General features: G+C 62.7%; 55 protein-coding genes, 1 tRNA gene and 1 pseudogene (1 of these 57 cut by a window edge). 23 read left to right on the top strand and 34 right to left on the bottom strand.

Annotated elements, in window-relative coordinates:
* A protein-coding gene (locus IAE38_RS05850; RefSeq protein WP_201216490.1) for an OprD family porin crosses the window boundary here: on the top strand, window positions 1-619 show its final stretch. It extends 659 nt beyond the left edge of the window; the window shows 619 of its 1,278 coding nt (coding positions 660-1,278); the start codon falls outside the window, past its left edge; its stop codon occupies window positions 617-619.
* Window positions 620-720: 101 nt separating this feature from the next.
* On the top strand, window positions 721-1,629 hold the full coding sequence (locus IAE38_RS05845) for a ketopantoate reductase family protein (RefSeq protein ID WP_201216488.1): 909 nt from the start codon (window positions 721-723) through the stop codon (window positions 1,627-1,629).
* On the opposite strand, the gene IAE38_RS05840 is transcribed toward IAE38_RS05845, so the two are convergent.
* Complete coding sequence (locus IAE38_RS05840) at window positions 1,626-2,495, bottom strand: helix-turn-helix domain-containing protein (RefSeq protein WP_201216486.1); 870 nt, start codon at window positions 2,493-2,495, stop codon at window positions 1,626-1,628. The two genes, IAE38_RS05845 and IAE38_RS05840, sit on opposite strands and share 4 nt — an antisense overlap.
* Window positions 2,496-2,628: 133 nt before the next feature.
* On the opposite strand from IAE38_RS05840, the gene pobA reads away from it, so the two are divergent.
* From pobA to IAE38_RS05820, 4 genes are all read left to right on the top strand, one after another.
* A complete protein-coding gene (pobA, locus tag IAE38_RS05835) occupies window positions 2,629-3,813 on the top strand; it encodes a 4-hydroxybenzoate 3-monooxygenase (protein ID WP_201216483.1) in 1,185 nt (394 codons plus the stop codon).
* Between the two features lie 64 nt (window positions 3,814-3,877).
* Window positions 3,878-5,353, top strand: coding sequence for an aldehyde dehydrogenase family protein (locus IAE38_RS05830; protein WP_201216481.1), 1,476 nt, complete (start codon window positions 3,878-3,880; stop codon window positions 5,351-5,353).
* 18 nt (window positions 5,354-5,371) lie between these two features.
* Complete coding sequence (locus IAE38_RS05825; protein WP_201163683.1) at window positions 5,372-6,145, top strand: coniferyl-alcohol dehydrogenase; 774 nt, start codon at window positions 5,372-5,374, stop codon at window positions 6,143-6,145.
* A 201-nt stretch (window positions 6,146-6,346) separates the two neighbouring features.
* Window positions 6,347-7,132, top strand: a complete 786-nt coding sequence (locus IAE38_RS05820; RefSeq protein WP_201216479.1) for an EAL domain-containing protein — start codon at window positions 6,347-6,349, stop codon at window positions 7,130-7,132.
* Window positions 7,133-7,140: 8 nt separating this feature from the next.
* Here the strand turns inward: IAE38_RS05820 and IAE38_RS05815 are convergent, their stop codons facing one another.
* From IAE38_RS05815 to IAE38_RS05805, 4 genes and pseudogenes are all read right to left on the bottom strand, one after another.
* Window positions 7,141-8,100 carry a cation diffusion facilitator family transporter gene (locus tag IAE38_RS05815; protein WP_201216477.1) on the bottom strand — a complete coding sequence of 320 codons (960 nt, stop codon included), beginning with the start codon at window positions 8,098-8,100 and terminating at the stop codon, window positions 7,141-7,143.
* 118 nt (window positions 8,101-8,218) lie between these two features.
* Window positions 8,219-8,974 (bottom strand): methyl-accepting chemotaxis protein, encoded by a 756-nt coding sequence (locus IAE38_RS24250; RefSeq protein ID WP_442968267.1) that lies wholly within the window; start codon window positions 8,972-8,974, stop codon window positions 8,219-8,221.
* A gap of 102 nt (window positions 8,975-9,076) precedes the next feature.
* Window positions 9,077-10,066, bottom strand: a pseudogene (locus IAE38_RS24245) (PDC sensor domain-containing protein); the annotation flags it as partial.
* A gap of 284 nt (window positions 10,067-10,350) precedes the next feature.
* Complete coding sequence (locus IAE38_RS05805; RefSeq protein ID WP_201216473.1) at window positions 10,351-11,703, bottom strand: APC family permease; 1,353 nt, start codon at window positions 11,701-11,703, stop codon at window positions 10,351-10,353.
* Window positions 11,704-12,141: 438 nt separating this feature from the next.
* Here IAE38_RS05805 and IAE38_RS05800 point away from each other — a divergent pair, with 438 nt between their 5' ends.
* A complete protein-coding gene (locus IAE38_RS05800; RefSeq protein WP_201216471.1) occupies window positions 12,142-13,650 on the top strand; it encodes a YdgA family protein in 1,509 nt (502 codons plus the stop codon).
* A 238-nt stretch (window positions 13,651-13,888) separates the two neighbouring features.
* Window positions 13,889-14,947: a quinolinate synthase NadA gene (gene nadA, locus IAE38_RS05795; RefSeq protein WP_028634635.1), complete on the top strand. Its 1,059-nt coding sequence runs from the start codon at window positions 13,889-13,891 to the stop codon at window positions 14,945-14,947.
* Window positions 14,948-15,099: 152 nt separating this feature from the next.
* Here nadA and IAE38_RS05790 read toward each other — a convergent pair whose 3' ends face one another.
* Window positions 15,100-16,536, bottom strand: coding sequence for a M48 family metalloprotease (locus tag IAE38_RS05790; RefSeq protein ID WP_028634636.1), 1,437 nt, complete (start codon window positions 16,534-16,536; stop codon window positions 15,100-15,102).
* A gap of 120 nt (window positions 16,537-16,656) precedes the next feature.
* On the opposite strand from IAE38_RS05790, the gene IAE38_RS05785 reads away from it, so the two are divergent.
* Together IAE38_RS05785 and IAE38_RS05780 are read left to right on the top strand one after the other, a co-directional pair.
* Window positions 16,657-16,896 (top strand): sulfurtransferase TusA family protein, encoded by a 240-nt coding sequence (locus IAE38_RS05785; RefSeq protein WP_028634637.1) that lies wholly within the window; start codon window positions 16,657-16,659, stop codon window positions 16,894-16,896.
* A 19-nt stretch (window positions 16,897-16,915) separates the two neighbouring features.
* Window positions 16,916-17,986, top strand: a complete 1,071-nt coding sequence (locus IAE38_RS05780) for an AI-2E family transporter (RefSeq protein WP_028634638.1) — start codon at window positions 16,916-16,918, stop codon at window positions 17,984-17,986.
* A gap of 35 nt (window positions 17,987-18,021) precedes the next feature.
* On the opposite strand, the gene IAE38_RS05775 is transcribed toward IAE38_RS05780, so the two are convergent.
* Window positions 18,022-18,495 carry a peroxiredoxin gene (locus IAE38_RS05775; protein ID WP_201211868.1) on the bottom strand — a complete coding sequence of 158 codons (474 nt, stop codon included), beginning with the start codon at window positions 18,493-18,495 and terminating at the stop codon, window positions 18,022-18,024.
* Between the two features lie 11 nt (window positions 18,496-18,506).
* Window positions 18,507-19,067, bottom strand: coding sequence for a glycine cleavage system protein R (locus IAE38_RS05770; RefSeq protein WP_009682012.1), 561 nt, complete (start codon window positions 19,065-19,067; stop codon window positions 18,507-18,509).
* Between the two features lie 259 nt (window positions 19,068-19,326).
* Here IAE38_RS05770 and dapA point away from each other — a divergent pair, with 259 nt between their 5' ends.
* The 5 genes from dapA to IAE38_RS05745 all read left to right on the top strand — a co-directional run bounded on the left by dapA (window position 19,327) and on the right by IAE38_RS05745 (window position 23,033).
* Window positions 19,327-20,214: a 4-hydroxy-tetrahydrodipicolinate synthase gene (dapA, locus tag IAE38_RS05765; RefSeq protein ID WP_028634640.1), complete on the top strand. Its 888-nt coding sequence runs from the start codon at window positions 19,327-19,329 to the stop codon at window positions 20,212-20,214.
* A gap of 15 nt (window positions 20,215-20,229) precedes the next feature.
* Window positions 20,230-21,351, top strand: a complete 1,122-nt coding sequence (gene bamC, locus IAE38_RS05760; RefSeq protein WP_028634641.1) for an outer membrane protein assembly factor BamC — start codon at window positions 20,230-20,232, stop codon at window positions 21,349-21,351.
* A complete protein-coding gene (locus tag IAE38_RS05755; protein ID WP_201216468.1) occupies window positions 21,352-22,110 on the top strand; it encodes an MBL fold metallo-hydrolase in 759 nt (252 codons plus the stop codon).
* Between the two features lie 30 nt (window positions 22,111-22,140).
* Entirely contained in the window at window positions 22,141-22,851 is a 711-nt protein-coding gene (gene purC / locus IAE38_RS05750; RefSeq protein WP_011535129.1) for a phosphoribosylaminoimidazolesuccinocarboxamide synthase, read from the top strand.
* A 92-nt stretch (window positions 22,852-22,943) separates the two neighbouring features.
* Window positions 22,944-23,033 (top strand) — tRNA-Ser (locus IAE38_RS05745).
* Between the two features lie 53 nt (window positions 23,034-23,086).
* Here IAE38_RS05745 and IAE38_RS05740 read toward each other — a convergent pair.
* The 7 genes from IAE38_RS05740 to IAE38_RS05710 all read right to left on the bottom strand — a co-directional run bounded on the left by IAE38_RS05740 (window position 23,087) and on the right by IAE38_RS05710 (window position 26,783).
* Window positions 23,087-23,359: a DUF3077 domain-containing protein gene (locus IAE38_RS05740; protein WP_060482557.1), complete on the bottom strand. Its 273-nt coding sequence runs from the start codon at window positions 23,357-23,359 to the stop codon at window positions 23,087-23,089.
* Between the two features lie 101 nt (window positions 23,360-23,460).
* Complete coding sequence (locus IAE38_RS05735) at window positions 23,461-23,721, bottom strand: hypothetical protein (RefSeq protein WP_201216466.1); 261 nt, start codon at window positions 23,719-23,721, stop codon at window positions 23,461-23,463.
* 368 nt (window positions 23,722-24,089) lie between these two features.
* Window positions 24,090-24,512, bottom strand: a complete 423-nt coding sequence (locus IAE38_RS05730) for a hypothetical protein (protein ID WP_028634646.1) — start codon at window positions 24,510-24,512, stop codon at window positions 24,090-24,092.
* Window positions 24,513-24,573: 61 nt separating this feature from the next.
* The gene (locus tag IAE38_RS05725) at window positions 24,574-24,894 is read right to left on the bottom strand and encodes an AzlD domain-containing protein (protein ID WP_201216464.1); all 321 of its coding nucleotides are present in this window, start codon (window positions 24,892-24,894) and stop codon (window positions 24,574-24,576) included.
* Window positions 24,873-25,574, bottom strand: coding sequence for an AzlC family ABC transporter permease (locus tag IAE38_RS05720; protein WP_060482553.1), 702 nt, complete (start codon window positions 25,572-25,574; stop codon window positions 24,873-24,875). Before IAE38_RS05720 ends, IAE38_RS05725 begins: the two co-directional genes overlap by 22 nt.
* Entirely contained in the window at window positions 25,571-26,053 is a 483-nt protein-coding gene (locus tag IAE38_RS05715; protein ID WP_060482552.1) for a GNAT family N-acetyltransferase, read from the bottom strand. Before IAE38_RS05715 ends, IAE38_RS05720 begins: the two co-directional genes overlap by 4 nt.
* Window positions 26,037-26,783 carry a 2OG-Fe dioxygenase family protein gene (locus IAE38_RS05710; protein ID WP_201216462.1) on the bottom strand — a complete coding sequence of 249 codons (747 nt, stop codon included), beginning with the start codon at window positions 26,781-26,783 and terminating at the stop codon, window positions 26,037-26,039. The genes IAE38_RS05715 and IAE38_RS05710 overlap by 17 nt, the downstream gene beginning before the upstream one ends.
* 194 nt (window positions 26,784-26,977) lie before the next feature.
* On the opposite strand from IAE38_RS05710, the gene IAE38_RS05705 reads away from it, so the two are divergent.
* Window positions 26,978-27,838, top strand: coding sequence for a LysR family transcriptional regulator (locus IAE38_RS05705; RefSeq protein WP_042141636.1), 861 nt, complete (start codon window positions 26,978-26,980; stop codon window positions 27,836-27,838).
* A gap of 236 nt (window positions 27,839-28,074) precedes the next feature.
* Window positions 28,075-29,715: a malate dehydrogenase (quinone) gene (mqo, locus tag IAE38_RS05700; RefSeq protein ID WP_201216459.1), complete on the top strand. Its 1,641-nt coding sequence runs from the start codon at window positions 28,075-28,077 to the stop codon at window positions 29,713-29,715.
* 63 nt (window positions 29,716-29,778) lie between these two features.
* Here mqo and IAE38_RS05695 read toward each other — a convergent pair whose 3' ends face one another.
* Complete coding sequence (locus IAE38_RS05695; RefSeq protein ID WP_201216457.1) at window positions 29,779-30,114, bottom strand: ArsR/SmtB family transcription factor; 336 nt, start codon at window positions 30,112-30,114, stop codon at window positions 29,779-29,781.
* Between the two features lie 48 nt (window positions 30,115-30,162).
* Between IAE38_RS05695 and xenA the strand changes: the two genes are divergently transcribed.
* Window positions 30,163-31,254, top strand: a complete 1,092-nt coding sequence (gene xenA, locus IAE38_RS05690; protein ID WP_201216608.1) for a xenobiotic reductase XenA — start codon at window positions 30,163-30,165, stop codon at window positions 31,252-31,254.
* Here the strand turns inward: xenA and IAE38_RS05685 are convergent.
* A complete protein-coding gene (locus IAE38_RS05685) occupies window positions 31,251-32,219 on the bottom strand; it encodes an EAL domain-containing protein (RefSeq protein WP_201216455.1) in 969 nt (322 codons plus the stop codon). The two genes, xenA and IAE38_RS05685, sit on opposite strands and share 4 nt — an antisense overlap.
* Window positions 32,220-32,334: 115 nt before the next feature.
* The gene (locus tag IAE38_RS05680) at window positions 32,335-34,416 is read right to left on the bottom strand and encodes a carboxy terminal-processing peptidase (RefSeq protein ID WP_201211845.1); all 2,082 of its coding nucleotides are present in this window, start codon (window positions 34,414-34,416) and stop codon (window positions 32,335-32,337) included.
* A 144-nt stretch (window positions 34,417-34,560) separates the two neighbouring features.
* Between IAE38_RS05680 and IAE38_RS05675 the strand changes: the two genes are divergently transcribed.
* Window positions 34,561-35,523, top strand: coding sequence for an NAD(P)H-quinone oxidoreductase (locus tag IAE38_RS05675; protein ID WP_201211843.1), 963 nt, complete (start codon window positions 34,561-34,563; stop codon window positions 35,521-35,523).
* A 101-nt stretch (window positions 35,524-35,624) separates the two neighbouring features.
* Here the strand turns inward: IAE38_RS05675 and IAE38_RS05670 are convergent, their stop codons facing one another.
* The 6 genes from IAE38_RS05670 to IAE38_RS05645 form a co-directional block, all read right to left on the bottom strand.
* Window positions 35,625-36,278 (bottom strand): HAD family hydrolase, encoded by a 654-nt coding sequence (locus IAE38_RS05670; RefSeq protein ID WP_201216452.1) that lies wholly within the window; start codon window positions 36,276-36,278, stop codon window positions 35,625-35,627.
* A gap of 12 nt (window positions 36,279-36,290) precedes the next feature.
* Window positions 36,291-37,280 (bottom strand): ABC transporter ATP-binding protein, encoded by a 990-nt coding sequence (locus IAE38_RS05665; protein WP_201216450.1) that lies wholly within the window; start codon window positions 37,278-37,280, stop codon window positions 36,291-36,293.
* Window position 37,281: 1 nt separating this feature from the next.
* Window positions 37,282-38,076, bottom strand: coding sequence for an ABC transporter permease (locus tag IAE38_RS05660; RefSeq protein ID WP_201216448.1), 795 nt, complete (start codon window positions 38,074-38,076; stop codon window positions 37,282-37,284).
* Entirely contained in the window at window positions 38,066-38,905 is an 840-nt protein-coding gene (locus tag IAE38_RS05655; RefSeq protein ID WP_201216446.1) for an ABC transporter permease, read from the bottom strand. Before IAE38_RS05655 ends, IAE38_RS05660 begins: the two co-directional genes overlap by 11 nt.
* Window positions 38,902-39,708 (bottom strand): alkaline phosphatase family protein, encoded by an 807-nt coding sequence (locus IAE38_RS05650; RefSeq protein WP_201216444.1) that lies wholly within the window; start codon window positions 39,706-39,708, stop codon window positions 38,902-38,904. The genes IAE38_RS05655 and IAE38_RS05650 overlap by 4 nt, the downstream gene beginning before the upstream one ends.
* A gap of 293 nt (window positions 39,709-40,001) precedes the next feature.
* Window positions 40,002-41,063, bottom strand: coding sequence for an ABC transporter substrate-binding protein (locus IAE38_RS05645; RefSeq protein WP_201216441.1), 1,062 nt, complete (start codon window positions 41,061-41,063; stop codon window positions 40,002-40,004).
* 327 nt (window positions 41,064-41,390) lie between these two features.
* Here IAE38_RS05645 and IAE38_RS05640 point away from each other — a divergent pair, with 327 nt between their 5' ends.
* A complete protein-coding gene (locus tag IAE38_RS05640) occupies window positions 41,391-42,104 on the top strand; it encodes a UTRA domain-containing protein (RefSeq protein ID WP_201216440.1) in 714 nt (237 codons plus the stop codon).
* Window positions 42,105-42,130: 26 nt separating this feature from the next.
* Here IAE38_RS05640 and IAE38_RS05635 read toward each other — a convergent pair whose 3' ends face one another.
* From IAE38_RS05635 to minC, 7 genes are all read right to left on the bottom strand, one after another.
* Window positions 42,131-44,284 carry a mechanosensitive ion channel family protein gene (locus tag IAE38_RS05635; protein ID WP_201216438.1) on the bottom strand — a complete coding sequence of 718 codons (2,154 nt, stop codon included), beginning with the start codon at window positions 44,282-44,284 and terminating at the stop codon, window positions 42,131-42,133.
* 44 nt (window positions 44,285-44,328) lie between these two features.
* On the bottom strand, window positions 44,329-44,496 hold the full coding sequence (locus IAE38_RS05630; protein ID WP_169338822.1) for a hypothetical protein: 168 nt from the start codon (window positions 44,494-44,496) through the stop codon (window positions 44,329-44,331).
* Between the two features lie 111 nt (window positions 44,497-44,607).
* Window positions 44,608-45,897: a M18 family aminopeptidase gene (locus IAE38_RS05625; RefSeq protein WP_028634664.1), complete on the bottom strand. Its 1,290-nt coding sequence runs from the start codon at window positions 45,895-45,897 to the stop codon at window positions 44,608-44,610.
* A 101-nt stretch (window positions 45,898-45,998) separates the two neighbouring features.
* Entirely contained in the window at window positions 45,999-46,634 is a 636-nt protein-coding gene (locus IAE38_RS05620; RefSeq protein ID WP_201216436.1) for an RluA family pseudouridine synthase, read from the bottom strand.
* 156 nt (window positions 46,635-46,790) lie between these two features.
* Entirely contained in the window at window positions 46,791-47,045 is a 255-nt protein-coding gene (gene minE / locus IAE38_RS05615) for a cell division topological specificity factor MinE (protein ID WP_028634666.1), read from the bottom strand.
* A 3-nt stretch (window positions 47,046-47,048) separates the two neighbouring features.
* Entirely contained in the window at window positions 47,049-47,861 is an 813-nt protein-coding gene (minD, locus tag IAE38_RS05610; protein WP_201163722.1) for a septum site-determining protein MinD, read from the bottom strand.
* A 100-nt stretch (window positions 47,862-47,961) separates the two neighbouring features.
* The gene (gene minC / locus IAE38_RS05605) at window positions 47,962-48,720 is read right to left on the bottom strand and encodes a septum site-determining protein MinC (protein WP_028634668.1); all 759 of its coding nucleotides are present in this window, start codon (window positions 48,718-48,720) and stop codon (window positions 47,962-47,964) included.
* Window positions 48,721-48,831: 111 nt separating this feature from the next.
* On the opposite strand from minC, the gene IAE38_RS05600 reads away from it, so the two are divergent.
* Complete coding sequence (locus IAE38_RS05600) at window positions 48,832-49,767, top strand: lipid A biosynthesis lauroyl acyltransferase (RefSeq protein WP_028634669.1); 936 nt, start codon at window positions 48,832-48,834, stop codon at window positions 49,765-49,767.
* A gap of 45 nt (window positions 49,768-49,812) precedes the next feature.
* Here the strand turns inward: IAE38_RS05600 and IAE38_RS05595 are convergent, their stop codons facing one another.
* The gene (locus IAE38_RS05595; RefSeq protein WP_028634670.1) at window positions 49,813-50,640 is read right to left on the bottom strand and encodes an MlaA family lipoprotein; all 828 of its coding nucleotides are present in this window, start codon (window positions 50,638-50,640) and stop codon (window positions 49,813-49,815) included.
* Window positions 50,633-51,931 carry a serine/threonine protein kinase gene (locus IAE38_RS05590; protein ID WP_028634671.1) on the bottom strand — a complete coding sequence of 433 codons (1,299 nt, stop codon included), beginning with the start codon at window positions 51,929-51,931 and terminating at the stop codon, window positions 50,633-50,635. The genes IAE38_RS05595 and IAE38_RS05590 overlap by 8 nt, the downstream gene beginning before the upstream one ends.
* A gap of 189 nt (window positions 51,932-52,120) precedes the next feature.
* Between IAE38_RS05590 and IAE38_RS05585 the strand changes: the two genes are divergently transcribed.
* Window positions 52,121-52,474, top strand: a complete 354-nt coding sequence (locus IAE38_RS05585; protein WP_201216433.1) for a hypothetical protein — start codon at window positions 52,121-52,123, stop codon at window positions 52,472-52,474.
* A 13-nt stretch (window positions 52,475-52,487) separates the two neighbouring features.
* Here IAE38_RS05585 and IAE38_RS05580 read toward each other — a convergent pair whose 3' ends face one another.
* On the bottom strand, window positions 52,488-54,050 hold the full coding sequence (locus tag IAE38_RS05580; protein WP_201216605.1) for a glycoside hydrolase family 17 protein: 1,563 nt from the start codon (window positions 54,048-54,050) through the stop codon (window positions 52,488-52,490).
* Between the two features lie 195 nt (window positions 54,051-54,245).
* Here IAE38_RS05580 and IAE38_RS05575 point away from each other — a divergent pair, with 195 nt between their 5' ends.
* Window positions 54,246-55,106: a glycine betaine ABC transporter substrate-binding protein gene (locus IAE38_RS05575; RefSeq protein WP_028634675.1), complete on the top strand. Its 861-nt coding sequence runs from the start codon at window positions 54,246-54,248 to the stop codon at window positions 55,104-55,106.
* Window positions 55,107-55,192: the final 86 nt, after the last annotated feature.

The raw sequence follows: 55,192 nt of genomic DNA, 5'->3' as shown, positions 1-55,192 counted from the left end.
GGCCACCTACTTCTACGGCCAACTCGAAGACATCTACCAGCAGCACTACCTGGGCCTTTCCAACCGTTGGGCGCTGTCGGCGGACTACGCGTTGCAGACTGAACTGCGCTACTACCAGAACCGTGAAGACGGCAAAGCGCTGTATGGCGCCATCGACAACAAGAGCTACGGTGCCATGACCACGCTGAAGACTGGCGCGCACGCGCTGGGCGTGGGTTACCAGCACATGCTCGGCGACAGTGCTTTTCCCCTGTTCAATGGTTACGCGCCGCAGCCGTACCTGGTCAACTGGTCCACCGTGGGCTTTTTCAAGGCCAACGAAGCGTCCTGGCAACTGCGTTACGACTACGACTTCGTGGCGCTGGGCGTGCCAGGCCTGAAGTTCATGACCCGGTATCTGCGCGGCAGTGGTATCGACCGGGGTAATAATGCCTTGGACCGTAACGTCGAGAGCGAGCGCAACTTCGTGTTCAGTTATGTGCTGCAAAGCGGGCCGCTCAAGGGGTTGGCCTTCGAGTGGCGCAACATCGACGTGAAAACCCGGTACGGCAACGGCCGGGCATCGGGTTCGGACTACGACGAGAACCGGTTCATCACGACCTACAGCTGGAAGTTCTGATGGTGAACACGTGCTGGCGCCATCTGGCCAAGTGACGCTCTGTTTGTGAGGTTTCCCGTGGTTTTTTTACTGTGTCGATTCATCTATCCGAAGGAGCAGCGATGAAAATTGCGATTGTGGGTGCAGGGGCAATGGGCGGGTTATTCGGTGCGCGCCTGGCGTTGGCAGGGCAGGCTGTGTCACTCGTCGAAACCTCCGACCACGCCATCGAGGTCATTACCCGCCAGGGGCTGCGGCTGGAAACGCCGGATGTGCAAACCACCGTGCAGATCCCGATCAGCCGCGCTGCGCAGTTGTCAGGGCACTTCGACTTGCTGGTGATCTTCACCAAAGGCTTTCACACCGCCGCGGCCATCGACTCGGTGCGCCACTTGGTAGGCCCCGACACCTGGTCCTTGTCGGTGCAGAACGGGCTAGGCAATGCCGAGATCATTGCCGGCGTGGTACCTGCCGAACGGGTGATCGTGGGCATGACCAATCTGCCGGCAGACCTGGTGGCGCCAGGTGTGGTGCACAGTCATGGGGAAGGGCACATCAACCTCTGGGCTGGCAGTGGCAAGGACGCGCAGCGCGTGCATGAGGTGGCGGCAGTGTTCAGCCAGGCCGGGTTGCCCTGTGAAGCCGACCCGCAGGTGCAGGTGGCCATATGGGAAAAGGTTGCGTTCAACGCGGCGCTCAACTCGGTGTGCGCCGTCACTCGCCAGACTGTCGGCGCGGTGGGCAGCACCGAGCAGGGCCGACAGGTGCTTGGCGATATCCTTGATGAAACGGTGGCGGTCGCCAAGGCTGCCGGTATCGCTGTCGATGGCCAGAGGGTGCGCGCGTCGGTGGACTACGCGGTGCGCAATCACCAACAGCACAAGCCGTCGATGCTGCAAGACCTGGAAGCCGGGCGCCAAACCGAGATCGATTTCATCAATGGCGCCGTGGTCGCTCACGGCAAGCGTGTGGGCGTAGCCACGCCGGTACTGCAGGCGCTGTACAACCTGGTCAAAGCCAGCGAAGGCTAGGCCTCGCGCCGTTGCAGGCGGAACTCCTTGGGCGTCAGCCCGGTGGCCCGCTTGAAGAAGCGCGAGAAGTACGCCTGCTCGGCAAAGCCCAGGCTGTCGGCGACCTGGCCGATGGTCATGGAGGTGTACACCAGGTTGCGCTTGGCCTCCAGTACCACCCGCTGGTTCACCTGCTGTAACGCCGATTGCCCGGTCAGTTGCCGGCACAGGGCGTTGAGGTGAGCGACGCTGACGCCAATCTGCCGGGCGTAGTGTTCGATCTGCTGGTGCTCGCGAAAGTGCCGCTCGATCAGCTGCGTCAGGTGGTCCAGGTGCTGCTGGCCGCGTTCCCTGGGTTTGGCGATGTGCTGCACGCGTTCGCGTGAGCGGCGCGACAGCCACACCAGCAGCGCGCAGATCACGGACTGCAGCATCAGGTCGCGCTCCGGGCGCTGCTGGAGGTATTCCTCGGTCAGTTGGCCAAACAGGTCATCGAGGTAGCGGCGGTCGTCACCTGCCCAGTAGCACTCGGCCTGGGCCATGGGTTTGCCTTCGAGCAACGGCGTGAAGCGCTCCAGCACCGGTTTGGCCAGGCTGATCACGTAGCCCTGTATATCTTCGGAAAAGCGAAAACCATGAATGCTCATCACCGGTACCACCTGCAAGGCGCCGCCGCTGATCTGCTGTTCAACGCCTTCGACCAGCACGTGGGCCTGCCCGGCCTGCACATACAGCAACTGGGCAAGGTCGCCATGGCGGTGGGTCTTGATTTCCCAGTCGTGCAGGCGGCTGCGCTCGGGGATGGATTCGCAGTGGATCAGGTCCGGGGTTGGCCAGGACGTCTCGCCATACAGCTTGAATACGGGAACACCCTTGGCAGCCAACATACGCAATCCTCGGTAATCCTCGAAAAGTCCAACAAATAAAGCAGAAATTGCCTTCTTCTGGGAGCTTTATCTGCGAAAAATACAGAACGACAAATCGTAACCCAGAGCCTGTCGGCTCATGAGGATAAAAACAATGAAGACTCAAATTGCCATTATTGGTGCCGGTCCGTCCGGGCTGCTGCTGGGCCAGCTGCTGCACAAGGCGGGTATCGACAACATCATCATCGAGCGCCAAAGCCCCGACTACGTGCTTGGCCGCATCCGTGCCGGCGTGCTGGAGCAGGGTATGGTCGACCTGCTGCGTGAAGCCGGTGTCGGCGAACGCATGGACCGCGAAGGGCTGGTGCACGACGGCTTCGAACTGGCGTTCGACAACCGCGTCGAACACATCAACCTGCGCGAGCTGACGGGCGGCAAGACCGTCATGATCTACGGCCAGACCGAGGTCACCCGCGACCTGATGGAAGCCCGCAGTGCCAGCGGTGCTCCCACCTACTACGATGCGGCCGACGTGCAGTTGCACGAACTCAAGGGCCAGAAACCTTATGTCACCTTTGTTCAGGATGGCCAGCCGGTCCGCATCGAGTGTGACCTGGTCGCTGGCTGTGACGGTTACCACGGCGTTTCGCGCAAATCGATCCCTGACGGTGTGCTCAAAGAGTTCGAGCGGGTGTACCCGTTCGGCTGGCTGGGCGTACTGGCCGATACGCCTCCGGTGAATGACGAACTGATCTACGCCAGCCACGAGCGCGGCTTTGCCTTGTGCAGCATGCGTTCGCCAACCCGCACCCGCTACTACGTGCAGGTCGCCAGCGAAGAAAAAGTCGAGGACTGGTCCGACCAGCGCTTCTGGGACGAGCTGAAAAGCCGCTTGCCCAAGCCGGTCGCCGACAAGCTGATCACGGGCCCGTCCATCGAAAAGAGCATCGCGCCGCTGCGCAGCTTCGTGGTCGAACCTATGCAATACGGGCACCTGTTCCTGGTGGGCGATGCCGCGCACATCGTGCCGCCCACCGGTGCCAAAGGGCTGAACCTGGCTGCCAGCGACGTCAGCACGCTGTACCACATCTTGCTCAAGTACTACCGCGAAGGGCGCCGGGACCTGCTTGAACGCTACTCGCAGATCTGCCTGCGCCGGGTCTGGAAGGCTGAGCGTTTCTCCTGGTGGATGACCTCGATGCTGCACCAGTTCCCCGGCACCGACGCCTTCAGCCAGCGCATGCAGCAAACTGAACTGGACTACTACGTAGGCTCTGAGGCTGGGCGCAAGTCCATCGCCGAGAACTACGTTGGCTTGCCTTACGAGCCGGTGGAGTGACACCCCTGGCGGTGCGATCGACGACTTATCAGACGATGAGCGCAATTCTTATAAGAGGTAACTCATGACTCACCTTGCCACGCAATTCCCTGTCTTCTCCCAGCAGTTCATTGCCGGCCAATGGCGCGACGGCCGCGATGGCAGTGTGCTGCACGTGACCAACCCGTTCGATGGCAGCCAACTGGCACAGATCGTCCAGGCGGATCGCGATGACCTTGACGAGGCCTACCGCAAGGCCGCTGAAGCGCAGGTGAAATGGGCCGCCACCGGCCCGGCCGAACGAGCGGCCGTGATGCACCGAGCGGTGCAACTGTTCGATGAGCACCGCGAAGCGATCATCGACTGGATCATCCGCGAGTCTGGCAGTACCCGCATCAAGGCGCAGATCGAGTGGGGCGCAGCCCGGGGTATCACTCTGGAGTCGGCGTCGTTCCCGGCGCGCGTGCACGGCCGCCTGCTGCCGTCCAACGTGCCGGGCAAGGAAAACCGCGTGTACCGCGAGGCGCTGGGCGTGGTGGGCGTGATCAGCCCGTGGAACTTCCCGCTGCACTTGTCGCAACGCTCCGTGGCACCCGCCCTGGCGCTGGGCAACGCGGTGGTGATCAAGCCGGCCAGCGATACGCCGGTGACCGGTGGGTTGCTGCTGGCCAGCCTCTACGAGGCTGCCGGCCTGCCCGCCGGGCTGCTCAGTGTGGTGGTAGGCGCCGGGTCCAAGATCGGCAACGCTTTCGTCGAACATGAGGTGCCCAAGTTCATCTCGTTCACGGGCTCCACCCCGGTGGGCCTGAACATCGGCCGCCTGGCCTCCGGTGGCCAGCACCTCAAGCACGTGGCCCTTGAGCTGGGTGGCAACAGCCCGTTCGTGGTGCTGGCCGATGCCGACCTGGAGCAGGCGGTGAATGCAGCAGTGATGGGCAAGTTTCTGCACCAGGGGCAGATTTGCATGGCGATCAACCGCATCATCGTCGAAGACGCCCTGCACGATGCCTTCGTCGAGCGTTATGCCGAGCGCGTCAAGGCGCTGAAAGTGGGCAACCCGCATGACGCCGATACGGTGGTCGGGCCCATCATCAACGCCAAGCAGTTGCAAGGCCTGCTGGAGAAGGTGGCGCGTGCCAAGGAGGAGGGTGCCCGCGTGGTGGTGGAAGGTGACGTACAGGGCCAGTTACTGCCGCCCCACGTATTTGCCGACGTTACCAAGGACATGGAAATCGCCCGCGAAGAGATCTTTGGCCCGCTGGTGGGCATTCAGCGTGCCCATGACGAAGCCCACGCCCTGGCGTTGGCCAACGACAGCGAGTTCGGCCTGTCCAGCGCTGTGTTCAGCGGTAACCTTGAGCGTGCCGTGCGTTTCGCCCGCCAGGTCAAGGCAGGCATGACCCACGTCAACGATATCCCGGTCAATGACGAGGCTCATGCGCCGTTCGGCGGTGAAAAAAACTCAGGCCTCGGGCGCTTCAACGGCGACTGGGCCATCGAGGAATTCACCACCGATCACTGGGTCAGCGTGCAAGGCAGCCCGCGCCGCTACCCCTTCTGATGCTGACGGAGAATGCTCATGCTCAACGGTAAAAAGCTGGTCATTACCGGGGTCGCCTCCGGCATCGGCGAACAAACAGCGCAACTGGCACGCGCCCAGGGCGCCTACGTCATTGGCGTGGACATCAACCGGCCCAAGGTCGAGGTCGACCAGTTCATCCAGGCCGACCTGTCGTCACAGGCCTCCATCGACAGCCTGCTCGGCCAACTGCCGGACGGCATCGATGGCCTGGCCAACATCGCGGGGTTGCCACCCACGCTCAATGCCGAGTTGGTGCTCAAGGTCAACCTGGTGGGCCTGAAGTACCTGACCCTCGGCCTGGTACCGCAACTGGCCGACAATGCCGCCATCGTCAACCTGGCATCGCTGGCCGGTGTTGGCTGGCCACAGTCGGTCGCAGCCATCCGCGACAGCGAGCACCTGAGCTTTTCCGGTACCGCGGCCTTCTGCACCCGCCATGACATCGTGGGAGCGCGTAGCTACTTCTTCTCCAAGGAAGCACTGATTGCCTGGACCCTGCAGCACCGCTGGACCTGGCGCGAACGTGGTATCCGCATGAATGCGGTAAGCCCGGGCCCGGTGGACACGCCGATTCTCAAGGACTTCATCGAAACCCTGGGCGCCCGCGCCGAAGAAGACATGAAGACCATGGACCGGCCTGGCCGTGCCAGCGACATTGCCCCGGTGGTGGCCTTTCTGCTCAGCGACGGTTCGCGCTGGATGCGCGGCACCAACGTGGCGGTAGACGGGGGGATGCATTCGCATATTCTGGCCAGCAGCAACGGCCTCTGAGTGCAATAAGCGGCGTCTCCCCAAATTGGTAGGCGCGAGCGAGGCTCGCGATGGGCTGCCATGCAGCCCCCTGCCAACGTCCAGATATGGCCATCTGCTACTTTCTGCCCCCACTCCTGCACGTCTGCCAATTGCCGCGGTCCAAACGCATACCAGACTCACATCTGCACACGTACCGCTCAAGATGCTGTAGGAGGCCACATGCCCGAGCTCATATTCCCCCAGCCCTTCGAAGCGATCGGTTGTAAACAATGCCGAGAACTGGCCGACCTGGGTTTTGGCATCACCATGGCGTTCCAGCCCATCGTCCACCAGCCCACTGGCAAGCCTTACGCCTACGAGGCACTGGTAAGGGGGTTGGCAGGGGAGGGCGCGGCAGAAATCCTGGCCAAGGTCACACCTGACAACCTCTACCGTTTCGACCAGGCCTGCCGTGTCAAAGCCATCGAAAAGGCCGCCGAGCTGGGGCTCAACCGTGTGGAGGCGTGCAAGCTCAGCATCAACTTTTTGCCCAATGCGGTTTACCGCCCCAGTACCTGTATCAGGGCAACGCTGGAGGCCTCACGGCAGTTCGACTTCCCGGCCGAGCGGCTGATCTTCGAGGTGACCGAGGGTGAGCGGGTAGAAGATACCGAGCACCTGAAGTCGATTTTTCGCGAATACGGGCGGCAAGGCTTTACCACCGCCATCGACGATTTTGGCTCGGGCTACTCGGGGCTGAACCTGCTGGCAGAGTTCCAGCCCGACCTGTTGAAACTGGACATGGCCCTCACCCGCAACCTGTGCCGCGACCCGGTTCGCCAGGCCATCGTCGCCGGCATCGTGTTAGTGGCACAGCGGCTGGGTATTACCTTGATAGCGGAGGGCGTCGAAACCCAGGCTGAATGTGAGGCGCTGGCCTCGCTTGGCATCGAACTGATGCAGGGTTACTACATTGCCCGGCCTGCCATCGACAGCTTGCCGCTGATCGAACGCCTGCGCAGCTGAACAGCGGCTTACTCAGCCCACTCCGGGTCGCCGGTAAACACCACCGTCAGCCAGCGGTTCGGGCCTTCGCCGCCTAGCGCCTCGCCCACTTCGTTGCGCCAGGCGTCCCATTCCTCGATGGTTTTCGCCGCCATGCCAGCGGGCACGATGAAGTACAGCTCGATTTCCCGCGAGCGGCCCACCTTGGCGACGTAGGCACGGTACGACTGCAGCCCGTGACGGGTAACGAAGGCCTGGGCAACTGCGTCCACATGCAGCTTGAGGTCCCCGGGCGTGACCAGGAAGATCTCTGAAAATGCCTGGCGGATGACCGACATGGGCAGGGGTACGATCACCAGGCACACCAGCGCCAGAACTGCCGGGTCGATGTAAGGCGATACCCACTCCAGCGACGTACCCTGCACCGCATAGCCAAAGCAGAATGCGATGAGCAACGCGGCCGTGATACTGGCCGACATCACCCAGCCTTTCACATCCATGGCCACGAAGTCCGAGCGCAACTGGCGGTTGGCGCGGGCTTCCACCACGGCAATGGTCACGCAGGCGATCACCGTGAGCACCGCGTACACCATGGCAATGCCAAACTCCAGGTGGCGGCCGCCTTGCAGCAGGCTGCTGATGGCATTGATCAGCGCGTAGATGGCCACGCCGCTGAGCAGGATGCCATTGAGCGCCAACACCATGGGTTCCAGGTGCCAGAAGCCCATGGTGAAACGCTCGCGCAGCTTGCGTGACATCTGCAGGCTGGTGGCATGCGAGGTGATCAGCCTGACGACCATCAGTGACAGCCCGCTCATGCTGGCGTCGACCAGCGAATACACGCCATCGAACACGATGGAGAACGACCCGGACGCCAGGCCGAAGGCGATGCCGATGGTGGCGATGAACAGCGTCACAGCGATGGAGGTCCGTAACAGGCCCTGTTCGTTGGTGATGTCGAAAAAGGTGGATCTGCTTGGGTTTTGCATAATCAGTGTGCTCAGTAAAAACGTCGGTGCTGCGTTGCTTGCAAGGCCCCCGTTGCGAGGGCGCCGCGATGCCTGTGGGAGCGGGTTCACCCGCGAAGCAGGTACATTGGCCCACAGGTTAGACGCGGAACTGTTCCATCAGCGCCTGTTGCTGGTTGGCAAGCTGGTTCAGCGACTGGCTGATGCGGGCTGACTCATCGGCTTGGCCGGCCAGCGACTCGGTCACATCGCGGATGCTGGCCACGTTGCGGTTCACCTCTTCGGCCACCGCGCTCTGCTCTTCTGCCGCCGAGGCGATCTGCAGGTTCATGTCGCTGATCACTGCCACCGCCTCACCAATACGCTGCAGGGCCGGTAACGCTTGCTCCATGCGCGCAGCGCTTTCCTGTGCCTGCTGCTGGCCGCCCTGCATGGCCCCCACCACGTCATGGGTACCTTGCTGCAAGCCTTCGATCACCTGGCGAATTTCATCGACCGACACCTGAGTGCGCTGGGCCAGCCCGCGCACTTCATCGGCTACCACCGCAAACCCACGGCCGGCCTCGCCCGCGCGGGCCGCTTCGATGGCAGCGTTGAGGGCCAGCAGGTTGGTCTGCTCGGCGATCGTGCGAATAACCTCCAGCACCGAGCCGATCTGCGCACTGCGGTTTTCCAGTTCATGCGCTTCGGCCATGGCGGCGTTCATGCCGTCGGCCAGGCGGTCGATGCCCTGGCGGGTGCTGTCGATCAACTGCAACCCATCACGGCTCGCCTGGTCTGCAGCCCGCGCCGCCTCGGCCGCCTGCGAGGCGTTGTGGGCTACGTCCATCGCGGTGGCGCTCATTTCATTGGCTGCCGTGGCGACCTGCTCGATTTCCCGGTGCTGTTGCTGCATGCCATTGCTGGTCTGGGTGGCAATGGCTGCCGACTGGTCAGCGGTGGCGCGGGCCTGCTGCAGGGAGCCTTTGACCTGGGCAATGACCGGTTGCAGCTTGTCTAGGAAGCGGTTGAACGCGCCGGTGAGCAGGCCCAGTTCGTCCTCACGGGCATAGTCCAGGCGCCGCGTCAGGTCGCCTTCGCCACTGGCGATGTCCTCCAGCCTGGCGGCTACGGCCAGGATGGGGCGGGTAACACCGCGCGCAGTCAACCACACCAGCAGCAGGCCGATCAGTGCAGCAACCAGCCCGATCGTCAGGCTGGTGAGGTTGGCCTGTTGGCTGTGGGCCCCCAGGCGCTGGTTCAGGGCTACGGCCGGCGCCTGCAACACCGCTTGCGGCACCTCCAGCGTGACTTGCCACGGCGCGCTGCCCGGGATGGGCGCAAAGGGCTGCGTCACACGCATCACGCCGTCGGCTGCCGCTTGGGCAATCGGCTGGCCAAGCGTGTGCTCGTCGCGGCTGTTGCCGGCCAGCAAGCCGGCGGCGCTGGCAATGCTCACCTGGCCCTGGCCGTCGAACAACTCGCTGCGCCCGCTCACGCTCAGTTGCTGCAAGGTTGCCAGGCCGATGTCCAGGCCTACGACGCCGACCACCTTGCCCCCTTCAAGCAATGGCAGGGCGATGCTGGTCATCAGTACCTGCCTGCCGTTGACCTCATCGAGGTACGGCTCAAGCATGCAGGCCTTGGCTGTCTGCTGCGGGCAGGTCAGCCAGCGGTTTTTTGCCACGCCATTGGTGCCGATGCTGGTGTCGCCCAGCATCGACTCGGGCATGGCTTCCCGCTCCAGCATGCCGGGCTGCGGTTGCGACCAGTACAGCGAGAAGCGCCCTGCCTCATTGCTGCCAGATGCAGCATCGCCGCGGTGTTGGGTGTCCTGTTGGTCCAGGGCCTCTGGCTGGAATACCAGGTACAGGCCTATCACCTGCGGGTTGCCGGCCAGCGCAGTGCGCGCCTGCTGGGTGAGTGCGTCACGCAAGTCGCTGCCCCCGCGGGTCTTCAGGGCGCTCACCAGGCGGGCAACGCCATTGGCGTACTGGTAGGTGTCCATGAAGTAGCGCTGAATGCGCAGTGCCTGGGTGTCGGCATGGGCCTGCAGGTTTTCCCGTGCGCTGTTGTCGAGCAGCTCGGTGCTGGTCTGGTTGACCAACGCCGCGCTGCGCCGCGCCTGGGTCAGGGATGTGGCCACCAGCACGGCAACGATGGCCAGCAGGCACAGCCCGGCAAGCAGGGTGATCTTCCACTGGATGGACAGGCGGCGCAGCAGCATGGGAAACCTCGTGAGTCATGGGGCAACGCCCGCGATCAGGCGCGGGCGTTAGGGTGCGGCAAGGGTCATTCGGCCACGTAGTTGGGGGGCGCTGCGCGAAACGCTTTGGTCAGCCAGGCCAGATACAGCAGCCCCAGTGTTGCCCACAGCCCGCCGAACAGCAGCGAATGCACGTTCAGGTCGAGCCATAGCGAGACGATGATGCAAAAGCCCGTGGTGGGCAGCACCAGGTACTTGAGCTGGTTGGCCAGCCCGCGACGGTTGCCCTCGCGCAGGTAGCAATGGTTGATCACCGACAGGTTGACGAAGCTGAACGCAACCAGCGCCCCGAAGTTGATGATGGACGTGGCGGTGACCAGGTCGAAGAAGATCGCCGACAGCGAAATCAGCCCCACCACCGCGATGTTCAGCACTGGTGTTTTGTAGCGCGAGTGCAGGCGTGCAAATACGCTGGGCGGGAGTACCTTGTCGCGGCCCATCACGTAAAGCAGGCGTGACACGCTGGTTTGCGAGGCCAGGCCCGAAGCGATGGTGTTGATGACCGTGCACGCGATAAAGACCGACTGGAACAGCTTGCCCCCCACATACAGGGCAATTTCCGGCAGGGCAGCTTCCTGGTCGTGGAAGCGCGCCATGGTCGGGAAGTAGGCCTGAATGAAGTACGACACGGTAATGAACACCAGGCCGCCGATCAGCGCAGTGAGGAAGATTGCCCGGGGGATGGTCTTGGCGGGGTCGCGGGTTTCTTCCGACAGGCAGGTGACGGCGTCGAAACCCAGAAACGAGAAGCACAGGATGGTCGCGCCAGCGGCCAGGGCGCTCAGTTGGGTTTGCTGGTCGGCGAACGGCAGCAGGCTCCAGGCCGTGCCCAGGCCTTCACCCTGGCCAAGGCCGCGCACGCACAGGTAGATGAACACCGCGATGATCGCCACCTGCACACCCACGAACAGCAGGTTGAAGTGTGCCACCAGGTTGACGCTGCGCATGTTGATCAGGCTGATGAGGGTGACAAAGCCGGCCACCCACAACCATTGCGGTACCTCGGGGAACATGGCCGACAGGTAGAGCTTGGCCAGCAGGGCATTGACCATCGGCAGCAGCAGGTAATCCAGCAATGACGACCAGCCCACCAGAAAGCCTACGTGGGGGTTGATGGCGCGCTGGGTGTAGGTATAGGCCGACCCGGACTGCGGAAAGCGCTTTACCAGGGTGCCGTAGCTCACGGCGGTGAACAGGATGCCGGCCAGGGCCAGGATGTACGCGCTGGGCACATGGCCGGCGGTGATGCCTGACACAATGCCAAAGGTGTCGAACACCGTCATGGGGGTGAGGTAGGCCAGGCCGATGATGATCACATGCCAGAGGCGCAGGGTCTTGCGGAGCTGGCCGTGGCCAGGGGCGCTGTGTTCAGGCTGCATGCTGGCGAGGCTCCTGCAGCAGGGCCTGTACGGCGGGCACGGTCGATTGCGCATGCGGCAAGGGCGAGCGGATGGGCTCCATGTTGTTCACCTTTTATGTTGGAGCGGCGAGGGGCGCGGTTGCGGCGCGCTGAGTGGTGAAAATAAAAAACGAAGGGTGACTGGGTGTCAAGTTAAACGTGACAGGATGTGTCGTAATTGGAATATATATCGGGATAGATTACAAAGAACCCTCAATTTAATGGGGTTTTTAGCAGCTCGTACCCAATATGGGTGTCCGTAAAAATTAACGGAAAACTAAGGGTACTGGTGCGGTTGGCTTCTCCGGCGTTTTCGTTGGTTCGGGCCAACAACGATGCCGCGCAATGCTACTCTTCGCATTCGACGCGGCCTTGATGCCGCCTGCACAACCCTTATGGATATCAATCGGTTCTATTCATGAAGAAATCAGTAGGCATTCTCTCCGGCCTGGCAGTCGCCATTGCCGTCGTAGCCATCGGTGGCGCCTGGTACACCGGCAAGCAGTTGCCGGCCGAGCTTGATGTCGCCCTGGCCCGCAGCAATGCGCAGCTGCAGAAGGCCCTGGTGACCACCGGTGGCACCATGACCATCGAGCGCGTTTCGCTCGAACAGCACTGGTTCAGCAGCACCGCCCAGTACCGTCTCAAGGCACGGGATATCAATGTGGGTGAGGGCGAGGTGGCGAACTTCGACCTGGGTGTCACAGACCAGATCGAGCACGGCCCGTTCCCGTGGTCCAGGGTCAAGGCATTGAAGCTGATGCCGGTGATGGCGTTGAGCAACAGTACCCTGGACAAGGACGACGCTACGGCTGCCTGGTACGCCGCCGCCGGCGAACAGGTGCCAGTAAGCGCCCAGACCAGCCTGGGCTACGGCGGTGGTGTTACCAGCCAGGTGCGCCTGGCTCCGGCCAAGGTCGACGAGGCCAATGGCAACAGCCTGGACTTCTCGGGCATGGACCTGGAGGTCAGCGGTGACCAGGAGGGTAAAGACTCTCGGTTCCACGGCCAGGCCGATCGGCTGGTCATGAAGCTGGTGCGTGACGACCAGCCGCCTGCCACCTTCGAGCTGCAGGGCCTGAAACTCGGCGGCAAGCTCGCGGCCACCGCGCATGACAATATCTACACGGGTAATGCCGACCTGTACCTGGCCGAAGCTAAGGTCACGTTGGGGCCACGGCAGCAAGTGCTGGTGATGAAGGGGCTGGAGCAGAACGCCCTGCAAACCCTTGAAAAGGGCGACAATGTCGGCGCTCGTGTCGAGTACAAGGTCGATGACATTACCTGGGATGGGCGTGCGGTCGGCAAGGGGCAGCTGGTCGTTAGCCTGAACTCGATCAACGCGCCCGCGCTGCAGGCTCTGTCCCTCTGGTACAAGGCGCACCTGCCGGAGTTCGAGGCAGCTTCCGCTGCAGGCCAGCCGGCGCCGCAAATCAACATGGATGCAGCCGAGAAAGCCAAGTTTCAGGCTGACTTGACCCAGCTGCTGGCGGCCAAGCCCAAAGTGGCCATCGAAGACCTGACCTTCAAGACGGCCAACGGCGAGAGCCATTTCAACCTGGCAATGGACTTTGCCGCCCCTGCCACATTCGACCAGCCATCGGACCAGCTGGCCAGGCAGATCATCACCCAGGTCAAGGGCAAGCTCTCCCTGTCCAAACCAATGCTGGGCGACCTTGCCACCCTGCAGGCACTGCTGGACGGGCAGACCGACGCGCAAGCCATTGCCATGCAGTCGAGCCAGGCGGGTGAAATGGCCGGCATGATGGCGCTGCAGAGCGGCCTGGCTACCGTGCAGGGCAATGACGTGGTCAGCGCCTTGCACTATGCCGATGGCCAGGTCGATTTCAACGGCAAGAAAATGACCGTCGAAGAGTTCGCCATGCTGGTCACCACCCAGCTGGGCATGCTCACGCCAGACCGCTGAGTATTGGCCTGCCCGCAGTGTTCGCAGCTGGCCATGCTGGCTGCCGACACTGCCCTACCCACCCCGCAAAAACCGCTTTGGAAATCTCGGGTTTGGCTGTAGCCTTCGGCGTCCATAATAATCCGCGCCCGCAGAGGGCCGTGGCGGCCTGCGCGCCGTCCGGCACCCTTAGCCGATCTGCCAGGGCCGGGTGATACACTCGATTTGACGCGCGCAGGCGCCTGCAGGTCCAGCGATCATGACCCAGATTTCCGAACGCCTGTTGGTTCAGGCCCACCTCGACGCCAAGCAGCCTCACCCGCTCACCGCCGAGCAGGAGGCCGATTACCGTGCGGCCATTGCTGCCGAGCTGAAGGCGCAGAACGCCGTGCTGGTGGCCCATTACTACTGTGACCCGGTTATCCAGGCGCTGGCCGAAGAAACCGGCGGCTGCGTGTCCGATTCGCTCGAAATGGCCCGTTTTGGCAAGAACCACCCGGCCCAGACCGTGATCGTGGCCGGTGTGCGCTTCATGGGCGAAACGGCCAAGATCCTCACCCCGGAAAAGCGCGTGCTGATGCCCACCCTCGAGGCGACCTGCTCGCTCGACCTGGGCTGCCCGGTGGAGGAATTCTCGGCCTTCTGCGACAAGCACCCCGAACGCACCGTGGTGGTGTACGCCAACACGTCGGCCGCCGTGAAGGCCCGCGCCGACTGGGTGGTGACGTCCAGCTGCGCCCTGGAAATCGTCGAAAGCCTGATGGACAACGGCGAAACCATCATCTGGGGCCCGGATCAGCACCTGGGCCGCTACATCCAGAAACAGACCGGCGCCGACATGTTGCTCTGGGATGGCGCCTGCATCGTGCACGAAGAGTTCAAGTCGCGTCAGCTGGCAGACATGAAAGCGCTGTACCCGGACGCGGCGATTCTGGTACACCCCGAGTCACCGGAGTCGGTGATCGAACTGGCCGATGCAGTGGGCTCCACCAGCCAGCTGATCAAGGCGGCTCAAACCCTGCCCAACAAGACCTTCATCGTGGCCACCGACCGTGGCATCTTCTACAAGATGCAGCAGTTGTGCCCGGACAAAGTCTTCGTGGAGGCGCCCACCGCCGGCAACGGCGCGGCGTGCCGCAGCTGTGCCCACTGCCCGTGGATGGCCATGAACACCTTGGAGCGCGTGCTTGATTGCCTGCGCAACAAGACCGGGGAAATCTTCGTTGACCCGGCCCTGGTGCCCAAGGCGATCAAACCTCTGAACCGCATGCTGGACTTCACCCAGGCAGCGCGCCTGAAACTCTCCGGCAATGCCTGACGCCAGAGCGCGTCGTCTTCTTCGCGGGTAAACCCGCTCCCACAGCCGGTATGGGTCCCCAAAGGGTGTGCAGTGCCATCAGGCGGTGCAATACCTGTAGGGGCCATGCAGGTGCAAGCCCTGTGGGAGCGGGTTCACCCGCGACGGGGCCCTTAGCGGCCCATCATCTCCCTTACCATGCGCTGCTGCTCCATGATCTCCCGCTGACGCTGGTCGATCTGCGATGCCAGCGGGAAATTCCCGCCCGCGCGGCGCTTGGCGTAATCAAGCTGCTGGATCGCCTGGTCGAAATCCCCCACCAGCGTGAAGTACTCGGCGCGCGCGCGGTGCAAGCCGATGGTGTTGCCCGACAAGCCGCGCACCTCGGCCATGTCGTACCAGATGTCCGGGTCGTCCGGGCGGCTTTTGATCAGGTCGTCGAGCACCTTCTCGGCTTCGACAGGTTTGTTCTGCTTCACCAGCAAATCGGCCCGTACCTGCTTGAGTGGGTAGTTGCCCGGGTACAAGCCCTGCATGCGCTCGGCCCGCTGTTGCGCATCGCTCAGGCGGTTGTTGGTGATGTCCAGGTCAATCTGCGCCAGGTTGTAGGTGATGTCGTTGGGGGCCTTGGCCAGCAAGGGCTTCAGCAGCTCCCGCGCTTCGTTCAGCTGGCCACCCTTGATCTGCGCCAGGGCAAGGCCATAGCGGGCGGCATCCAGTTTCGGGTCATCATCGAGCTGGGCGCGGAAACGCTTGGCTGCCAGGCCCGGCGTGCCCTCGTAGGTCAGCGCTACCCTGGCGCGGATCAACTGGTAACGTAGGCTGTCTTCCACGCCGCCTTTGGGCGCCTGTTCGGCACGGTTGCGGGTGTCGGCGATACGCGATTCGGTCACCGGGTGAGTGAGCAAGAACTCCGGCGGCTTGGCATCGTAGCGATACTGCCGCGCCAGTCGTTCGAACATGGTCGGCATGTTGCGCGGGTCGTAGCCGGCCTTTTCCAGGTTCTGGATACCGATGCGGTCGGCTTCCTGCTCGTTCTGCCGCGAAAACCGACGCTGCTCCTGAATGGCTGCCGCCTGGGTGCCGGCGATCATACCGATACCCGCATCCCCGGCACCGCCGGCCGCCAGCACGATACCGGCCAGCAGCGCGGCCATCATTGGCAGCTGCATGCGTTGCTGCGCTTCCACGCCCCGGGCAAAGTGGCGTTGCGACAAGTGCGCCAGCTCGTGCGCCAGCACCGAGGCATACTCGCCCTCGGTTTGCGCATTGAGGAACAGCCCACCGTTGACACCGACAATGCCACCTGGGGCTGCGAAGGCGTTCAGCTCGCGGCTGTCGATGAGGATGAACTCCAGGCGCCGGTCCTGCAGTTGGCTGGTTTCAGCCAGGCGGTACACGCTGGTCTCCACGTAGTCCTTGAGCTGCGGGTCGTTCAACTGGTTGACCTGCCCGCGTAGCAGGCTGAGCCAGGCGCGGCCCAGCTGGTGCTCCTGCTGCGGCGAGACGATCGCCGAACTGGCATCACCCAGCGAGGGCAGGTCGTCCGCGTGGCCAGGAAGGGCCAGCAGGCACGCCAGCGTCAGCAGGGTAGGGCGCAGTAAATTCATGCACGAGGCTCGCGTTGGTCAAAGATAGCTACTGTAGCGGGCTCACACGTTGGCGACCAGTGGCGCTATCCTTACCGGCCGATCAGCCAGCAGCCCGGCGTTGCCCTAGGAGAACCCTGCATGAGTACCCCCCTGACCTGTGATGCCGAGCTGGACGCCAGCGGGTTGAACTGCCCGTTGCCGCTGCTGAAGGCCAAGATGGAACTCAACCGCCTGCCTGGCGGCGCGGTACTCAAGGTGATCGCCACCGATGCAGGCTCCCAGCGCGACTTCCGCACTTTCGCCCGGTTGGCCGGTCATACCCTGCTGCACGAAACGGCCGAGGCCGGTACTTATACCTACTGGCTGCGCAAGGCCTGAGTCTTCCCAAGGATCGTCAATGTTCAAAGTGCTTCGCGACTGGGTACAGCGCTACTTCTCGGATGAAGAGGCGGTGGTGCTGGCGGTGTTGCTGTTTCTGGCCTTCACGGCGGTGCTCACACTGGGTGGCATGCTGGCGCCGGTGCTGGCGGGTATGGTGCTGGCGTTTCTGATGCAAGGCCTGGTCAATGCCCTGGAGCGCCTGCGTGTGCCCACCCGGCTGGCGGTGATGCTGGTGTTCGCCCTGTTCATGGGGGCGTTGGCGGTGGTCATGCTGGTGCTGGTACCCCTGCTGTGGCACCAGCTGATTACCCTGTTCAACGAGCTGCCCGGCATGCTGGGCAAATGGCAGTCGTTGTTGCTGCTTTTACCAGAGCGCTACCCGCACTTGGTATCGGACGAGCAGGTGCTGCACGCCATCGAGTCGGTGCGTGGCGAAATCGGCAAGTTTGGCCAATGGGCGCTCACCTTCTCCCTGTCCAGCCTGCCGCTGCTGGTCAACGCCATGATTTACCTGGTGCTGGTGCCCATTCTGGTGTTCTTCTTCCTCAAGGACCGCGAACTGATCGGCCGCTGGGTCAGTGGCTACCTGCCGCGCCAGCGCACCCTGTTGAACCGGGTGGGCAGCGAGATGAACCGGCAGATTGCCAACTACATCCGGGGCAAGGGCATCGAGATTCTGATCTGCGGCATTGCCACCTACATCGCCTTCATCAGCCTGGGCCTGAACTATGCGGCGCTGCTGGCGCTGTTGGTGGGGCTGTCGGTGGTGGTGCCCTACGTGGGGGCGGTGGTGGTGACCGTGCCGGTGACGCTGATCGCGCTGTTCCAGTGGGGCTGGGGCGACCAGTTCATTTACCTGATGACCGTGTACGCCATCATTCAGGCGCTGGACGGCAACGTGCTTGTGCCGCTGCTGTTCTCCGAGGCGGTAAGCCTGCACCCGGTGGCGATCATTTGCGCGGTGTTGCTGTTTGGCGGGTTGTGGGGGTTCTGGGGGATTTTCTTCGCCATCCCGCTGGCGACCCTGATCAAGGCCGTGCTGGACGCCTGGCCCCGGCAGGAGCCCAGTGTTTCGCCGTTGCTTTGAGCAAGATCAGGGCTGCCAGGCAGCCCTGATCACTTTCAACCCTCGTTCAGCGCCTGGGCTGCCGCCAAAACGGCATCCACGTGCCCCGGCACCTTCACCCCGCGCCATTCCTGGCGCAGCACACCGTTTTTGTCGATCAGGAAGGTACTGCGGTCCACGCCCAGGTATTCCTTGCCATACAGCTTCTTCAGCTTGATCACGTCGAACAGCTGGCACAGGGCCTCGTCCTTGTCGCTGATCAGCTCGAACGGAAAGCCCTGCTTGGCCTTGAAGTTCTCGTGCGACTTGATGCCATCGCGCGACACGCCGAACACCACGGTGTTGGCGGCGGCGAACGCCGGGTGCTGGTCGCGGAACCCCTGGCCTTCAGTGGTGCAGCCCGGGGTGCTGTCCTTCGGGTAGAAGTACACCACCACCTGCTGGCCCTTGAGCCCGGCCAGGCTCACGGTGTGGCCGCTGGTGGCCTGGGCCTGGAAGTCGGCAACGGGTTGGTCGAGTGCTACGGCCATCGGGGGCTTCCTTACATAGGGTTCTGGGGGCGCCACGGTTCGATCAGTGCATCCAGGTTCAGCGCGTCGGCAAAGTCCAGGAACTGGTCACGCAACCAGCTGATTTGGGTGCCGGCTGGCAGGATCACGGTGAACTGGGCATTGAGCATGCTGCTGCCAGTTTGCGGCGCCAGGTAGGTGTCGCACGTCATGGCTTCGAGTTCGACGCGGTGGTCGAGGAAAAACTGGCACAGCTCGTTGATGATGTCCGGGCGGTACGCGGCGCTCACGTAGGCCACGTACGGCAGCGCCTGCGGGCGCACTTCCTGGTCGGCGCTGCGCACCACGTCCAGGGTCAGGCCGTGCTTCTTGCCAAGGCTGGGCAGCATGGCTTCGAGGCGCGCCAGGGCGTCCCAGCTGCCGCCTACCTGCAAGACCAGGGCGCTGGTCTCGCCGTGGCGGCTCAGGCGCGAGGTGACCACCGCGCAGCGGTTTTCGAAGGCGGCGCGGCTGAGCACGTTGGCCAGCTCCATGGGGTTGGGCCCCAAGGCGCTGATGACGAGGAATTGTTCGCGGACAGTGGGGGTGGACATGCAGCATTCCTAAAGCGATGAGCGGTCGGCGCAGGACGGGCGAAAGCCTCCTGCCGGCAGGGCCCGGGGCTCGCATGCGAGGCCATGAACGCTGGCGGGGAGCAAGGTCGACGGCCCGACGGGCCGCGCTGCACCGATCAAAGCATCAAGGGTAGCGAAATAAGCCGCTGAGGGGAATGCTCCGCCCGCCTGCTTCGCTTGTACAAGGCCGATGCCCCCAGTACCATTACCGCTCTCTTTTTCCGGCAGGAGCAGTTACATGATTGCGGGCAGTATGGTGGCATTGGTCACTCCCATGGATGCACAAGGGCGTCTTGACTGGGAAAGCCTCGACAAGCTTGTAGACTTCCACCTGGAAAACGGCACCCACGCCATCGTCGCCGTCGGTACCACCGGCGAGTCCGCCACGCTCGATGTCGAAGAGCATATTCTGGTCATCAAGCACGTGGTCGAGCGCGTCAAGCGCAGCAACCACCACGTACCGGTCATCGCCGGCACCGGTGCCAACTCCACTGCCGAAGCGGTGCACCTGACCCAGAACGCCAAGAATGCCGGTGCCGATGCCTGCCTGCTGGTGGTGCCGTACTACAACAAGCCGACGCAAGAAGGCCTGTACCAGCACTTCAAGCACGTTGCAGAAGCCGTCGACATCCCGCAGATCCTGTATAACGTACCTGGCCGCACTTCCTGCGACATGCAGGCTGACACCGTCATCCGCCTGTCGAAGGTCAAGAACATCATCGGCATCAAGGAAGCGACCGGCGACATGGCCCGGGCCAAGGCCATCCTGGAAGGCGTCGACAGCGACTTCATCGTGCTGTCCGGTGACGACCCGACTGCCGTCGAGCTGATCCTGATGGGCGGCAAGGGTAATATTTCCGTCACGGCCAACGTCGCCCCGCGCGAAATGGCCGACCTGTGCGAGGCCGCCCTTGCGGGCAATGCCGAGAAGGCCCGCGCAATCAACGACACACTCATGCCCCTGCACAAAGACCTGTTCTGCGAGTCCAACCCGATCCCGGTCAAATGGGCGCTGGTTGAAATGGGCCTGATGAAAAAAGGCATTCGCCTGCCACTGACCTGGCTGAGCGAAGGCTGCCACGACAAAGTCCGTACTGCCCTGCGCCAGTCCGGCGTACTGGTTTAAGAGGAAGTACCCCGCATGAAGCGACTGGCTGGTCTTTCCGCCCTTGCCCTGATCATCTCCAGCACCAGTGGGTGTGGCTGGCTGTGGGGCGAAGATGGCTATTTCCGCGACCGCGGCAGCGATTACCTGCAGGCGCACCCCACTGCGCCCATGCAGCTGCCTTCGGACGTGAGCGGCGTCAAGCGCCTCGACCCCCTGCTGCCGATTCCACGCAACGTTGCCGACGACAGCGTCGCCGGCGAGTTCGTGGTGCCGCGCCCGCAACCCTTGACCGGTGGTGCCGGCCAGGCCACTGACTACAGCCTGCAGCGCAGCGGCACCAGCCGTTGGGTGCTGGCCCAGCATGCGCCAGCCGAAGTGTGGCCGGTGGCCCGCCAGTTCTTCGAGGACAACGGCTTCCGCATTGCTGAAGAGCGCCCGCAAACCGGCGAATTCAACACCACCTGGCAGCGCTTCGACGAGCTGTCGGCGTCCATGGGCCAACGCTTGGCCAGCACTGCCAGCAGCGCCAACAGCGACGTGCGCGTGCGGGTGCGTATCGAGCCAGGCGTGCAGCGCAACACCTCCGAAGTGTACGTGGTCAGCGTCGAGCGCCCGGCCGGCAGCAGCGCCGAGCCCGACTTCCCGTCCACCTCGACCAACACCGGTGCCGACGCGCTGCTGGTCGACGAACTGCTGGCCAGCATGAACCGCAGCGCCGAGAAAGGCGGTTCGGTGTCGCTGCTGGCAGAGCGCGACTTCGATGTGCCAAGCCGCGTCAGCCTCAGCGAAGACGGCAGCGGCAACCCGGTACTGTTCCTGGGTGCCGACCTGGACCGTGCCTGGTCCAGCGTGGGCCGTGCCCTGGAGCAAGGCGGCGAGTGGCGTGTCGAAGACATCAACCGCAGCCTGGGCCTGTACTACATCAACCTGTCCGAAAAGCCTGAAGACAAGCAGAACCAGCCTGGCTTCTTTGGCCGCATGTTCGGCAGCGAGCCCACCAAGGAAGAGCGCGAAGCCCGTGCCGAGCGCTACCAGGTCCGCCTGAGCAAGGTGGGTGAGAGCGTGCAGGTTACTGTCGAGAAAAACATCAACACCGTGGCCCCGGCCGATGTCGCCCGCCGCGTGCTGAGCGCCATTCAGGACCACCTGGGCTAAGTGCGCTTCGCGGTACTCGGAAGCGGCAGCCAAGGGAACGGCACGCTGATCGCCAGTGGTGACACCTTCATCCTGGTCGACTGCGGGTTTTCCCTGCGTGAAACCGAGCGGCGCCTGGCGCTGCTCGGGGTTTCGGCAGCACAGCTCAGTGCGGTGCTGGTTACCCACGAGCATGCCGACCACGTGCATGGGGTGGGCCTGCTGTCACGGCGCTACAATGTACCGGTCTACCTCAGCCAGGGCACCTTGCGCGGTTTGCGCAAGCCGGTGGAGGTGGCCGGTTTTCTCGCGTGTGGGCAACGCCTGCAAATCGGTAGCCTCGAGGTTACCGCCGCGCGGGTCGAGCATGATGCCCATGAGCCGTTGCAGTACGTGGCCAGTGATGGCAAGCGCCGGTTTGGCATGCTGACCGACCTTGGCTCGTACGATGCGCGGTTGCTGGAGCGTTACCATGGCCTGGATGCGTTGCTGATCGAGGCCAACCACTGCCGTGACATGTTGGCGCGCGGCCACTACCCGTACTTTCTGAAGCAGCGGGTAGGGGGCATGCAAGGGCATTTGAACAATCATCAGGCCGCGAGCCTGGTGCAGGAGTTGGGCTGGAGCAACCTGCAGCACCTGGTGCTGGCCCACCTCAGCAGCAAGAACAACCTGCCACACCTGGCCCGCCAGTGCTTTGTCGACACCCTTGGGTGCGACCCTGGCTGGCTCCAGGTGGCAAACCAGGAACACGGGCTCGACTGGCGCGAAATCGCCTAGCCCAACACCTCAAGCAAGCGGAGCCCAATCATGGAAAAACGCGACGAACTCTACCGCGGCAAGGCCAAATCGGTTTACAAGACCGACGACGCCGACCGCTTGATCCTGCTGTTCCGCAACGACACGTCGGCGTTCGACGGCAAGCGCATCGAGCAGCTTGACCGCAAAGGCATGGTGAACAACAAGTTCAACGCCTTCATCATGCAGAAACTGGAAGAAGCCGGCGTGCCGACCCAGTTCGACAAGCTGCTGGGCGACAACGAGTGCCTGGTGAAGAAGCTGGACATGATCCCTGTGGAATGCGTAGTGCGTAACTATGCTGCCGGCAGCCTGGTCAAGCGCCTGGGCGTGGAGGAGGGCATCAAGCTGGAGCCGTCCACCTTCGAGCTGTTCCTGAAAAACGACGAGAAGGGCGACCCCTTCATCAACGAATCCCACGTTGTCGCTTTCGGCTGGGGCACCGCCGAGCAGCTGGTCGAAATGAAAAAGCTGTCGCTCAAGGTCAACGAAGTGCTGAGCAAGCTGTTTGATGACGCCGGCCTGCTGCTGGTCGACTTCAAACTGGAATTCGGCGTATTCCACGGTCAGATCGTGCTGGGCGACGAGTTCAGCCCCGATGGCTGCCGCCTGTGGGACAAGGAAACCCGCAAGAAGATGGACAAGGACCGCTTCCGTCAGGGCCTGGGCGATGTGATCGAAGCGTATGAAGAAGTGGCCAAGCGCCTGGGCGTGCCGCTGTAACGCGCCAGTTCACGCAAGCGCCTGATACCACGTGGTTTTTTTGAAATAAAAGGTTTGCGTTTTCAAAATTCGCTGGTATGATGCGCGGCATTGGAGAGATGCCGGAGTGGTCGAACGGGACGGATTCGAAATCCGTTGTACTGGCAACAGTACCTAGGGTTCAAATCCCTATCTCTCCGCCATACGAGATGAAGCCCCTGTTAGCGAAAGCTTTCAGGGGCTTTTCCGGTTTTGGCTATTTTTTCATCATCCCCAACTCAGCATCATCCAAAAGCGCTTTTGCCATGGCGCTGAGATAGTGCGAGGCCCAGATCAGTTTCTGGTCGCCTTCCATCAGCCCGGTGATGATCAGGTCGCGGACGTAGCCCATCAGTTCGGAGGCTTGTTCGCGGGCGTCCTGGCAGGGGATGCCGGGCTCTATGCGGAACAGGGGGTGGGTGTTGTTTTCGCCTTGGTAGAAACAGGTCTTGCCGACGGTGGTGGGGTCTTTTGGGGCGTCGGTTGGCATTGTGATACTTCCCTGGAATTTGCGGTGGCTCTGCTGGCCCCTTCGCGGGTAAACCCGCTCCCACTGGGGGGCGGGGTGTGCCTGCGATGTGGCCAGGCCTGCTAGTGCAAGCTGTGCGGTTCGGCGGTTATCGGCGAGCGCATCTGCAGTTGCATCAGTGCCGACTCGACCAGGTCCTGCACTGCCTCCATTTCATGGATGACCGCCTGCATCACCACCGAGCTGTGTGCGGTGGGTTGAAGCTGCACGGATTGGCGGGCAACGCACAGAGCGCAGCGTATATATTCCGAGGAATGGGCGAGGGTGTCTTGGAGGGGCTGTGTGGCCGGTGTATAGGGAGGGTCGGGGACGATCTTGCGCATATATAGCTCCAGAGTCAGTCGAGCTACCACGGAATTGCTGTCAAACAAGAAGGTGGCAGCGGTACGCGGGTTGACAGACCGAGGACTCCGGAGACTCGGCGCACACGAGGTGCCCCACGTACTGCCGCCATAACGGTTGCACGTGCACGGAGAGTTGTCGGCCTGTCAAAGCCGGTCATTGAGTATCAACGACCAACCGAGACTAGAACGCGACCCAATCCGTCGCAATAGTTTGAGCAGTTCGGCAGTATGTTTGGGAAATGGCCTACAAGAAAGAGGATAATTCTGAGCGTTGAAGCTGTAGGACGAAAAACAGCTATATATCGCTCCTACTGCTATAACCGCCGATGGACGTGCCGCATAGCCGGCTAATCCACAATCTCCTGCAACACCTGGCCCAGATCAAGCTCCATCGACAAGGCAATAAAACTCACCTTGTCATCCCTGCCCACCGGGTAAACGGTGGCCTCGCTGTCCGCCGGCAACACCACCTGATCGCCGCTTTCAAGCAGCTGTTGCGTGCCATCAGCCCGTTTGATCTGCAACCCACCCGAGGTCGTAAACAGCAGCAGGTCATTGACCGGCGCCAGTTGCGCAGCCGTGCGCAGGTGGCGGTATTCCACGATCCAGCCGTCAACCAGAAACGTCTTGCTCAACTCGTAGTTCAGCGAACACTTCAGTGACAGGCTGCTCATGGCCGCTATCACCTCGTCGTGGGGCAGGCCCTTGGGCATGAGGCGCGCAAACTCGCTTAGATTTGCAAGTGTCACCTGTTTGCGTGCTTGGCTCATGCCGGTTTCCTTGTGAGTGGCGGGGTGCTGCGGGCGGGGTGCTGCGTTGGGCGGGTTCACGTCACGACCACAGCGTGATCGCGATGTGCGCGCCGATCCCGGCCGCCACGCTGAAAATCAGGCTGCGGGTGAAATAGGCAACCAGTGCCACCGGTATGGCGGCCAGCATGTCGGCGTTCACTGCCATCAGCGTGCCGTCCTTGGCTATCAGCAAGGCTGGCACGGTGATGCTGGCGATGATCGCCACGGGCAGGTATTCGATGACGTCGTTGAACACCTTGGGCGTGCGCTGCATCCTGAACAGCAGCGGCGTGGCGCGGGTCAGGTAGGTGATCGCCATCATCAGCGCCACCGCAGCGATCAGGTACTTTTCTTCAGGCATAAGCCAACTCCACAACCCACGGCAGTTGCCACGAATACATTGAGGGGGGAAGGGAAGAACGCGTTGAGCAGGCACGTGGTGGCAATCACTACCAGGGCAACCACCAGCTTGGGGCGGCTGTTGCACAGTGAAACCAGCACGTAGATCATCATGGCGGTCAGGGCGTAGTCCAGCTTGAACTGCGAGAACCGGTGCAGGGCGTCGGACGCCACTGCGCCCAGCAACGCGCCGGCAATCCAGCTGGCATGGCACCAGGTATTGAACTGCAGCAGGTAGCCGGGCGGGGTGTATTTGCGGCTTTGCAGGCGCTGGCTGTGCAGGGCGAACGACTCGTCGGTCAGGCCGAACGCATACAGCAGCTTCTGGGTTTTGCTGATGCCCAGCCCCTCGCTCTGCTTGGCCATGTACATGGCCATCAGCATGTGCCGCGAATTGATCAGCAGCGTTGATACCGCGATCGAAAGCAGCGGTGCGCCCGAGGTGATCAAGGCCAGTGCGGCAAACTGCGCCGCCCCGGCATACACGAACACGCACATGGCCACCGGCAGCCACAAGGGGAGCCCGGCGTTGATGCACATCACGCCGAATACGAAGCTCACCACGAAATAGCCGGTGATCACCGGCAATGCGTCGAAGAAGCTTTCCTTGCGCCATACCGGTTGCAATGCGAGGTCGGTCATAGGTCGACCTCGCAGGTGATTTCACCACGCGTCTGGCTGAAGCCCTGTTTGTTCCAGAAGTGCATCGCCGAGGGGTTGGCCTCGTCGATGAACAGGAACACCCGGCGGATGCCATGCTGGCGGAAGTCGTTGAGAATCGACGTGGTCAGCGATGTGCCGATGCGGCTGTGCCGGTAATCCGGTGACACGGCCAAGTGGTTGATGGTGCCGCGCGTACCCATCGCCCCACCGGCCACTGCGCCGATGATCGCCCCGCTGTGGTTCTCGGCCACGTAGCAGAAGGTGCTGTCCGAGCCCAGCAACCCCTTCAGCAAGTCTTCGTTCTGCCAGTCGCAGAACGACACTTCGTTGAACCGCTTGAGGAAGCTGACCAGCCGCGTGGCATAGAACGGCGTAGCCTTCTTGATGGTCAGGCCGTTGATGTGGTCGGGCGTGGCAACCTTGCGTGCTGCCAGCTCCAGGCTATTTGACAATGTCATGTTCGCTACCCGGGCGGGAGAAGGAGATGGCGATGATTTGCCGGTAGCCCATTTCCGATTCGCTGGGGTTGATGGCCGGGGTTACGTAGTGCTGCAGTTCGCGGTCGAGGAAGTACGTGGTGTCGAGAATTTCCTGGTAGGTGCCCGAGTCGATCACGTTGGACTGTTTGTCGTAGACCTTGCTGGTGGCGCCTTCAACGTTGTGGCGGCCCCAGAAATGCACGCCGCTGAAGGGGTAGCCGTCGCAGTGGATACCTTCGGGGGTGATTTCGATTTGCGCGCCAGGTTTGATCTCGATACGAATCTGGTGCACCTGGCACTGCCAGGTCACATCGTGCAGTTCTTCGGGCAGCACCGCCTTGTAGACGTCGAAGTCCAGTTTGATCAGGGCGCGCAGCACCGGCGAATTGAACACGTCGCTGGACACGTCCTCGAAGTGGCGCCGCATGCCGCCCACATACTGGTTGTGTTGCTCGGACTGCTCGTAGGCGCGGTGTTCCAGCTGTTGCAGCTCGCCGGTGACCGGGTTGAAGTCGAAGTCGCTGTAGCGGCGGTAGCGGGTGCCTTTTTCGGCCTGGCCGTAGTAGCGGTCGACACCCATGGTTTCCCAGCTCTTGGAAAACGACACGAAGTGGCTAAACCCGCCGTTCAGGGCAAAGTCGCTGCCCAGCACGTTCACCGTCTTGTTCTGGCGCAGGGCGTCATCAATGTTCCGTTTGAGTGTAAGCATTGGCATCTCTTCCAGTTGAAAAACTGGGCGCCAATCTAGCAGGCGAAATGATGGCAGAAACTTCACTTTTTTTTGAGGTGCCTCAACCGTCGCTTGCTGGCGGGCGACCGGCCGAGCAGACAGGGCAGGGGTTCTGCGGTATGCTCTCAGGCCTTGTTGCACGCGGGTTCGCGCGAGTGGTGGAGGGGAGTCGAATGGATATCAAGGTGCTTAAGAACATCGCCAATGTCGCCCGTACCGGGTCGATCACCGATGCGGCCGAGCAGGTACACGTCACCGTCCAGGCGCTGGCAGCGCAGTTGAAGAAGCTGGAGGACCATTGCGGCTTCAAGCTGTTCGACCGCACCAACAAAGGCGTGTCGTTGACCCAGGAAGGGGTGGGCATACTGCCCCACATGCTCGAAATCGTCCGGTCTTCCGAGCGTATGCAACTCAAGATCAAGCAGTTGCGTGAGCGCCAGAGCCAGCCGCTGCGCGTCGCCCTGAACAGCACCCTGTCGATGGAAATCAACCAGCAGGTAATGGCTGGCGTGGCCAGCAACCTGTCCGGCTGCAGCCCCATCTTCAGCTGCTCGGAGTCCCCCGACAACCTCACCAAGCTGGCCAAGGGCGAGGCTGACATGGTGGTCATCCTGGGGGACAGCGTGCCCGATGGTTTCTACTCGGTGTCGCTCAAGGGCCTGCGCATCGAAGTGGTGGCCTGTTCCGTCAGCGAGGGCACAGCGCCGTCCGTCGTGATCAAGCCGCTACCCGAATGCCCCTACTCGTCGATCTTTGCACGTTTCGCCGACCGCCAGAGCGGTGGCCTGGACGGGGCCACGGTGTTCCATTCCGGCAGTGAAATTGTCAGCGTGTCGATGATCAAGAGCTTTGGCGGCATGGGCGTGCTGTCGCGTGCAGTGGCCGAAACCAACGGGCTGTACGTATGGCCGGGCTATTCGGAGTTCCTCGACGTGTACCTGGTGATGAAGGAGCCGTGGATCGTCGAAGAAGAATTCCCGCAGTTCTGCCCGGTGCCTTCGCCCGTTTGCGGCTTCGATGCCATCAGCGCGTAACCCACGGGCCTGAGACAACCTGTCGCCTTGCACCCAGGCGGCCAATTTGTTTGTGCTGGCATTTCAGTTACAATCAGAAAAACGATTCAGTGACGTCGGTCAATACGACAAAAGCCAGAATCGTTTTCTGGTTCTCTGGCAGCCCGACAATGATCAATAACAAGCACGCGCTGAAGAACACGCTTTATCTGGGCCAGCCACAGGCCCTACTCCGTTCTCCTGACTGGAATTGATCAATGTTCAAGAAAGCTGGCAAGACCCTGCTGGGTCTGGCTGTCGCTGCAACTGTCATGCAAGCGCACGCCGCAGAAACCAAGAAAGTCGACGTGCTGCTGGTCGGCGGCGGCATCATGAGCTCCACCCTGGCGGTGTGGCTGCACGAGCTGGAGCCAAGCTGGTCGATGGAAATGGTCGAGCGCCTGGACGGTGTCGCCGAAGAAAGCTCCAACGGCTGGAACAACGCCGGCACCGGCCACTCCGCACTGGCCGAGTTGAACTACACCCCAGAAGACAAAGACGGCAACATCAACATCTCCAAGGCCATCGAAATCAACGAGGCTTTCCAGATTTCCCGTCAGTTCTGGTCCTGGCAGGTACGCCAGGGCGTGTTGAAGAACCCGCATTCGTTCATCAACACCACCCCGCACATGAGCTTCGTCTGGGGCGATGACAACATCAAGTTCCTGAAGAAGCGCTACGAAGCGCTGCAGGCAAGCCCGCTGTTCCGCCCAATGCAGTACTCCGAAGACCACGCGCAGATCGCCAAGTGGGTACCGCTGATGATGGAAGGGCGTGACCCGAACCAGAAGCTGGCCGTGACCTGGACCCCGATCGGTACCGACGTGAACTTCGGCGAGATCACCCGCCAGTTCGCCGCGCACCTGCAAACCCAGAAGGGCTTCGACCTGAAGCTGTCCAGCGAAGTGCAGGACATCAGCCGCAACAAGGACGGCTCCTGGCACGTCGAGTACAAGAACCTGAAGGACGGTACCAAGTCCGCCGCCGACGCCAAGTTCCTGTTCATCGGTGCCGGCGGCGGCGCGCTCAAGCTGCTGCAGAAGTCGGGCATTCCTGAAGCCAAGGAATACGCAGGCTTCCCGGTAGGCGGCTCGTTCCTGGTGACCGAGAACCCCACCGTTGCCATGCAGCACATGGCCAAGGCCTACGGCATTGCCTCCACCGGCGCGCCACCCATGTCGGTACCGCACCTGGACACCCGCGTGCTGGACGGCAAGCGCGTGATCCTGTTTGGCCCGTTTGCCACGTTCTCCACCAAATTCCTGAAGAACGGTTCGTACCTGGACCTGCTGAGCAGCACCACGACGCACAACCTGTGGCCAATGACCCGCGTGGGCATCGATCAGTACCCGCTGGTCGAGTACCTCGCTGGCCAGCTGATGCTGTCTGACGATGACCGCTTCGCTGCCCTGCAGACCTACTTCCCGCATGCCAAGAAGGAAGACTGGAAACTGTGGCAAGCCGGCCAGCGCGTGCAGATCATCAAGCGCGATGAAGAAAAAGGCGGCGTGCTGAAGCTGGGTACCGAAGTGGTGGCTTCTCAGGACCGCACCATCGCCGGCCTGCTGGGCGCCTCGCCAGGTGCTTCCACCGCAGCGCCGATCATGCTGAACGTGCTGGAAACCGTGTTCAAGGAAAAGGTCGCTACCCCAGAGTGGCAGGCCAAGATCAAGGAAATCGTGCCGAGCTACGGCACCAAGCTGAACGATTCGGCAGCGGCCACCCAGAAAGAGTGGAACTACACCGCCGAAGTGCTGCAGCTTGAAAAACCGCCGGTGATCGACGAAAGCGTCGGTACCAGCGTCGCGGCGCCAGCCAAGCCGGTTGAAAGCAAGCCAGAGAACGACATGGCGCTGTAAGCAGCCGCGGTGTTGTGATCAGAAGCCACGGGGTTAACCCTGTGGCTTTTTTTTGAGTGCGGCTCAATGCTGGCGCAGGATGCAGGCCAGCAAACCGGGGAAGCGCTCGGCCAGCATCTCGCTGCGCAGCGAGTTCATGTGGGTAGTGCCCACATTGCGGGTATGCACCAGCCCTGCGTCACGCAGCACGCGAAAATGATGGGACATGCTCGACTTCGGCCGCCCGCCGTCCAGCTCGCCACAGCTGGCTTCCGCCACGCCTGCCAGGTGGCGCACGATCCCCAGGCGCACGGGGTCGCTCAAGGCGTACAGCACGCGTTCAAGAATAAGGTCATCAGCGGTGGGATGTTTGTAGGCTCGCATGGTCTGCATGATACCGGGGCTTTTCATTATTGCCATAGTTCGATTATGATCGAACTACCGTATTCAATGAACCTGGAGTTTTCCATGGCCGCGCTGTTCGAACCCTTCACCCTCAAAGACGTCACCCTGCGCAACCGCATTGCCATTCCGCCGATGTGCCAATACATGGCTGAAGACGGCATCATCAATGACTGGCACCACGTGCACCTGGCGGGCATGGCCCGTGGCGGTGCTGGCCTGCTGGTCGTAGAAGCCACTGCCGTATCGCCGGAAGGCCGCATCACCCCCGGCTGCGCGGGTATCTGGAGCGACGCACATGCCCAGGCATTCGTGCCGGTGGTGCAGGCGATCAAGGCCGCAGGCGCGGTGCCCGGCATCCAGATTGCCCACGCCGGTCGCAAGGCCAGCGCCAATCGCCCTTGGGAGGGTGACGACCATATCGCCGAAGGCGACCCCCGGGGTTGGCAAACCATCGCGCCGTCGGCCATCGCCTTCGGTGCCAACTTGCCAAAAGTGCCCCAGGCCATGACCCTGGACGACATCGCCCGGGTCAAGCAGGACTTCGTCGACGCCGCGCGCCGTGCCCGCGAGGCCGGCTTTGAATGGATCGAACTGCACTTCGCCCATGGTTACCTGGGCCAGAGCTTCTTTTCCGAGCACTCCAACCAGCGCACCGACGCCTACGGTGGCAGCTTCGACAACCGCAGCCGCTTCCTGCTGGAAACCCTGGCAGCCGTGCGCGAGGTGTGGCCTGAGCACCTGCCGCTTACCGCGCGTTTCGGGGTGCTGGAATATGACGGCCGCGACGAGCAAACCCTGGCCGAGTCGATCGAACTGGCGCGCCGCTTCAAGGCCGGTGGGCTTGACCTGCTCAGCGTCAGTGTCGGGTTCACCATCCCGGACACCAACATCCCGTGGGGCCCGGCGTTCATGGGGCCGATCGCCGAGCGCGTGCGCCGTGAGGCCCAGTTGCCGGTGACGTCGGCCTGGGGCTTTGGTACGCCGCAACTGGCTGAAGGCGCCCTGCAGGCCAACCAGCTGGACCTGGTTTCGGTCGGCCGCGCGCACCTGGCAGACCCACACTGGGCGTACTTCGCAGCCAAGGAGCTGGGGGTGGACAAGGCCTCGTGGACGCTACCGGCGCCTTATGCGCACTGGCTTGAGCGTTACCGTTAAGTGAGGGGTTGGGGGCTGCTGTGCAGCCCCTGGCAAGCTACAGGGTGCGGTGGCAGGGCGTGCCGGGGGATCAGCCCGCAGGGGCGGCCCTCGGCATCCACCACTTGCATCGCATCCAGGTGCTGATGGCGGTCAAACATCTGCAGCAGGTGGGCTACCGTGGCATTCAACCGCACAGTAGGCTGGCCGGCCGACAGGGCGTCGGCCAGTACAGGCAGGGCGTAACCGCCAGGTATGCCCAAGGCCTGCGGCCGCCCAAGCAGGTAGCCTTGTACCAGGTCTACGCCCATCTCCATCAGCACCTGCAGTTCTTCCATCAGCTCGATCCCTTCGGCAATCACCTGTGCCTTGGACGCCCGCGCAATCTGCAGGATGGAGCCCACGAACTCGCGCTTGAGCGGGTCCAGGTGAATGCCGTCGATAAAGTGGCGATCGATCTTCACGTACTCCGGGCGTAGCTCAGACCACAGCCGCAAGCTGGAGTACCCCGCGCCCAGGTCATCCAGGGCAATGGAAAAACCCATGTCCCGGTAGTGGTGCAGCGCGTTGGACAGCAGCTGGAAGTCGTCCGTAGGGGTGTGTTCGGTCAACTCGATCACCACCCGGCTTGGCGGCAGGCCGGCCTGTTCGAGCAGCTTCAGGGTCAGCCCAGAAGGGTAGTGCGGCTCCAGCAACGACTCCGGTGACACGTTGAGGAACAACTTGCCCTGCAGTTGCTGCTGGCTGAAGCACCGGCAAGCGCTTTCGCGGCAGACGGCTTCCAGTTCTGTCAGCCGGCCGCCCTGGCGGGCAATGGCAAACAGGTTCAGGGGGGCATGCAGCGGGCTGTTGGAGGGGCCGCGGCTCAAGGCTTCGTGGCCGAACACCTGCGCTTCGCTCAAGCAGATGATGGGCTGGAACAGGCTGTGAATACTGCCGTGTGCCAGGATGGCACCCAAGGCACTGAGCTGTTCGGCAACGGTCATGAGGTGTCCTTGAAAATGAAAGGGCCGGGCATTCACATGCCCGGCCCATATTTCACGACAGCGCGATGACTGTTTGATGACAGCTGATTTTATTTAGCCACCATTCAGGCTTGCCCTATTTTTTGGCCATCTTGGTGCTTGCACTCAGGTAGTCGATCAGAATACGACCAGTCTCGGAGAGGTAGGCATCATCTTCTGGCTTGGTGTCTTCGTCCTCGGCGGGCAAGGCATCCTCGTCCACCTTTTTCAGTTCCTTCAGCGGCTCTTCACCCTTGGCTTTGCGGCGGATGTTTTCCAGCGCCAGTTGCTTGGCTTCCACTTCATCGTGGCGTGCGCGGCGCTCCTGCTCGTTCAGGCTGACGGTTTTTTCGTTCATCAGCTGTTGAGTCAAGGCCAGGCGGTCGCGGATGTAGGTGAACTCTGCGTCCTTGTCGCTGCGCGCCTCATGCTGCGCCTTGAGCTGGGCCAGGTAAGGTTTGAACGGGTCGACGGCTGGCTTGATCACCGGGCGAATGGTGTCCCACGGCATGGCCTCGGGCAGTGCACTTTCGCCGATTTCCTTGGTGTCGATGATCGACGGGTAGTCGATGTCCGGCAGCACGCCCTGGTGCTGGGTGCTCTGCCCGGAAACCCGGTAGAACTTCGCCAGGGTCAGTTTCAGCTCGCCATGGTTGAGCGGCTGGATGGTCTGTACGGTGCCTTTGCCGAAGGTCTGGCCGCCGATGATCAGGGCGCGGTGGTAGTCCTGCATGGCGCCGGCGAAAATCTCCGATGCCGAGGCGGACAAACGGTTGACCAGCAACGCCAGCGGGCCTTTGTAGAAGGCACCAGGGTTTTCGTCTTCAAGCACATCCACACGCCCGTCGCTGTTGCGTACCAGCACGGTCGGGCCTTTCTCGATGAACAGGCTGGTCAGTTCGGTGGCCTCCTGCAGCGAGCCGCCACCGTTGTTGCGCAAATCGATCACCACGCCGTCGACCTTTTCCTTCTGCAGCTCGGTCAGCAGCTTTTTCACGTCGCGGGTGGTGCTCTTGTACTCCGGGTCCCCGGCACGGTAGGCCTTGAAGTCCAGGTAGAACGCCGGGATCTCGATGATGCCAAGCTTGTAGTCGCGCCCGTCCTGCTTCAGCTTGAGCACCGATTTTTTCGCGGCCTGCTCTTCGAGCTTCACGGCTTCACGGGTGATCGACACGATCTTGCTGGTCTGGTCGCTGGGCGCATTGCTGGCGGGGATGATTTCCAGCCGCACCACCGACCCTTTGGGGCCACGGATCAGCTTGACCACTTCGTCCAGGCGCCAGCCGACCACGTCGACCATTTCCTTGTTGCCCTGGGCCACACCGATGATCTTGTCTGCCGGCACAACCTGCTTGGTCTTGGCGGCGGGGCCTGCGGGCACCAGGCGCACGATCTTCACTTGGTCGTTGTCACTTTGCAGCACCGCACCGATGCCTTCGAGCGACAGGCTCATGTTGATGTCGAAGTTTTCAGCGTTATCCGGCGACAGGTAGTTGGTGTGCGGGTCGTAGGACTGGGCGAAGGTGTTGATGTACGCCTGGAAGATATCCTCGGCACGGGTCTGGTCCAGGCGCGCCAGCTGGTTCTTGTAGCGCTTGATCAGGGTTTCCTGGATCTGCTTGGGGTCCTTGCCAGCGATCTTCTGGCGCAGCACTTCGTCTTTGACGCGCTTGCGCCACAGGTCGTCGAGCGCGGCCTGGTCTTTCAGCCACGGGGCATCCTTGCGGTCGATCAGCAAGGTTTCGTGGGTGGTGAAGTCGATCTTGTCCACGCCCTTGTTCAGCTCGGCCAGGGCGAAGTCCAGGCGCTGCTTCACGCGGTCCAGGTAACGTTTGTAGATGGTGAAGCCCGGTTCCAGGTTGCCGCTTTTCAGGAAGTCGTCGAACTGGGTCTTCCACTTGTCGAACTCGGCAATGTCTGCGGCCGTGAAGTAACTGCGTGCCGGGTCCAGCAGCTTGATGTAACTGTCATAGATGATGACCGAACGGGCGTCATCCAGCGGCGGCTTGCTGTAGTGATGGCGCTTGAGCAGCTCGACCACGTTGAGGCTGGCGACGATCTCGTCGCGGTCGGGCTGCAGGCTGTCCCATTTGTTGGCGGCCGCCGCATTGCCGCCGAGCGCGAGGCTGCCAAGGCCAATCATGAATGCCAGGGCGGTGCTAGGTAGGTAATGCTTCATGCTGATTCGACGTGGGGGCAATTGATCACGCATAGTAGGCCGTCTTTTCCGTTCGCCGGTTCCATAAAAACCGGGCGCATACTGCAAAAAGCCTGGGCACGGGGTGGCCCAGGCTCGGTCATATGATTCAACTATGGAGGCACTGTGAAGGCATTGCAAGGCGTTGACGGACATGTGGCCTGGGTCGAAGCCGAACGCCCGGCTTGTGACGCGGGGCAAGTACGCATTCGGGTGGCTGCGGCAGGCTTGAACCGCGCCGATCTGCTGCAAATGAAAGGTTTGTACCCGCCACCGCCGGGTGCCAGCCCCTACATGGGCCTGGAGTGCGCTGGCGTGGTCGCCGAAGTGGGCGCTGGCGCCGACTGGCGTGTGGGCGACCGGGTGTGTGCCTTGCTGGCCAGCGGCGCCATGGCCGAGGAAGTGGTGGTGGATGCCCGCCATGTGCTGCCGGTGCCCGAGGGCCTGAGCCTGCACGAGGCGGCGGCGCTGCCGGAGGTATATGCCACCGCCTGGTTGAACATCTTCCAGCTGGGGGCCGTGAAGGCCGGTGAGAAGGTGCTGGTGCACGCCGGTGCCAGTGGTGTGGGCTCGGCGGCCATCCAGCTGTGCAAGGCATTCGGCAACCCGGTGTGGGTCAGCGTTGGCTCGCAGGATCGCTTGAACCACTGCCAGGCACTGGGCGCGGCAGGCGGCGTGGTGCGTAACCAGAACCTGGATGAGCTGGAAGGCTTCGGCCCGTTCGACGTGATTCTCGACCCGGTGGGCGCCAGCTACGGCGAGCTCAATCTCAAGCTGCTGGCCCGGGATGGGCGCTGGGTGATCATCGGCGTCATGGGCGGGCGCAAGTTCGAGGTGGACCTGGCGCAGGTGCTGGGCAAGCGTGCGCAGATTACCGGGTCTACGTTGCGCAACCGGGATGACGGGTTCAAGGCCGAGCTGCTGCGCGACCTGCAACAGCAAGTGTGGCCTCTGTTCAGCGAAAGGCGCTTGTCGCCGCTGCTGGTGGATACCTACGCGGTCGAGTTCGCCCAGGCGGCGTATGCCGAGCTGGAAGGCAACCAGGTGTCGGGTAAGCTGGTGATTGTGATAGACCCGAGCCTGGTTTAAGCAGGCCAGGCCCTTCGCGGGTAAACCCGCTCTCACAGTGATTAGAGCTGCCCCCCAAATGAGTGGTCATTTGGGGGCGGGGCTGCCCGCGATGCGGCCGGTCAGCTCCAGGCCACGACCGGCCAGCCGTTGGCCTGGGCATGCTCGCGCAGCGCTGGGTCCGGGTTTACCGCGTAAGGGTGGTCCACCTTCATCAGCAAGGGCAGGTCATTGCGCGAATCGGAATAGAAACTCGCCCCTTCCAGGTTTTCCTGCTCCTGGTCCAGCCACGCCATCAGGCGGGTGATCTTGCCCTCGCGGTAGGTCAGCACACCGTGGGTGCTGCCGGTGTACACCCCGTTGTGCGCCTCCAGTTCGATCGCGAGGAACTCGTCCACCCCCAGGCGCGCCGCAATCGGCCCCACCAGGTGGTTGCCGCTGGCCGAAATGATCAATATGCGGTCACCGCGCTGGCGGTGCTCGGCAATACAGCGGCAGGCATCACCGAAGATGATCGGTTCGATCACGTCCTCCACCCACGGCTCCACCAGGTGCGAGACTTCTTCCAGGGTGCGCCCGGCGATGGGTTCCAGGCTGAATGCCATGTACTCCTCCATCCGCAGGTGGCCCTTGCCGTAGGCCTCCATCAGTTGCTGGTCGCGGCGCAGAAACGCCTCGCCATCCACCCAGCCCAGGCGGGCCATCTGCTCGCTCCACAGCGACGCGCAGTCGCCATGGATGAGGGTTTCGTCCAGATCGAAAATGGCCAATGCCATGTATGAATCTCCTTAAGCCACTTCCCTTAGCGCCGTCGGGTCGATCGACACGCTCACCCGTTGGCCGTCCGCGTGCAGGTCGGCCGGTGAGCGGTTCAGCACATCGACCACCAGTTCCACCTCGCGCACCTGCACACGATAGCGGATTACGTTGCCCAGCAGGCTATGGCTGCGCACTTCGGCATCCAGCTCGCCCTGCAGGCTCAGCGTGATGGACTCAGGGCGGATCGCCAGGCGGCTGGCTACCGGGCGCTGCAGCAGGCGGCTGGCAGTGTCGGCATCAAGCAGGTTGTAGTTGCCGATAAAGCCTGCGGCAAACAGGTCGACCGGTGCGGTGTAGAGGGTTTCGGCGTCGCCGCTCTGGACGATGCGGCCCTGGTTCATCAGGAAGATGCGGTCGGACATGGTCAGCGCCTCTTCCTGGTCGTGGGTGACGAAGATGGTGGTCAGGCCAAGCTCGCGCTGGATGGCGCGAATCTGTTCGCGCAGGTGCTTGCGGATGCGCGCATCCAGGGCCGAAAGCGGTTCATCCAGCAGCAACAGGCGCGGGCGGGTGACCAGCGAGCGGGCCAGGGCCACGCGCTGGCACTGGCCACCCGAGAGCTGATGCGGGTAGCGCCCGGCAAAACTGCCCAGCTCTACCAGCTCCAGCGCCTCACGCACCCGCGCCAGGCGCTGATCGGGCTTGACCTTCTGCATGCGCAAGCCAAATGCCACGTTCTGCTCCACGGTCATATTGGGGAACAGCGCGTAGCTCTGGAACACCATGCCGATGCCACGTTTTTGCGGGCTCAACGGCACGATATCGGTGCCATCGAGCAGGATCTGCCCGCTGTCCACCGGCGTCAGGCCGGCGATGCAGCGCAGCAAGGTCGACTTGCCGCACCCGGAGGGGCCCAGCAGGGTGATGAACTCACCCTGCTCGATGTGGCAGTCGATGTTGCTGAACACCGGGTTGCCGGCATAGCTTTTTTGCAGGTTCTGTACGCTGACGAAGCTCATGTCAGGTCTTGTCCTTGTTCAGGCGGTTGGCGACCCAGGTGAGTACCAGTACGAAGGCGAAGTACGAGATCACCAGTGCGCTGTTGAAATGGCCGCTGCTGTTGCGCATGTTGTTCAGGTACACCTGCAAGGTTTCGTAGCGGGTACCCACCAGCAGGTTGGCAAACACGAACTCACCAAACAGGAACGAGAACGACAGCAGCAGCGCCACCATCAGGCCCTTGCGCAAGTTGGGCAGTACCACCAGCACGGCTGCCTGCCAGGTACTGGCCCCCAGCAACTGGGCGGCGTCCATCAGGTCGCGCAGGTTGATGGCCTGCAGGTTGTTGGTAATGGCGCGGTACATGAAGGGCAGGGCGATGGTGAAGTAGCAGCCGATCAGGATCCACGGCGTGCCCACCATCGCCATCGGCCCGCTGCCGTACAGGTTCAGCAGCCCCACGGATGACACCACGGGCGGTACCGCGAAGGGCAGCAGGATAAGCACGTTCATCAGCGCATCAAGCCGGGGGAAGTGGTAGTGCACCACGAACAGCAGCGGCAGGATGACCACCACCGAGAGCACCAGCGCGCCCACGCACACCAGCAGCGACTGGCCGAATGCGGCCAGAAAACGCGGTTCGCTCCACAACGCCACGTACCATTTGAAGGTGAGGCCGCTGGGCAGCAACGTGGCTGACCAACTGGTGGCCAGCGAGTAGAGCAGGGTGCCGGCCAGGGGCAGCAGCAGGATGAGGAACAGCAGGTAGACCACCGCACGGTGGTACCACCCGGCGTTGTTGGCTTCAGCGCGCATGGTAGCTCCGTTTCAACAGCCATTGGTGCACCACCGTGACCACGGTCATCAGCCCCACCAGCACCATCGCCAGGGCGCTGGCCAGGTTGGGGTCCAGGCTGATGTCACCGGCCACCAAACCGGCAATGCGGATGGGCAGTACGTTGAAGTTGCCGGTGGTCAGGGCGTAGACGGTAGCGTAGGCGCCCAGGGCATTGGCCAGCAGGATCACGAAGGTGCCCAGCAGTGCCGGGGTAAGCACCGGCAGGCCGATATGCCGCCAGTACTGCCAGTGGCTGGCACCCAGCAGCGCCGCCGACTCGCGCCAGTCTTCACGCAGCGCGTCGAAGGCCGGGTACAGCAGCAGTACACCGAGGGGGATCTGGAAGTAGGTGTACACCAGAATCAACCCGCCCTTGGAATAGATGCTGAAGTCCTCCAGCAGCCCGGCCTGTTTCAGCAGCAAGGTGAGTGCGCCATTGAAGCCCAGCAGGATGATGAAGGCGAACGCCAGCGGCACGCCGGCGAAGTTGCTGGTCATGTTGGCGAAGGCGCTGACGAAATCCCGCAGCCTGGAGTCCACCTGGCGCAGTGAGTAAGCGCCCAAAGTGGCGATGACGATGCCGAACAGGCTCGACCAGAAGCTGATTTCCAGGCTGCGCTGCAGGGCCTGCAAGTAGAACTTGGAGGCAAACACCTTGCTGAAGTTGTCCAGGCCCCAGCCTGCATCCGACTGCAGGCTGCCGATCGCCACCCAGGCCAGCGGGGCAATCTGGAAAATAACGAAGACAATGGCGAAGGGCAGCAGGCAGAGCAGGGCGAGGTAGCGACTACGGGTGCCATTGTTCACTTGAGCAGCTCCCGGCACACAGGTTTGTCGTGAGCGGCGCCAAGCAGCTCGCAGATGGTCCCGCACAGTTCGGTCTGCAGCGGTTTGGCTGCCGGGTCAAGGCTGAAGGCGTCGCCGAACACGAACAGCGGGACCTCGCGCTCTTCGGTCAGTAGCCCATTGTGCGAGCGGTCGTTGTTCATGCCATGGTCGGCGGTAACCAGCACCTGGTAACCCTCTTCGAGCCAGCCAGGCAAGTAGTCAGCCAGCAGAATGTCGACGCTGCGGGCTGCGTTGCGATACTGGCTGCTGTCCAGGCCGTGATGGTGGCCGACATCGTCGATGCTCATCGGGTGTACCAGCAGAAAATTGGGGGCGTGGCGGCGGCGCAGGTATTCACCGTCGGCCAGCAGGTGCGAATCGGGGTAGCGGTCGTCCCAGTAGAACAGGCCATGCTGGATCGGCAGCTTGGGCGCGTGGGTATGGCGGTCGCGCTGGGGGTCGAAAGGTGAGCGGTTGTACAGCTCGCTTATCCAGTGATAGGCCGCAGCCGCGGTGCCCAGGTTGGCTTCGCGGGCGTAGTGGAACACGCTGCGCTGGTTGGACAGCCGGTTGACGTTGTTGTGCACGATGCCACTGTCGATGGGGGGCACCCCGGTAAGGATGCACTCGTACAGCGGCCGGGACAGCGACGGCAGCTCGCACTCCACCCGATAGAGCGCCGCACGGTCGGCCTCGACGTAGGCGTGCAGGTGCCCCATGGCATGGCGGGCGACCTGGAAGTTCAGGCCGTCGAGCAGGACCAGGATGACGTTGCGTTGCATGGTAACTCCAAAGGTGAACCGCGTTGGCCTCTTCGCGGGTGAACCCGCTCCCACAGGATCAACACAAGGCTACGGCCTGTGCTGCCCCAGCAGGATCAACTCAAGGCTACGGCCTGTGCTGCCCCAGCAGGATCAACTCAAGGCTAAGGCCTGTGGTGCCCCAGCAGGATCAACACAAGGCCAAGGCCTGTGGTGCCCCAGCAGGATCAACACAAGGCCAAAGCCAGTGTTGATCCTGTGGGAGCGGGTTTACCCGCGAAAGGGCCCGTTCAGGCGCCAGATAGCCCAGCCCCTCACTCCATCTCGATGATGACCTGCTCCTGCCACAGCTGCGGCAGCTTCTTGGAAGTGGCCTCCCAGGCATCAGCATTCTTGATCGGTTGCGCAGCCCCGTACTGCTCGTTAGGCAGCAGCTTGGCTTGCACCTCAGCCGGCAGCTTCAGGTGCTCGGCGCGGATCGGCCGGGCGTAGCCGCTGGCCAGGTTGATCTGCCCGGCGTCGCTGAAGATGTACTCACGGGTCAGCTTGGCCGCATTCGGGTGCTTGGCGTACTTGTTGATGATGGTGGTGTAGCCCGAGGTGATCGAGCCATCCGCAGGGATCAGCACTTCAAAGCGCTTGGGGTCGATCTGGTCACGGTAGCTCAGGCCGTTGAAGTCCCATACCACGCCCACTTCCACTTCACCCTTCTCAAGTGTCTGGATGGTTGGGTTGGCCAGCGACAGGCGCTTCTGCTGGGCCAGCTTGGTGAACAGTTGCAGGCCAGGTGCTACGTTGCTTTCGTCGCCCTTGTAGGCAATGGCGGCCGCCAGCACGCCGTTGGCAGCCTGGGCGGCCGTACCGACGTCCCCGATGGCGACCTTGTACTTGCCTTTTTCCAGGTCGTGCCAGGTAGTGGGGCGGTCACCTTCCTTCACCAGGTCCTTGTTGATGATGAAGGCGATGGTGCCGGTATAGGCCAGCGCCCAATGGCCGTCCTTGTCACGGGCCCACTCCGGGATCTGGTCCCAGGTGCTGGGCTTGTACGGCTGGCTCACGCCCTTGGCGATGGCGATGGGGCCGAAGGCGGCGCCAACGTCGCCGATATCGGCACTGGCGTTGTCCTTCTCGGCTTCAAACTTGGCAATTTCCTGCGCCGAACTCATGTCGGTGTCGCTGTGCTTGAGCCCGTACTTGCTGGCCAGGTCCTGCCAGGTGCCTTTCCAGTTGGCCCAGGCATCGGGCATGCCCACGCTGTTGACGGTGCCTTCCTTGCGGGCGGCTTCTTCCAGTGCCTTGAGGTCTTCTGCGGCCATGGCCGTGGTGCAGAATGCGATGGCCGAACCGAGCAGTGACGCCATGAACAACTTTTTCATCCGTAGCTCCTTGGGTGGGTGCCTGCAACCGAACGTTGTTATGAGTGAAGCCGTTGTCTGCAGCCTTTGGTCTAGGTCAGCAAACCTTGAGCCAAGGTAGGCCACTTGCGTGACAATTTGATGTAGGGCCCGGCCCTGGTATGTTGCGGCGAACCCCCGGCACTACAGCGTAGACCAGTTCCTGCCGGCGTCCGGGCGGCCCTGGCCCGATTCTGGCAACGTCGGCGCACGGGCCTGTCACAGGATGTTCATCCGCCCTGCATAGGCTTGCAGCACGTGCCAGATGCCCCGTTGTGGGGCTGGCCTAGTCCAGATAGGTAACCTTTGATGCAGCCGATGCCACCCCGGGCGGTAACAGCCATCTGCCACGCCCTGCAAGAGCAGATCGAGCATGGCCTGCTGATGCCTGGCGGCAAGCTGCCGGCAGAACGCCGCCTGAGTGAGGTGTTTGCCACCACCCGCATCACCCTGCGCGAGGCCCTGGTGCAGTTGGAGGCCCGAGGGCTGATCTACCGTGAAGAACGCCGCGGCTGGTTCGTCGCCCCCCAACGCCTGACCTACGACTTGATCGAGCGCAGCCATTTTCACGCCATGGTGCGTGAACAGGGGCGGGTGGCCAGCACCGAGTTGCTGTCTGCGCGGCTGCAACCGGCTTCGGCCACTATCTGTGCGCGCCTGCAGCTGCCGCCGTTGTCCAGTGTGGTACGCATTTGCCGGCTAAGGCGGATCGACGGCAGGGCGGTACTGTATGCCGAGCACTACCTCAACCCGCAGTATTTCCCTGACGTGCTGCAGCAGGACCTGGGGCGTTCGCTAACCGAGATCCACGAGCGGGTCTACGGGCTGCGCTACGGGCAGGTGTGCTTCGAGATTCTGCCAACCGCCTTGCCCACCGAGGCGGCCGGTGCGCTGAAAGTTTCCGTGGGCAGCCCGGGCTTGCACATCACCCGGGTCAACAGCGACCAGCACGGTCACCTGATCGACTGCGACCTCGAGTACTGGCGGCACGATGCAATCCGCATCCGTGCCCAAGCCGGCTAGCCCATGCGCTTGCCAGCGGCAGTACCCTAGCTGGACGCCGCCGTGTCAGCCATGGCACCGCCACCGGCCGTCACCACCTGCACCGACAACCGTGGCGTTGCCAGGTCCAGCCCAGCCTCATCCAGCTGGCGCTTGAGCGCCAGGTTGAAGGCCCGGGACACTTCCCATTGCTTGATAGGCGCAGTCTTGAAGCGCGCCCGCAAGATCGCCGACCCCGACTCGAAACTCTCCACGCCCTGCAATTCCAGCGGGGACCAGATGTTGCGGCGCATCAGCGGGTCGCTGCGCAGTTTTTGCCCCACTTCGCGGATCAGCGTGATGGCCTGATCGATGTTCATGCTGTGCGGGATGGCCACGCGGAAGATGGCGTAGCCGAACTCGCGGGAGTAGTTCTTGATGCTCTTGATTTCACTGAACGGGATGGTGTGCACAATGCCATCGATGTCCCGCAGGCGCACGGTACGGATGGTAAGCCCTTCCACCGTGCCCAGGTGGCCGCCTACATCCACGTAGTCGTCGATGGCCAGGGAGTCTTCGATGATGATGAACAGCCCCGTGATCAGGTCGGCGACCAGCGACTGGGCACCAAAACCGATCGCCAGGCCGATCACACCGGCACCGGCCAGCAGCGGCGTCACGTTCATGCCCATGTTGGCCAGGGCCACGATCACCGCGATGATGAAGATGAACACGAACATCACGTTGCGGATCAGCGGCATCATGGTTTGTGCACGGGCGTTGGCCAGGCCGCGGCGCGAGCGCACCAGTGCATGGTGCACGGCGGTGTCCGCCAGGATCCACACCAGCCAGGCCACGATCAGCGTGGTCGCCAGGCCCAGCAGGCGCAGGCTGATGTCATGGCCGTCACCTTCGGCAAAGCTGAGCATCGACAAGCCCCACACCCGCAAGCCCAGCTCGATGAACACCAGCCAGATGAACAGGTGCAACAGCAGGTAACCAAAGTTGCGCAGGCGCTCGGCATACACGGCCTGGCGCTTGCTGGCACGCTTGGGGTTGGCGGCATGCCGGCGTACCAGGCCGTTGAGCACCATGCACACCACCACCAGCACCGTGCACATCAGGGACTGGCGCAATGCGGTGCTGGTGTCGCCCGCCGACACGAAGGTGGCGAACAGCGAGATGGCCACCAGAATCAGCGCGGGCACGAACCAGAAGCTGCCCAGAATCTCGATGGTGTCGCTGAGGGTGCGCCGGGTAAGGCGGCGCGACAGCGGCTGGTTGCGGATCAGGTGAGCGATAGGCCGGCGGAAACGCAGGATGAACAAGCCGGTGCATACCGCTGCCACCACGTTGGCCAGCGTGGCCACGCCATGGGCCAGGTGCGTGCCCAGCGCTGCCGTGAGCCGTGGGTCGCCCATGGCTTCGCCGAAGGCGGCAAAGCTGCCGATCATCCACAACGGGCGGAAGGCGCGGTGCCGCAGGATGTGCAGGGCACGGTGGCGGTGCGGGCCATCCAGCAGCGAGAAGGCGATCACGCAGATCGCCGAGAAGCAGGTACCCACCACCAAGGCATAGGCCAGCACCATGGCCAGCGACTTGCCCAGTGACGGGGGCAGCACGAAGCTCAGGTACACGGTGAACACCAGTGCCACCAGCCACGGGCCAAGCTTGCGCAGGGCAAAGCGCACCAAGTCCCAGGTACGTGGGTGCTGTGGCAGTTCCTCGCTCAGCCCAAAGCGCAGGCGAACCCGGTGGCCCACCCAGTTGAAGGCGAAGGCAAGCACGCTCCACACCGCAATCACCGCAGCAAAGCCGAACAGAATGGCCGGCCATTGGTGCACCGGTACTACCAGTTCGGCCAACTCCGCCTTGGCCTGCTCGATCTCCAGGCCCCAGCGCTGGAACGGGCTGGCGTCGCCGCTGAACTGCGCCTCGAAATCATGCAGGGCCCCCCCGATCAGGCCGAGCACCCCTTGCTCGACACTGGGCTGGGATTGCCGTGTGGCGTCGCGCAGCTTTTTCAGGTCGGCCAGCAGCTTGGCCCGCTGCTGGTCGTTTTCAAGGTTCTTGATCACCTCGTCCAGCGACTTGCCCAGCGGCTCGGTGGCCTGGGGTTGCGCAGGGGCGCTGCCGCCGAGCAGGCCGGGCAGGCCCGCGGCGTGGGCCGAGGTGAAAGACAGCAGAAGCAACAGCAGCAGGTAACGCAGAAGGGCAGGCACTGGCAAATCTACCTCAGGTCAAACGATTGACCGAGTGTAGAGGTTTATGTCGGCAGTTTCTCCAGGATCTTCCAGCAGGTCAGGCCAAAGATGCCCAGTGTGCCCAGCCACATCATCAGCACGCCAACGTTACGCTCGCGCATGCCGAAGCCGAGGGTGAGCAACAGCAGAAAAACACAGACAGGCAGGAAGAGGGACAGAAACGGTGACATGGGCGACGATCCTTGTGCAGTGAAACCTTGAAGCAAGCATAGCGCGTTACCGCCCAGGCGGGTTGACCCCGGGCATGCCCAAGCCAGAAGCCCGGGCACGCCCAGTGCAGGTCAAGGCAGTTCGCGGCTGCGGTAGAACGCTGTGAGGACTTTCACCAGGTGCGCCAGGTCGTGGCTGCCGCACAGTTCCCTGATCGAGTGCATGGCGAAGGTGGGCAGGCCGATGTCCACCGTGCGCACGCCCAGGTGGCTGGCTGCAATCGGCCCGATGGTGGAGCCGCAGCCCATGTCGCTGCGCACCACGAAGCTTTGCACCGGCACTTCCTCGGCCATGCACAGGTGGCGGAAGAACCCGGCGGTTTCGCTGTTGGTAGCGTAGCGCTGGTTGTTGTTCACCTTGATCACCGGCCCGGCGTTCAGCTTGGGGCCGTGATTGCCGTCGTGCTTGTCGGCGTAGTTGGGGTGTACGCCATGGGCGTTGTCGGCCGACACCATCAGCGAGCGCTGGATGGTGCGCACATAGGCGTCGCCATCGGGCAGCAGGCGTTGTAGGGTCTGCTCCAGCATCGGGCCGTCGGCGCCACAGGCCGAGCTGCTGCCCACTTCTTCGTGGTCGTTGCACACCAGCACGCAGGTTTCATCGCTGTCGGCGGCCAGCAGCGCCTGTAGCCCGGCGTAGCACGACAACAGGTTGTCCAGCCGTGCGCCGGCAATGAAATCACCCTGCAACCCCACCTGGGCAGCGGCCTGGGTATCGTAGAAGCTCAGCTCGTAGTCCAGCACCACATCCGCGTTCAGTTGGTGTTCGCGGGCCAGTTGCTCGGTGAGCACGGCGCGGAAATCGAGGCGCTCATCGCCGGCCACCTGGGCCAGGATCGGTGGCAGCTCGTTCTGCGGGTTGATGGCCCAGCCTTCATTGGCCCCACGGTTCAGGTGAATGGCCAGGTTGGGGATCACCGCAATCGGCAGCGCGAAGTCGATCAGTTGGCTTTCGACCTTGCCGTCACGGCGATAGGTAACGCGCCCGGCCAGCGACAGGTCGCGGTCGAACCACGGCGCCAGCAGGGCACCGCCGTACACCTCCACGCCCAGTTGCAAAAAGCCCTGGCGTTGCAGCTCTGGCTGCGGCTTTACCCGCAGGCAGGGGCTGTCGGTGTGGGCGCCGACCATGCGGATACCGTTGAGCAGCGGCGACTGTTTGCCCAGCTGGATGGCGATGATCGACGAGTCGTTGCGGGTGACGTAGTAGCGCCCACCGGGTACCACCGCCCAGCTGTCGCGCTCATCCAGGCGCTGATAGCCGCCCGCCTCGAGGCGCTGGGCCAGGCTGGCAGTGGCATGGAATGGGGTAGGGGAGGCCTTCAGAAATTCGATAAGGCCTGAGTTCAGTACATCGCGCATGGCTTACTCCGGGTCAAGCGGCTGGCAGCAAGCTGCAAGCTTCAATAAAAACCCGCTCAGGGGCAAGCCCCAGGCGGCCTGCCTGTGTGCTCACCGGCCGTTCAGAACGGTGCGGGGCACTCGAACTTCAACCGCTGCCCGGATACCGGGTGGGTAAAGCTCAGCATCCAGGCGTGCAGGCATAGCCGCGGGTGGGCTGCCAGGGCTTCGGGGTTGGCGTACAGGCGGTCGCCCAGCAGCGGATGGCCGATGGACAACATATGCACCCGCAACTGATGGGAGCGGCCGGTGATGGGCGTCAGTTCAACACGGCAGTGGTCGCCGCAGCGTTCGAGGATGCGCCAGAACGTCAGGGCATGCTTGCCCTGCTCATGGTCGACCACATGGCGGGGCTTGGTAGGCGGGTCGTAGCGCAGCGGCAGGTCGATGCTGCCGCTGTCCAGTGTCGGCTGGCCCCAGCACAGTGCGGTGTAGGCTTTTTCGGTTTCCCGGTCATGGAACTGACGCGACAGCTCGCGGTGGCTGTCGGCATCGCGGGCCAGCAGGATGATGCCGGAGGTTTCCCAGTCCAGGCGGTGCACGATCAGCGCATCGGGGTAGCCGTTTTCCTGCAGGCGGGTGATCAGGCAATCCTTGTTGTCATCCGCCCGGCCGGGCACGGACAGCAGCAGGGTGGGTTTGTTGATCACCAGGATGGCGGCGTCTTCGTGCAGGATCTGGATAGTGGACAGCGGCATTGCGTGGTCTCGGTTGAATCGGTGAAAAGCAGTGGGGCCGCTGTGCGGCCCATCGCCGGCAAACCGAGCCCCACAGGCATGTGCATGGCCTGTAAGAGCCGGTGTGCCGGCGACGGGCTGCAAAGCAGCCCCAATAACCCACTCCTGCTCGCGGTATCAGCGATCAGGCAGGGTGATGTTCAGCTCCAGAATCGAGCAACTTCCCTGGTTTTCCAATTCGATATGCACGTCATCGTTGCCGATGTTCACGTACTTGCGAATGACTTCCAGCAGTTCTCTTTGCAACTCCGGCAGGTAGTCCGGTTCGCTGCGTTGGCCGCGCTCGTGCGCCACGATGATCTGTAGACGCTCTTTCGCCACCGACGCGCTGGTCTGTTTTTGTCTGCCACGAAAGAAGTCAAAAAGGTTCATGGTTTATTTGCTCCCGAAAATGCGCTCGAAGAATCCCTTCTTCTGTACATCGATGAAGCGCATCGGCTTCTCTTTGCCCAGCAGGCGGTCTACCGCGTCGCTGTAGGCCTGGCCGGCATCGCTCTGGTCGTCGAGAATGACCGGGATACCTTGGTTGGATGCCTTGAGCACCGCCTGCGATTCCGGGATCACGCCCTTGAGCTTGATCGACAGGATTTCTTCGACGTCGGCCACGCTCAGCATTTCGCCCTTTACCACGCGCTCTGGGTGGTAACGGGTGATCAGCAGGTGTTCCTTGATCGGCTCTTCGCCCTTTTCGGAGCGGCGCGACTTGCTCGACAGAATGCCCAGCATGCGGTCGGAGTCACGTACCGAGGACACTTCAGGGTTGGTGACCACAATGGCTTCATCGGCGAAGTACATGGCCAGGTGGGCACCTTTCTCGATGCCGGCCGGCGAATCGCAGATCACGTACTCGAACTGTTCTTTCAGTTCCATCAGTACCTTTTCAACGCCTTCCTGGGTGAGGGCGTCCTTGTCACGCGTCTGGCTGGCGGCCAGCACGTACAGGTTCTCCAGGCGCTTGTCCTTGATCAGGGCTTGCTGAAGGTTGGCTTCGCCGTTGACGACGTTGACGAAGTCGTACACCACGCGGCGTTCACAGCCCATGATCAGGTCGAGGTTACGCAGCCCCACGTCGAAGTCGACGATGACGGTCTTGTGGCCACGCAGTGCGAGGCCGGTACCAATGGCGGCGCTGGTGGTGGTCTTGCCCACACCCCCTTTGCCGGAAGTAACCACGAGAATTTTGGCCAAGGTGTTTCACCCCTAAAATGATCGGGACGCAAGTCCCTGCAAATAACTGAAATAACGGCAACGGTAAAAAAGTTGCGCTAAAAATGCTGGCAAGTATCCGTTAAAGACGGGTGATGTTCAACACGTCGCCAGACAGGCTGATTTGCACGCCGGTGCCCCACAGCGGGTCGCGACGCAAGTCTTCGCAGACTTTATACTGGCCGGCAATGGAAACCATCTCGGCGGTCATTTGCTGGCAGAAGATACGCGCCTTGGTATTGCCTTTGATACCGGCCAGGGCCCGGCCGCGCATGGCGCCGTACACATGGATGTTGCCATCGGCCAGAAGTTCCGCACCCGGGCTGACCGAGGTGGTCACCACCAGGTCGCCGCCCTGGGCGTAGATCTGCTGGCCGCCGCGCACTGGCGAGGTGATGATGCGGGTGGGCCGCACCTCAGGCTCCACCACCGGTGGCGGGGTGGGCGCAGGCTCAGGCTTGCGCACTTCCGGCTCAGGCTCCAGTGGCCGTTCGCGGGCACCAGACGGCGGCAGCACAGGCAGGTCGATGGCAATGGCGGCCGCAATGTCCTCGATGCGATTGGCGCGGATGGCCAAGGTACGCAGGCCGTGATGACGGCAGATCCGCATCAAGCCGGGCAGGTCGATTGCGCCTTCGCCAGCCGGCAGCTTGTCCAGCGCCAGCACCAGCGGCGTGTTGCTGAAGAAGTTGGGCGCCTGGGCGACCTTGGCTGCCAGTTGGCGGTCAAGGGCTTCAAGGTCATTGCGCGCCAGTTCCAGTACGGTGATGGCGAGCATGCTGCCCTTGAGCTGGAACACGGAGGCGGTGTCGGGTGTGTGGTTTTGGCTCATGGTCTGCATAGACGGCTTGTTGCGGAAAAAGTGCCCTGACTTATAACGATAAGACCGGTTGCCCGCAACTTGTGCTGATCCGTTGTAGAATGCGCGGCCTTTGTCTTACCGGAAGCTTCAATGGAACGCCCGCGTTTTCGCCCCTATTTCCTTCACCCCAAGTTCTGGGGCCTGTGGCTGGGCCTGGGCCTGTTGTGGCTGGTGGTTCAGTTGCCGTACAAGGTGCTGCTCAAGCTGGGTGCCGCGCTGGGTGCGGTCATGTATCGCTTTGCCGGCGAACGCCGCCGCATTGCCGCGCGCAACCTGGAGCTGTGTTTCCCCGAGCTGTCGGCTGACGAACGGCAGCGCCTGCTCAAGGCCAATTTCGCCTCCACCGGCATTGCCTTCTTCGAAATGGCCATGAGCTGGTGGTGGCCCAAGGCCCGGCTGGCGCGCCTGGCCCACGTCGAGGGCCTTGAACACTTGCAGGCGGCGCAACAGGCCGGCCAGGGCGCCATCTTGATGGCGGTGCATTTCACCACCCTGGAAATCGGCGCGGCGTTGCTCGGCCAGCAGCACACCATCGATGGCATGTACCGCGAGCACGGCAATGCGTTGTTCGACTTCATCCAGCGCAGCGGCCGTGAGCGCCATAACCTCGATTCGCTGGCCGTGGAGCGCGAGGACGTGCGCGGCATGCTCAAGCTGCTGCGGGCAGGCCGCGCCATCTGGTACGCACCTGACCAGGACTATGGCGCCAAGCAAAGTGTTTTCGTGCCGCTGTTCGGCATCCCGGCCGCCACGGTGACCGCCACCACCAAGTTCGCCCGCCTGGGCAGGGCGCAGGTGATTCCGTTCACGCAAAAACGCCTGGAGGACGGCAGTGGTTACCGCCTGGTGATCCACCCGCCGCTGGCGGGCTTCCCGGGTGAAAGCGAAGAGGCCGACTGCCTGCGCATCAACCAGTGGGTGGAGGGGGTGTTGCGCGAGTGCCCGGAGCAGTACCTGTGGGCCCACCGCCGGTTCAAGTCACGCCCGGAAGGGGCGCCCCGGCTGTACGACAAGAAAAGCCGTTGACCGGTGTTGCGCCACTGCCCAGCGGGTGGCAGTGGCGCAGCGGTTTCAGTCGGCGATCTGCAGCTTGCGCGACTGGGTATACACGTAGCGCACTTTCTCGTATTCGAACGGCGAGTTCAGCTGGCCATAGCGGAAGTTGGTGGTGTAGCGCTTGTCCACCACGCGCAAGGCGAAGATTTCCGGGTGCTTCTTGCTGGTATCGGCCACGTCCAGGTAGTTGACGGCCTGTTCGCCGGCATAGTCCACGACCAGCCCGGTGGTATCGCGCAGGTTGGACGGGCCCAGCAGTGGCAGCACCAGGTACGGGCCTTCCGGCACGCCGTAGAAGCCCAGCGTCTGGCCAAAGTCTTCGCTCTGGCGCGGCAGCCCCATGCGGGTGGCCGGGTCCCACAGCCCGCCCACGCCAATGATGGTGTTGAACATCAGGCGGGCGGTGATTTCTGCCGAGCGCTTGGCCTTCAACTGCAGCACGCTGTTGAACAGGTTGGGCACATCGCCCAGGTTGTTGAAGAAGTTGGTCACGCCACTGCGCACGAAGCGCGGGGTGATGTACTGGTAACCGTTGACCAGCGGCAGCAGCACCCATTGGTCCAGCCGGTAGTTGAAGTGGTATACCCGCCGGTTCACCGACTCCAGCGGGTCGTACACGTTCAATGCCTCCAGGGTGGAGCGCTCGAACTCGCGCTGGTCCAGCCCCGGGTTGAATTTCAGCTCGCGCAGCGGGTCGAGAAAGCCGTCTGCCTCTGGGGCCAGGGGCGCGGTGCCGATCACCTGCGGGTCGCCCTCGACCACGCTGGCCCGTGGGGCGGTTTCTGCGGCCAGGGTATGGCCTGCGGCCAGCAGCGCCGCGGCAAAGAGGAGTTTGTTAACCACGGAAGAACTCCAGCATGGCGTCACTGTTGACGCGATAGTTGAGGTTGCCGCAATGGCCGCCATGGGGGTAGAGGGTCAGGCGGTCGCCGAACACCTTGCGCAGGAAGCCGATGTCGCCTGGGCCCAGGATGACGTCATCGGCGTTGTGCATCACGGCGATCTTCTTGCTGTTTTGCAGGTAGTCCTTGAGCGCGTACAGGCTTACCTGGTTGGTCAGTTCCAGAATGGTGCCGCCACCGGTGCGCGCCCGCCACATGGGGATGACCTGCTCGGTCATGTAGCAGTCGAAGTCACACTGCAGGGCCCGCTTGAAATAGGGCGTGAGGCTGGTGCCTTCGGTGATCGGTTGCTTGGGCGGGATGATCAGGCCGCGGCGGTTGATCAGGTCGGAGGTAAAGGCGATGTCGGCCGCCGAGAAGCGGAACGAAGTACCGATCAACATGGCCATCTGTTCGTTGGACAGGTGCTGACGGGACTGCTGGAAGTCGTACAGCAAGGCCTCGTTGAGGTCGATGTAGCCTTTTTCCTGGAAGTAGCGGGTAAGTTTTTCCAGCATCAGCTCGTAGAAGGTGGTGCTGCGGTCAATGCCTTTCACCTGGGTCTGCACCAGTTTGTCCAGGTTGTTGATGGACGTGTACAGGTTCACCGGCGGGTTCAGCAGCAGCACGCGCTTGAAGTTGAAGCTGCGGCGGGTTTCGTCCAGGTGGCTGACGAACGCGGCATCCAGCGCACCGAGGCTGTACCCCGTGAGGTAGAAGTCGGTGACCGGCAGCCGTGCATGTTGGGCCCGGACTGCCTGCATCACGCGGTACATGTCCTGGGCATCATCCTGGCTGATGCCGGGGGTGGCGAAGCGCGAGGCAGCGCTGATGAAGTCGAAGCTGGTGGGCGACGACAGCTGCACCACGTGGAAACCGGCCTGGTAGAACAGCTTCTTGAGGTATTCGTTGATGCTGCTGCTGTAGGATGCCCCGGTACCGGCGATGATGAAAATCAACGGCGCGGCGTGGTCCTGGCGAGCCAGGCGGTATTTGAGCTTTTTCACCGCCCAGAAGTTGTCGGGCAGGGTGAATTCGCGCTCTGGGCGCAGGGTGAGGCTGTAGTCGGACTGGTCGATTTCATCGTCGCTGGGCAGCATCGGGCGCTGGTCTGGCGGCGTGGTGGCGATGGTCGCCTCGAACGGGTTGGTCAAGGGGTAGCCATAGCTCGCGGCGTCGATATCCCGCGCAGAAGCGGCCACAGCCATGAGCAAGCTGCCGAGAACGGCAGCGAGGCGCATAAATCGAAGCATGTAATCCCCCAAAAGAACGCAAGGTGGCGCGTGTGCAGGCTAGGACCACGGCGCCCCAGGCAAAGTTGCCGGGCGTGATGGCCTTTGGTGTACCTGTTATCTGCAACATAGCTGCAGGCCTAGCATTTTGCCTTGAAATGGGCCCTGCGCCATCATGCGCGTTTTCTATGACCACTGCTGGAGAGATGGATGACGCGTACATGGCCGGCTGTATTGACGGTGTTGTTTGTCGGGCTGTGGCTTGCGGCCAGCTATGGCGTGCGCTACGGGCTGATGGAGGACGGGCAGTGGGTGGGCCTGTGCACGCAGCCTGCGGCGTACTGGCAGTGTGAGGTGCGTGCGTTGCTGGGGTTGGGCATTCACTATCAGGTACTGGCCTGGGGTGGGTTGGCGTTGGCGCTGCTGGGGCTGGTGGTGCGCGGGCGTGCTGGCGCCTGGCTGGCCGGCTTGGCCCTGGTGTTTGCGGTGCCGGCGTTGGTGCTGTATACCGCCAGCATGGCGGTGTTCGCGTTGGTGCTGGCGGGGTTGCGGTTGGTGCGGTAGCGAGCCTGGGCTGTTACCGGGCGAGACGCAGGCTGCGCCACAGGGCCGCCGTCATCACCACGCTCACGGCCGCCCAAACCCAGGCTTGCTGGTTGTGAGCGCCCTCAATGAACAGTTGTGGCACTACCCCGGCACCGACGATGCACGCCAGCAGCGTCACTTCGCGGCGCCGCACCGGCACCGGCCGCAGCACATAAACCAGCGCCGGTAGCGCCAGTGCGGCGCTGGGGAAGCTGCGGTAGCGCGGGTCGAACACCATCGCCAGCATGCTCACCGCTGCCGCAACGCCGGCCACCAGCAGAACCCTGCCTGCCTGCGCCTGCAACCCGGCGAACAGCCGCTGGCGCCAGCCGGCCCGTTGCGCCAGTGCCAGGGCCCCGTGGGCCAGCACCACAAGGTTCAGCCCCGCCAGCAGCACGGCCCACACCCATTCCGAAGCGAACCGCGCATGGGTGCGCATCAGCTCACCCCACAGCCCCAGGCAACCCGCGCCAAATGCGGCCAGCAACGGCAGCGCGACGGCGGCCTGCGTGCCGCTGGGCCGCCCGGCCAGCAGCAACATCAGCCCCATCAGCACGGCGCTGGCCGCCCACCATTGGGGCCAATCGGGCAGGTTGCTGACTGGCCCCTCCAGCACGCCCTTGTCCAGGCGGTTGGCGTCATACAGCCCCCAGTAGCCGCCAACAGCGCCTTCGTTGGCGCGCTTCCAGGGCTGATCGAACGCTTCGATCAGGTTGTAGCGCCAGCCGTTCTGCTCGGCCATGGCAACGAACCCGCGGATGAAACGGGCCTCGTTGACCCGGCTGGGCACTGCTGTTTCGCGCTGGCGCCCCTCGCTGGGCCAGCCGGTTTCACCAATCAGGATGCCCTTCGGCGCGAACCGCAGGCCAAATTGCCGGCGTACGTCGGCCACATGGGCCAAGGCATCATCAATGCCACGGGGGTTATCTTCCCAATAGGGCAGCAGGTGAATGGTAAGAAAGTCCACCACCGGTGCCACTTCAGGGTGCTGTAACCAGAAATCCCAGACATCGGCATAGGTAACAGGCACCTGCACCCGGCCTTTTACCCGGGTGATCAACGCTGCCAGCCGTGTGCCGGTGATCTCCTTGCGCAGCAGGGTCTCGTTGCCCACGATCACCGCGCTCACCACATCCGGGTTGGCATTGGCGGCGGCGATCAGCAGTTCGATCTCCTTGTCGGTATCGGCGGGGTGGGCATTGACCCAGGCACCCAGCATCACCTTCAGCCCATGCTTGCGCGCCAGCGCCGGGATGGCTTCAAGACCGCTCATGGAATAGGTGCGGATGCACTGAAAACGCTCAGCCAGCAGCGCCAGGTCCGCATCCATGCGTGCCGGGCGCAGGCGAAACGGCTGGTCGTAGGGCGACTGGTCTTTGTCGAAAGGGGTATAGGAGGCGCACTGCAACTTGTGCGCAGGGCCGGCAGCGTCAGGTAACTGCACAGGCTTGCCCAGCCCGTACCAGAGCCCGCCCAGCCCGGCCAGGCCCAGCAGGCAGGCGAGTAGGTAAAGTGGCATCAGCAAGCGGGCGGTACTGGGCATCGGGCAGTCCATGTCGGGTGCAAAGGGGAGGATAGTAGCCCGGCGCCAACACTTTGGCATGCAAGTATCGCGCAGGCAGCAGCAGGCCCATGCCGCTAATGGCACAGTGCTGTCGCAGATGGGCGCCTGGGGGTCGCAGGTGGATCAGGTCCGGCTGCCATGCAGGCAGATGATGGAATCTCCAAGACCTGACGAGGGAATGCTTTGATGGCTACTCTAACAAAAATGCGACGTGTCCTGGGTGTGGGCGCCGCCCTGGCACTGGCCATGAGCGGTACACAGGCCATGGCCAAAGAAGTAAGCATTGGCTACGTGGACGGTTGGGCTGACAGCGTGGCCACCACCAACGTGGCAGCCGAAGTAATCAAGCAAAAGCTCGGCTATGACGTGAAGCTGCAGGCCGTGGCCACGGGCATCATGTGGCAGGGCGTGGCCACCGGCAAGCTCGACGCCATGTTGTCTGCCTGGCTGCCCGTCACCCACGGTGAGTACTGGGCCAAGAACAAGGACAACGTGGTCGACTACGGCGCCAACTTCAAGGATGCCAAGATTGGCCTGATCGTGCCTGAGTACGTCAAGGCCGTCAGCATCGGCGACCTCAAGACCGATGACACCTTCAAACAGAAAATCGTCGGCATCGATGCCGGCTCGGGTGTGATGATCAAGACTGAGCAGGCCATCAAGGATTACGACCTGACCGGTTACAAACTGCAGGCAAGTTCCGGTGCGGCGATGACGGCCGAACTGGGCCGCGCGTATGCCAAGCAGCAGTCCATCGCAGTGACCGGCTGGGTGCCGCACTGGATGTTCGCCAAATGGAAACTGAAGTTCCTCGAAGACCCGAAAGGCGTCTATGGCGCTGCTGAAACCGTGAACAGCATCGGCAGCAAGGAACTGGCCACCAAGGCCCCTGAAGTGGCCGACTTCCTGAAGAAGTTCAGCTGGCAGTCCAAGGATGAGATCGGCGAAGTCATGCTGGCTATCCAGGAAGGTGCCAAGCCCGAAGCCGCTGCCAAGGACTGGGTTGCCAAGCACCCTGACCGTGTGAAGGAGTGGACGGGCAAGTGATTTAGGCGCTTGCCGAAATTTCTTTAGCGCCTGTTAGACCGAGCGCCGCCCGCGCGGCGCATCGCGAGCTGCGCTCGCTCCTACGC

Source organism: Pseudomonas sp. S32, assembly GCF_016648095.1.
GTDB lineage: Bacteria > Pseudomonadota > Gammaproteobacteria > Pseudomonadales > Pseudomonadaceae > Aquipseudomonas > Aquipseudomonas parafulva.
The sequence above is the reverse complement of the archived record's forward strand: the minus strand, read 5'-3'. Positions and strand labels throughout refer to the sequence as shown.

Coding starts and splice junctions, on each gene's coding strand:
- IAE38_RS05580 (WP_201216605.1), bottom strand. CDS start 54,050: ATGGACTGCCCGATGCCCAGTACCGCCCGCTTGCTGATGCCACTTTAC.
- IAE38_RS05780 (WP_028634638.1), top strand. CDS start 16,916: ATGTTCAAAGTGCTTCGCGACTGGGTACAGCGCTACTTCTCGGATGAA.
- minE (WP_028634666.1), bottom strand. CDS start 47,045: ATGAACCTTTTTGACTTCTTTCGTGGCAGACAAAAACAGACCAGCGCG.
- IAE38_RS05710 (WP_201216462.1), bottom strand. CDS start 26,783: ATGCTTACACTCAAACGGAACATTGATGACGCCCTGCGCCAGAACAAG.
- IAE38_RS05725 (WP_201216464.1), bottom strand. CDS start 24,894: ATGCCTGAAGAAAAGTACCTGATCGCTGCGGTGGCGCTGATGATGGCG.
- bamC (WP_028634641.1), top strand. CDS start 20,230: ATGAAGCGACTGGCTGGTCTTTCCGCCCTTGCCCTGATCATCTCCAGC.
- IAE38_RS05600 (WP_028634669.1), top strand. CDS start 48,832: ATGGAACGCCCGCGTTTTCGCCCCTATTTCCTTCACCCCAAGTTCTGG.
- IAE38_RS05665 (WP_201216450.1), bottom strand. CDS start 37,280: ATGAGCTTCGTCAGCGTACAGAACCTGCAAAAAAGCTATGCCGGCAAC.
- IAE38_RS05680 (WP_201211845.1), bottom strand. CDS start 34,416: ATGAAGCATTACCTACCTAGCACCGCCCTGGCATTCATGATTGGCCTT.
- IAE38_RS05730 (WP_028634646.1), bottom strand. CDS start 24,512: ATGAGCCAAGCACGCAAACAGGTGACACTTGCAAATCTAAGCGAGTTT.
- IAE38_RS05815 (WP_201216477.1), bottom strand. CDS start 8,100: ATGCAAAACCCAAGCAGATCCACCTTTTTCGACATCACCAACGAACAG.
- IAE38_RS05585 (WP_201216433.1), top strand. CDS start 52,121: ATGACGCGTACATGGCCGGCTGTATTGACGGTGTTGTTTGTCGGGCTG.
- IAE38_RS05695 (WP_201216457.1), bottom strand. CDS start 30,114: ATGGCAATAATGAAAAGCCCCGGTATCATGCAGACCATGCGAGCCTAC.
- IAE38_RS05735 (WP_201216466.1), bottom strand. CDS start 23,721: ATGCGCAAGATCGTCCCCGACCCTCCCTATACACCGGCCACACAGCCC.
- IAE38_RS05685 (WP_201216455.1), bottom strand. CDS start 32,219: ATGACCGTTGCCGAACAGCTCAGTGCCTTGGGTGCCATCCTGGCACAC.
- IAE38_RS05845 (WP_201216488.1), top strand. CDS start 721: ATGAAAATTGCGATTGTGGGTGCAGGGGCAATGGGCGGGTTATTCGGT.
- IAE38_RS05800 (WP_201216471.1), top strand. CDS start 12,142: ATGAAGAAATCAGTAGGCATTCTCTCCGGCCTGGCAGTCGCCATTGCC.
- IAE38_RS05670 (WP_201216452.1), bottom strand. CDS start 36,278: ATGGCATTGGCCATTTTCGATCTGGACGAAACCCTCATCCATGGCGAC.
- mqo (WP_201216459.1), top strand. CDS start 28,075: ATGTTCAAGAAAGCTGGCAAGACCCTGCTGGGTCTGGCTGTCGCTGCA.
- IAE38_RS05630 (WP_169338822.1), bottom strand. CDS start 44,496: ATGTCACCGTTTCTGTCCCTCTTCCTGCCTGTCTGTGTTTTTCTGCTG.
- IAE38_RS24250 (WP_442968267.1), bottom strand. CDS start 8,974: ATGCAGCAACAGCACCGGGAAATCGAGCAGGTCGCCACGGCAGCCAAT.
- IAE38_RS05740 (WP_060482557.1), bottom strand. CDS start 23,359: ATGCCAACCGACGCCCCAAAAGACCCCACCACCGTCGGCAAGACCTGT.
- IAE38_RS05660 (WP_201216448.1), bottom strand. CDS start 38,076: ATGCGCGCTGAAGCCAACAACGCCGGGTGGTACCACCGTGCGGTGGTC.
- IAE38_RS05720 (WP_060482553.1), bottom strand. CDS start 25,574: ATGACCGACCTCGCATTGCAACCGGTATGGCGCAAGGAAAGCTTCTTC.
- IAE38_RS05650 (WP_201216444.1), bottom strand. CDS start 39,708: ATGCAACGCAACGTCATCCTGGTCCTGCTCGACGGCCTGAACTTCCAG.
- xenA (WP_201216608.1), top strand. CDS start 30,163: ATGGCCGCGCTGTTCGAACCCTTCACCCTCAAAGACGTCACCCTGCGC.
- IAE38_RS05775 (WP_201211868.1), bottom strand. CDS start 18,495: ATGGCCGTAGCACTCGACCAACCCGTTGCCGACTTCCAGGCCCAGGCC.
- IAE38_RS05840 (WP_201216486.1), bottom strand. CDS start 2,495: ATGTTGGCTGCCAAGGGTGTTCCCGTATTCAAGCTGTATGGCGAGACG.
- IAE38_RS05640 (WP_201216440.1), top strand. CDS start 41,391: ATGCAGCCGATGCCACCCCGGGCGGTAACAGCCATCTGCCACGCCCTG.
- IAE38_RS05705 (WP_042141636.1), top strand. CDS start 26,978: ATGGATATCAAGGTGCTTAAGAACATCGCCAATGTCGCCCGTACCGGG.
- IAE38_RS05830 (WP_201216481.1), top strand. CDS start 3,878: ATGACTCACCTTGCCACGCAATTCCCTGTCTTCTCCCAGCAGTTCATT.
- nadA (WP_028634635.1), top strand. CDS start 13,889: ATGACCCAGATTTCCGAACGCCTGTTGGTTCAGGCCCACCTCGACGCC.
- IAE38_RS05790 (WP_028634636.1), bottom strand. CDS start 16,536: ATGAATTTACTGCGCCCTACCCTGCTGACGCTGGCGTGCCTGCTGGCC.
- IAE38_RS05805 (WP_201216473.1), bottom strand. CDS start 11,703: ATGCAGCCTGAACACAGCGCCCCTGGCCACGGCCAGCTCCGCAAGACC.
- purC (WP_011535129.1), top strand. CDS start 22,141: ATGGAAAAACGCGACGAACTCTACCGCGGCAAGGCCAAATCGGTTTAC.
- dapA (WP_028634640.1), top strand. CDS start 19,327: ATGATTGCGGGCAGTATGGTGGCATTGGTCACTCCCATGGATGCACAA.
- minC (WP_028634668.1), bottom strand. CDS start 48,720: ATGCAGACCATGAGCCAAAACCACACACCCGACACCGCCTCCGTGTTC.
- IAE38_RS05785 (WP_028634637.1), top strand. CDS start 16,657: ATGAGTACCCCCCTGACCTGTGATGCCGAGCTGGACGCCAGCGGGTTG.
- IAE38_RS05645 (WP_201216441.1), bottom strand. CDS start 41,063: ATGAAAAAGTTGTTCATGGCGTCACTGCTCGGTTCGGCCATCGCATTC.
- IAE38_RS05625 (WP_028634664.1), bottom strand. CDS start 45,897: ATGCGCGATGTACTGAACTCAGGCCTTATCGAATTTCTGAAGGCCTCC.
- IAE38_RS05820 (WP_201216479.1), top strand. CDS start 6,347: ATGCCCGAGCTCATATTCCCCCAGCCCTTCGAAGCGATCGGTTGTAAA.
- IAE38_RS05590 (WP_028634671.1), bottom strand. CDS start 51,931: ATGCTTCGATTTATGCGCCTCGCTGCCGTTCTCGGCAGCTTGCTCATG.
- IAE38_RS05575 (WP_028634675.1), top strand. CDS start 54,246: ATGGCTACTCTAACAAAAATGCGACGTGTCCTGGGTGTGGGCGCCGCC.
- pobA (WP_201216483.1), top strand. CDS start 2,629: ATGAAGACTCAAATTGCCATTATTGGTGCCGGTCCGTCCGGGCTGCTG.
- IAE38_RS05825 (WP_201163683.1), top strand. CDS start 5,372: ATGCTCAACGGTAAAAAGCTGGTCATTACCGGGGTCGCCTCCGGCATC.
- IAE38_RS05620 (WP_201216436.1), bottom strand. CDS start 46,634: ATGCCGCTGTCCACTATCCAGATCCTGCACGAAGACGCCGCCATCCTG.
- IAE38_RS05715 (WP_060482552.1), bottom strand. CDS start 26,053: ATGACATTGTCAAATAGCCTGGAGCTGGCAGCACGCAAGGTTGCCACG.
- IAE38_RS05770 (WP_009682012.1), bottom strand. CDS start 19,067: ATGTCCACCCCCACTGTCCGCGAACAATTCCTCGTCATCAGCGCCTTG.